At 64.8% G+C, this 56,291-nt stretch carries 51 protein-coding genes, 3 tRNA genes and 1 pseudogene (2 of these 55 only partly in view); 26 read left to right on the top strand and 29 right to left on the bottom strand.

Annotated elements, in window-relative coordinates; genetic code table 11:
* Positions 1-215: the end of a saccharopine dehydrogenase NADP-binding domain-containing protein gene (locus I6F09_RS19785; protein WP_225125136.1), read on the top strand. It extends 964 nt beyond the left edge of the window; only the last 215 of its 1,179 coding nucleotides appear in the window; its start codon lies off the left edge, out of view; the stop codon is at positions 213-215.
* Positions 216-314: 99 nt separating this feature from the next.
* Here I6F09_RS19785 and I6F09_RS19780 read toward each other — a convergent pair whose 3' ends face one another.
* On the bottom strand, positions 315-1,511 hold the full coding sequence (locus I6F09_RS19780) for an FAD-dependent monooxygenase (RefSeq protein WP_225188840.1): 1,197 nt from the start codon (positions 1,509-1,511) through the stop codon (positions 315-317).
* A 147-nt stretch (positions 1,512-1,658) separates the two neighbouring features.
* Here I6F09_RS19780 and I6F09_RS19775 point away from each other — a divergent pair, with 147 nt between their 5' ends.
* A complete protein-coding gene (locus I6F09_RS19775; RefSeq protein ID WP_225188859.1) occupies positions 1,659-2,135 on the top strand; it encodes a MarR family transcriptional regulator in 477 nt (158 codons plus the stop codon).
* On the opposite strand, the gene I6F09_RS19770 is transcribed toward I6F09_RS19775, so the two are convergent.
* The 3 genes from I6F09_RS19770 to I6F09_RS19760 form a co-directional block, all read right to left on the bottom strand.
* Complete coding sequence (locus I6F09_RS19770; protein WP_225188839.1) at positions 2,104-3,360, bottom strand: O-antigen ligase family protein; 1,257 nt, start codon at positions 3,358-3,360, stop codon at positions 2,104-2,106. The two genes, I6F09_RS19775 and I6F09_RS19770, sit on opposite strands and share 32 nt — an antisense overlap.
* 161 nt (positions 3,361-3,521) lie before the next feature.
* Positions 3,522-5,072, bottom strand: coding sequence for an undecaprenyl-phosphate glucose phosphotransferase (locus tag I6F09_RS19765; RefSeq protein ID WP_225188838.1), 1,551 nt, complete (start codon positions 5,070-5,072; stop codon positions 3,522-3,524).
* A 118-nt stretch (positions 5,073-5,190) separates the two neighbouring features.
* Positions 5,191-6,324, bottom strand: coding sequence for a glycosyltransferase family 4 protein (locus tag I6F09_RS19760; protein WP_225188837.1), 1,134 nt, complete (start codon positions 6,322-6,324; stop codon positions 5,191-5,193).
* 200 nt (positions 6,325-6,524) lie between these two features.
* Here I6F09_RS19760 and I6F09_RS19755 point away from each other — a divergent pair, with 200 nt between their 5' ends.
* Positions 6,525-8,879, top strand: a complete 2,355-nt coding sequence (locus tag I6F09_RS19755; protein ID WP_225188836.1) for an exopolysaccharide transport family protein — start codon at positions 6,525-6,527, stop codon at positions 8,877-8,879.
* Positions 8,880-9,065: 186 nt separating this feature from the next.
* On the opposite strand, the gene I6F09_RS19750 is transcribed toward I6F09_RS19755, so the two are convergent.
* Positions 9,066-10,247, bottom strand: a complete 1,182-nt coding sequence (locus tag I6F09_RS19750; RefSeq protein WP_225125141.1) for a GNAT family N-acetyltransferase — start codon at positions 10,245-10,247, stop codon at positions 9,066-9,068.
* Between the two features lie 128 nt (positions 10,248-10,375).
* Between I6F09_RS19750 and I6F09_RS19745 the strand changes: the two genes are divergently transcribed.
* Positions 10,376-11,422, top strand: coding sequence for a polysaccharide deacetylase family protein (locus I6F09_RS19745; protein WP_225188835.1), 1,047 nt, complete (start codon positions 10,376-10,378; stop codon positions 11,420-11,422).
* Here the strand turns inward: I6F09_RS19745 and I6F09_RS19740 are convergent.
* The gene (locus tag I6F09_RS19740; protein WP_036010340.1) at positions 11,406-11,627 is read right to left on the bottom strand and encodes a DUF2842 domain-containing protein; all 222 of its coding nucleotides are present in this window, start codon (positions 11,625-11,627) and stop codon (positions 11,406-11,408) included. The two genes, I6F09_RS19745 and I6F09_RS19740, sit on opposite strands and share 17 nt — an antisense overlap.
* 110 nt (positions 11,628-11,737) lie before the next feature.
* On the opposite strand from I6F09_RS19740, the gene I6F09_RS19735 reads away from it, so the two are divergent.
* Positions 11,738-12,820, top strand: coding sequence for a COX15/CtaA family protein (locus I6F09_RS19735; protein WP_109143558.1), 1,083 nt, complete (start codon positions 11,738-11,740; stop codon positions 12,818-12,820).
* Positions 12,821-12,839: 19 nt separating this feature from the next.
* Here the strand turns inward: I6F09_RS19735 and I6F09_RS19730 are convergent, their stop codons facing one another.
* The 4 genes from I6F09_RS19730 to I6F09_RS19715 form a co-directional block, all read right to left on the bottom strand.
* Entirely contained in the window at positions 12,840-13,184 is a 345-nt protein-coding gene (locus I6F09_RS19730) for a hypothetical protein (protein WP_036025406.1), read from the bottom strand.
* 106 nt (positions 13,185-13,290) lie between these two features.
* The gene (locus tag I6F09_RS19725; protein WP_036010324.1) at positions 13,291-14,571 is read right to left on the bottom strand and encodes an O-acetylhomoserine aminocarboxypropyltransferase; all 1,281 of its coding nucleotides are present in this window, start codon (positions 14,569-14,571) and stop codon (positions 13,291-13,293) included.
* A gap of 150 nt (positions 14,572-14,721) precedes the next feature.
* A complete protein-coding gene (locus I6F09_RS19720) occupies positions 14,722-15,306 on the bottom strand; it encodes a CoA-binding protein (RefSeq protein WP_036010322.1) in 585 nt (194 codons plus the stop codon).
* Positions 15,307-15,332: 26 nt separating this feature from the next.
* Positions 15,333-16,157 (bottom strand): enoyl-CoA hydratase, encoded by an 825-nt coding sequence (locus I6F09_RS19715; protein WP_225188834.1) that lies wholly within the window; start codon positions 16,155-16,157, stop codon positions 15,333-15,335.
* A gap of 85 nt (positions 16,158-16,242) precedes the next feature.
* Here I6F09_RS19715 and I6F09_RS19710 point away from each other — a divergent pair, with 85 nt between their 5' ends.
* The 6 genes from I6F09_RS19710 to I6F09_RS19685 all read left to right on the top strand — a co-directional run bounded on the left by I6F09_RS19710 (position 16,243) and on the right by I6F09_RS19685 (position 19,921).
* Positions 16,243-16,671: a PaaI family thioesterase gene (locus I6F09_RS19710; RefSeq protein WP_024341189.1), complete on the top strand. Its 429-nt coding sequence runs from the start codon at positions 16,243-16,245 to the stop codon at positions 16,669-16,671.
* A 159-nt stretch (positions 16,672-16,830) separates the two neighbouring features.
* On the top strand, positions 16,831-17,295 hold the full coding sequence (gene rplM, locus I6F09_RS19705) for a 50S ribosomal protein L13 (protein WP_018642440.1): 465 nt from the start codon (positions 16,831-16,833) through the stop codon (positions 17,293-17,295).
* A gap of 1 nt (position 17,296) precedes the next feature.
* On the top strand, positions 17,297-17,776 hold the full coding sequence (gene rpsI, locus I6F09_RS19700; RefSeq protein WP_018642439.1) for a 30S ribosomal protein S9: 480 nt from the start codon (positions 17,297-17,299) through the stop codon (positions 17,774-17,776).
* Positions 17,777-18,005: 229 nt separating this feature from the next.
* A complete protein-coding gene (locus tag I6F09_RS19695; RefSeq protein WP_036025401.1) occupies positions 18,006-19,226 on the top strand; it encodes a GGDEF domain-containing protein in 1,221 nt (406 codons plus the stop codon).
* Positions 19,227-19,286: 60 nt separating this feature from the next.
* Positions 19,287-19,523: a hypothetical protein gene (locus I6F09_RS19690; protein ID WP_036010312.1), complete on the top strand. Its 237-nt coding sequence runs from the start codon at positions 19,287-19,289 to the stop codon at positions 19,521-19,523.
* A gap of 101 nt (positions 19,524-19,624) precedes the next feature.
* The gene (locus I6F09_RS19685; protein WP_025036647.1) at positions 19,625-19,921 is read left to right on the top strand and encodes an antibiotic biosynthesis monooxygenase family protein; all 297 of its coding nucleotides are present in this window, start codon (positions 19,625-19,627) and stop codon (positions 19,919-19,921) included.
* Positions 19,922-20,003: 82 nt separating this feature from the next.
* Here I6F09_RS19685 and I6F09_RS19680 read toward each other — a convergent pair whose 3' ends face one another.
* On the bottom strand, positions 20,004-21,155 hold the full coding sequence (locus I6F09_RS19680) for an AI-2E family transporter (protein ID WP_225188833.1): 1,152 nt from the start codon (positions 21,153-21,155) through the stop codon (positions 20,004-20,006).
* Between the two features lie 350 nt (positions 21,156-21,505).
* On the opposite strand from I6F09_RS19680, the gene I6F09_RS19675 reads away from it, so the two are divergent.
* From I6F09_RS19675 to I6F09_RS19665, 3 genes and pseudogenes are all read left to right on the top strand, one after another.
* Positions 21,506-22,210, top strand: coding sequence for a hypothetical protein (locus tag I6F09_RS19675; protein ID WP_225125148.1), 705 nt, complete (start codon positions 21,506-21,508; stop codon positions 22,208-22,210).
* Between the two features lie 90 nt (positions 22,211-22,300).
* Positions 22,301-23,074: a gamma-glutamyl-gamma-aminobutyrate hydrolase family protein gene (locus I6F09_RS19670; RefSeq protein WP_036025392.1), complete on the top strand. Its 774-nt coding sequence runs from the start codon at positions 22,301-22,303 to the stop codon at positions 23,072-23,074.
* A gap of 138 nt (positions 23,075-23,212) precedes the next feature.
* Positions 23,213-23,751, top strand: a pseudogene (locus tag I6F09_RS19665) (transposase).
* A 234-nt stretch (positions 23,752-23,985) separates the two neighbouring features.
* Here the strand turns inward: I6F09_RS19665 and I6F09_RS19660 are convergent.
* On the bottom strand, positions 23,986-24,216 hold the full coding sequence (locus I6F09_RS19660) for a hypothetical protein (protein WP_225133801.1): 231 nt from the start codon (positions 24,214-24,216) through the stop codon (positions 23,986-23,988).
* Positions 24,217-24,406: 190 nt separating this feature from the next.
* On the opposite strand from I6F09_RS19660, the gene I6F09_RS19655 reads away from it, so the two are divergent.
* Positions 24,407-25,789: a nodulation protein NfeD gene (locus I6F09_RS19655; protein ID WP_225188831.1), complete on the top strand. Its 1,383-nt coding sequence runs from the start codon at positions 24,407-24,409 to the stop codon at positions 25,787-25,789.
* Positions 25,786-26,547, top strand: a complete 762-nt coding sequence (locus I6F09_RS19650; RefSeq protein WP_036010294.1) for a slipin family protein — start codon at positions 25,786-25,788, stop codon at positions 26,545-26,547. Before I6F09_RS19655 ends, I6F09_RS19650 begins: the two co-directional genes overlap by 4 nt.
* Positions 26,548-26,703: 156 nt before the next feature.
* Here the strand turns inward: I6F09_RS19650 and glnA are convergent, their stop codons facing one another.
* Together glnA and I6F09_RS19640 are read right to left on the bottom strand one after the other, a co-directional pair.
* Positions 26,704-28,113 carry a type I glutamate--ammonia ligase gene (gene glnA / locus I6F09_RS19645; RefSeq protein WP_036010292.1) on the bottom strand — a complete coding sequence of 470 codons (1,410 nt, stop codon included), beginning with the start codon at positions 28,111-28,113 and terminating at the stop codon, positions 26,704-26,706.
* Positions 28,114-28,266: 153 nt separating this feature from the next.
* Positions 28,267-28,605 (bottom strand): P-II family nitrogen regulator, encoded by a 339-nt coding sequence (locus I6F09_RS19640; protein WP_007603495.1) that lies wholly within the window; start codon positions 28,603-28,605, stop codon positions 28,267-28,269.
* 381 nt (positions 28,606-28,986) lie between these two features.
* On the opposite strand from I6F09_RS19640, the gene I6F09_RS19635 reads away from it, so the two are divergent.
* Complete coding sequence (locus I6F09_RS19635; RefSeq protein ID WP_225188830.1) at positions 28,987-30,486, top strand: NAD(P)H-hydrate dehydratase; 1,500 nt, start codon at positions 28,987-28,989, stop codon at positions 30,484-30,486.
* 4 nt (positions 30,487-30,490) lie between these two features.
* Here the strand turns inward: I6F09_RS19635 and I6F09_RS19630 are convergent, their stop codons facing one another.
* The gene (locus tag I6F09_RS19630; RefSeq protein WP_225188829.1) at positions 30,491-31,792 is read right to left on the bottom strand and encodes a multicopper oxidase domain-containing protein; all 1,302 of its coding nucleotides are present in this window, start codon (positions 31,790-31,792) and stop codon (positions 30,491-30,493) included.
* Between the two features lie 154 nt (positions 31,793-31,946).
* Between I6F09_RS19630 and I6F09_RS19625 the strand changes: the two genes are divergently transcribed.
* From I6F09_RS19625 to I6F09_RS19615, 3 genes are all read left to right on the top strand, one after another.
* Positions 31,947-32,031 (top strand) — tRNA-Leu (locus I6F09_RS19625).
* A 175-nt stretch (positions 32,032-32,206) separates the two neighbouring features.
* The gene (gene tig / locus I6F09_RS19620; RefSeq protein ID WP_225188828.1) at positions 32,207-33,568 is read left to right on the top strand and encodes a trigger factor; all 1,362 of its coding nucleotides are present in this window, start codon (positions 32,207-32,209) and stop codon (positions 33,566-33,568) included.
* A 281-nt stretch (positions 33,569-33,849) separates the two neighbouring features.
* On the top strand, positions 33,850-34,485 hold the full coding sequence (locus I6F09_RS19615; protein WP_025036638.1) for an ATP-dependent Clp protease proteolytic subunit: 636 nt from the start codon (positions 33,850-33,852) through the stop codon (positions 34,483-34,485).
* A 62-nt stretch (positions 34,486-34,547) separates the two neighbouring features.
* Here I6F09_RS19615 and I6F09_RS19610 read toward each other — a convergent pair whose 3' ends face one another.
* Positions 34,548-34,754, bottom strand: coding sequence for a hypothetical protein (locus I6F09_RS19610; RefSeq protein ID WP_141697650.1), 207 nt, complete (start codon positions 34,752-34,754; stop codon positions 34,548-34,550).
* A gap of 182 nt (positions 34,755-34,936) precedes the next feature.
* Here I6F09_RS19610 and clpX point away from each other — a divergent pair, with 182 nt between their 5' ends.
* From clpX to I6F09_RS19595, 3 genes are all read left to right on the top strand, one after another.
* Positions 34,937-36,208, top strand: coding sequence for an ATP-dependent Clp protease ATP-binding subunit ClpX (gene clpX, locus I6F09_RS19605; protein WP_008547851.1), 1,272 nt, complete (start codon positions 34,937-34,939; stop codon positions 36,206-36,208).
* Positions 36,209-36,528: 320 nt separating this feature from the next.
* Positions 36,529-38,952, top strand: coding sequence for an endopeptidase La (gene lon / locus I6F09_RS19600; RefSeq protein WP_036010279.1), 2,424 nt, complete (start codon positions 36,529-36,531; stop codon positions 38,950-38,952).
* A 72-nt stretch (positions 38,953-39,024) separates the two neighbouring features.
* Entirely contained in the window at positions 39,025-39,429 is a 405-nt protein-coding gene (locus I6F09_RS19595; RefSeq protein ID WP_036025378.1) for a GFA family protein, read from the top strand.
* Between the two features lie 121 nt (positions 39,430-39,550).
* On the opposite strand, the gene I6F09_RS19590 is transcribed toward I6F09_RS19595, so the two are convergent.
* The 3 genes from I6F09_RS19590 to I6F09_RS19580 form a co-directional block, all read right to left on the bottom strand.
* Positions 39,551-39,627: transfer RNA gene (locus I6F09_RS19590), tRNA-Val, on the bottom strand.
* Between the two features lie 192 nt (positions 39,628-39,819).
* Complete coding sequence (locus I6F09_RS19585; RefSeq protein WP_225188827.1) at positions 39,820-40,182, bottom strand: hypothetical protein; 363 nt, start codon at positions 40,180-40,182, stop codon at positions 39,820-39,822.
* A 233-nt stretch (positions 40,183-40,415) separates the two neighbouring features.
* A complete protein-coding gene (locus I6F09_RS19580; protein WP_225188826.1) occupies positions 40,416-41,930 on the bottom strand; it encodes an autotransporter domain-containing protein in 1,515 nt (504 codons plus the stop codon).
* Between the two features lie 495 nt (positions 41,931-42,425).
* On the opposite strand from I6F09_RS19580, the gene I6F09_RS19575 reads away from it, so the two are divergent.
* The gene (locus I6F09_RS19575) at positions 42,426-43,286 is read left to right on the top strand and encodes a methyltransferase domain-containing protein (protein ID WP_225188825.1); all 861 of its coding nucleotides are present in this window, start codon (positions 42,426-42,428) and stop codon (positions 43,284-43,286) included.
* Between the two features lie 123 nt (positions 43,287-43,409).
* Here the strand turns inward: I6F09_RS19575 and I6F09_RS19570 are convergent, their stop codons facing one another.
* The 6 genes from I6F09_RS19570 to I6F09_RS19545 form a co-directional block, all read right to left on the bottom strand.
* Positions 43,410-44,384, bottom strand: coding sequence for a cation diffusion facilitator family transporter (locus I6F09_RS19570; protein ID WP_225188824.1), 975 nt, complete (start codon positions 44,382-44,384; stop codon positions 43,410-43,412).
* A gap of 2 nt (positions 44,385-44,386) precedes the next feature.
* Entirely contained in the window at positions 44,387-47,605 is a 3,219-nt protein-coding gene (locus I6F09_RS19565; RefSeq protein WP_225188823.1) for a CusA/CzcA family heavy metal efflux RND transporter, read from the bottom strand.
* A complete protein-coding gene (gene ihpB, locus I6F09_RS19560; protein WP_225188822.1) occupies positions 47,598-48,587 on the bottom strand; it encodes a divalent metal ion exporter adaptor subunit IhpB in 990 nt (329 codons plus the stop codon). Before ihpB ends, I6F09_RS19565 begins: the two co-directional genes overlap by 8 nt.
* A complete protein-coding gene (gene ihpA / locus I6F09_RS19555) occupies positions 48,584-49,858 on the bottom strand; it encodes a divalent metal ion exporter subunit IhpA (RefSeq protein ID WP_225188821.1) in 1,275 nt (424 codons plus the stop codon). The genes ihpB and ihpA overlap by 4 nt, the downstream gene beginning before the upstream one ends.
* A 56-nt stretch (positions 49,859-49,914) precedes the next feature.
* Entirely contained in the window at positions 49,915-50,277 is a 363-nt protein-coding gene (locus tag I6F09_RS19550) for a hypothetical protein (RefSeq protein ID WP_225188820.1), read from the bottom strand.
* Between the two features lie 120 nt (positions 50,278-50,397).
* The gene (locus tag I6F09_RS19545; protein ID WP_051057014.1) at positions 50,398-50,628 is read right to left on the bottom strand and encodes a hypothetical protein; all 231 of its coding nucleotides are present in this window, start codon (positions 50,626-50,628) and stop codon (positions 50,398-50,400) included.
* 359 nt (positions 50,629-50,987) lie between these two features.
* Between I6F09_RS19545 and I6F09_RS19540 the strand changes: the two genes are divergently transcribed.
* Positions 50,988-51,878 (top strand): hypothetical protein, encoded by an 891-nt coding sequence (locus I6F09_RS19540; RefSeq protein WP_225188819.1) that lies wholly within the window; start codon positions 50,988-50,990, stop codon positions 51,876-51,878.
* A 64-nt stretch (positions 51,879-51,942) separates the two neighbouring features.
* On the opposite strand, the gene pepT is transcribed toward I6F09_RS19540, so the two are convergent.
* Positions 51,943-53,193, bottom strand: coding sequence for a peptidase T (gene pepT, locus I6F09_RS19535; RefSeq protein WP_225188818.1), 1,251 nt, complete (start codon positions 53,191-53,193; stop codon positions 51,943-51,945).
* Between the two features lie 97 nt (positions 53,194-53,290).
* Positions 53,291-53,620, bottom strand: coding sequence for an HU family DNA-binding protein (locus tag I6F09_RS19530; protein WP_036010212.1), 330 nt, complete (start codon positions 53,618-53,620; stop codon positions 53,291-53,293).
* A 234-nt stretch (positions 53,621-53,854) separates the two neighbouring features.
* Here I6F09_RS19530 and I6F09_RS19525 point away from each other — a divergent pair.
* A tRNA-Asp gene (locus tag I6F09_RS19525) sits at positions 53,855-53,931 on the top strand.
* 98 nt (positions 53,932-54,029) lie between these two features.
* Here I6F09_RS19525 and I6F09_RS19520 read toward each other — a convergent pair.
* Both I6F09_RS19520 and I6F09_RS19515 read right to left on the bottom strand, forming a co-directional pair.
* Entirely contained in the window at positions 54,030-55,526 is a 1,497-nt protein-coding gene (locus I6F09_RS19520; RefSeq protein ID WP_225188817.1) for a caspase family protein, read from the bottom strand.
* 16 nt (positions 55,527-55,542) lie between these two features.
* On the bottom strand, positions 55,543-56,291 hold the final stretch of the coding sequence (locus I6F09_RS19515) for a caspase family protein (protein ID WP_225188816.1). It continues 1,342 nt past the right edge of the window; the window shows 749 of its 2,091 coding nt (coding positions 1,343-2,091); its start codon lies beyond the right edge, outside the window; its stop codon occupies positions 55,543-55,545.

Below are 56,291 nucleotides of genomic sequence, written 5' to 3'. Positions count from 1 at the left end.
CCCCCGACGGCCGCATGGTCCGCGCCGGCGTCACCGGCGACCGCGATCCCGGCTACGGCTCGACCTCGAAGATGATCTCCGAATGCGCCATCTGCCTGCTGCGCGATGCGAGCGACGTTCCCGCCGGCTTCTGGACGCCGGGCGCAGCGATGCAGCACAAGCTGATCAAGCGGCTGCAGGACAATGCCGGGCTGACGTTCAAAGTGGAGAGCTAGGTTGGCTCTCGTAGGGTGGGCAAAGGCGCAACGCCCCGTGCCCACCATCTCTCGGTGGTGGGCACGCTGCGCTTTGCCCACCCTACGGCACCGTCTCTGTCACGCCGCCCGCGCATCGTACGCGTACATGAAGTCCATGCCCTTGGCGCCCAGCGGCAGCAGCCATTTCAGCATCTGATTGCGCATCCAGGCGCCGGTGGCGCTGAACTCGCGCTTGTTGTTGCCGTTGCGGCGGGCGATCGCGACGATCTTCTCGGTGCGCGGGCGGCGCTCGGCCTCGAAGGCCTGGAAAGTGGCGCCGAGCTCCTGGCCCTCCTGCATCAGCCGAGCAAATCGCATCGCGTCCTCCAGCGCCAGCGAGGCGCCCTGGCCGGCGTGAGGGCTGGTCGCGTGCGCGGCATCGCCGATCAGAAGCGAACGCTTGCACGACCAGGTCGGCAGGGTCGCGACGTCGAGCGTGTCGGTGACCACGATGTTCTCGGCCGTTTCGATGATGGCGGGGATCGGATCATGCCAGCCGTGATGGAAGCTGTGCAGATGCTGCTTCACCGTCGCATGGTCGAGCGCGCGGAACGTCGCCGCGTCCATGCCGTGCGCCGGCTGCGTGCTCCACCACATCACGCCGTCTTTCGGATCGGAGCTGCAATAGCCGTAGCCGAAGAAGCCGCTCTGGCCGAAGGTCGTTTCGACGTGCTGGCCGCTGGATCTGCCGTCGAGCACGGCATGCGGCACGAAGCCGCCGAAGCCGATCAGGCCGGTGTCGAACGGCTGCGGGCCGTCAGGCACCACCTGGCGGCGCACGACCGAGTGCACGCCGTCGGTGCCGATCAGGAAGTCGCCTTCGGCGGTGGTGCCGTCGGCGAAGTAGGCGATAATCGGCTGGTCGCCGCGATCCTCGATCTTGATCAGGCGTTTCTCGAAATAGAGCGAGACAGAGGCGCACCAGGCCTTGTCGATCAGGATCTCGTTCAGCGTGGCGCGCGCGATGTTGACGGCCGGCTGGCCGAAGCGCCGCGCCAGGTCGCGGTTGATCGAGCCGAGCTTCTCGCCGCCCTGCGAATAGAAGTCGAAGGCTTCCGCGACCGAGCCGCGGTCGATCAGCTGCTTCGCCAGCCCGATCTCGTCCAGGACATGCATGCCGTTCGGTGCGATCTGCAGGCCGCCGCCGATCCCTTTCGAATAGGGCCAGGCCTCGTAGATCGCTGATTCGATGCCGGCGCGGCGCAGCAGGATCGCGGCGACGGGGCCGGCGATGCCGGCGCCGATGATCAGCGCCTTGCGGGGACGGTGGGCCATGGCTTGCTCCCGACGTTTCCGTGGTGCTAGGAGAAATTACGGTCACTAATTATCTTAGTGACTAAGATATATATTGCCTAAGAGATGAGGTGGGCCTTGTCAAGGACGAAGGCGCGCGCTGCGCTGCTGCAGGAACTCGAGGACGCCATGCGCAGGTCCTCCGCGCAGGGCGTGCTCTACGGACAGACCGTTGCCAACGTTGCCGGAATTGCCAATTCCGATCTCGAATGCATGGACATCCTGTATCTCGAAGGCCGCGTCACGGCAGGGCGGCTCGCCGAGGTCACCGGCCTGACCACCGGTGCCATCACCGGTGTTGTCGACCGGCTCGAAAAGGCGGGCCTGGTGCGGCGCGAAAGAGACGAGAAGGATCGTCGCAAGGTCTTCATCACGGTCGTGCCGGAGGCGATCGCCGGCCTCGGCCAGTATTACGTGCCGATGCAGCAGGCGATGGAGAACGTCTGCAACGGCTATTCCGACGAGGAATTGCGGCTGCTGCTTCGCTTCTCCAATGAAGCATATAGGGGCACGCTCGCTGCGACCGAGGCACTGAAAGGTCTGCTCGACACGCCGCCGGAAAAGCGGCCGGATCTCAAGCTGAAGAAGCGTCCTCGCCGGACCTGAGCTTGTAGGCTTGCGCGGCTGCGATCATCCCCCACACTGCGCCCAGCATCATCCAGAAGTGCCGCCAGTGATCGGTGTCGATCACGAAGCTTTCGCCGACGGTGCCGAGGAAGGCGGAAAAGACCGCGAGGTAGGCGCGCTGCCACGGCACACGGATCAAGACGTGGCGGAAACCCATGATGACGGTGGTGAACACCAGCGCGGGATAGCACACGCCGGAGAGCCAGCCGCCGGACATGAAGGCGTTGAGGTAGGAGTTGTGGGTGTCCTCGGGGAAGTAGCGGTTGAATTGCAGTGGACCGATGCCGAACGGCAGATCGAGCGCCATCTCCGCACCCAGGATGTGCCGGCCGAACCGGCCGAAGCGGCCTTCGTCATAGCTCTGGCCGAAGCTCGCGCGCTGCTTGAACATCTCCGCCGTGGAATCGAACGACAGCAGCACGGCGATCAGCGCGAGGCCGAGCACCGCGGCGACGATCGCCATGATGACGATGCGCGAGCGTTGCGCGTTGGTGCGGCTGGTCAGCACCATCAGCGCCAGCATGAAGGCGGAGGTCAGCACCAGGCCGCCCCAGGCCGCACGCGAGAAGGCGAGCAGGATCGCCAGCGACATGATGCCGAAGGCGATGACGTTGCGGAATGCCTTGGCCAATTTATCGGAGACCACGCTCTGAAGCGCGAACAGCGCCGGCAGGATCAGGTAGGCGCCGAGCACGTTCGGGTCCTTGAAGGTGCCGCGCGCGCGGCCGTAGAGCGTCAAGAGGTCGTTGCCGCCGGGAATCAGGTGGAAGTAGCCGGCGATCGCCAGCAGCGAGGCAATCATCGCGCCGACCACGAGGCCGCGTCGCAGCATGTCGAGCCGGGCCTCGGTGTCCTCGGAGATGACCATGGCGAAGAACACCACGGTCACCGCCATGTACCAGGAGGTCGCGATCCAGCTCACCACCTCCGTCCGCTCGTACAGCGGAATCGCGCTGATGGTGTAGCCGACATTGAGCAGGATCAGCATCAACAACAGCGGCATCAGCACGAGACGCAGGCGCAGGCCGGTGGCGAAAAAGGTGACGGTCGCGAGCAGCGTCGCGATCTCGTAAGGGCTCGGCTCGATGAAGACGATGGCGCCAGAGGCGCCGACCAGCCACACCAGCGCGCGCTGCAACGCCAGCACGCCGGGCGCGGCCGTTGCGGCTGCGTTCACTCCACCGGCTGTCGCCGCATACGCCATCACACGCTCATACGCTTACGCAACTCATGCGCCACAACACAGCCGTCATCGCCCGGCTTGACCGGGCGATCCAGTACTCCGCTGCGCCTATCGTGGAAACCACTGGCGCTACGGAGTACTGGATGCCCCGCCTACGCGGGGCATGACAGAGAAAACTCAACTCAATACGCGTTCTCGTTCTTGGTCAGCAGCGAGACCGGCGTCTTCAGGAGAATGACGAGCTCGAACAGCACCGACCAGTTCTCGATGTAATAGAGGTCGAACTCGACGCGCTTCTGGATCTTCTCTTCGTTGTCGATCTCGCCGCGCCAGCCGTTGATCTGGGCCCAACCGGTGATGCCCGGCTTGACGCGGTGGCGGGCGAAATAGCCGTCCACGGCTTCGTCGAACAGCCGGCTCTGCAGCTTGCCCTGCACCGCATGCGGGCGCGGGCCGACCAGCGACAGATTGCCTGAAAACACCACGTTGAAGAGCTGCGGCAGCTCGTCCAGGCTGGTCTTGCGGATGAAGCGGCCGACGCGGGTGACGCGCGGATCGTTCTTGGTCACCACCTTCGAGGCGGTCGGGTCGGCCTGATGGTGGTACATCGAGCGGAACTTGTAGACGTCGATGCGCTCGTTGTTGAAGCCGAACCGCTTCTGTCGGAACAGCACCGGGCCGGGGCTGTCGAGCTTCACGGCGAGCGCAACCAACGCCATCACCGGCAGGGCTGCGAGCAGCGCAAGGCTGCCGACAATACGGTCGAACAGCCATTTCATCACCAGGTCCCAATCGGTGATCGGCGCCTCGAACACGTCGAGCGTCGGCACCTCGCCGAGATAGGAATAGGAGCGGGGCCGGAAGCGCAGCTTGTTGGTGTGCGCGGAGAGGCGGATATCGACCGGCAGCACCCAGAGCTTCTTCAGCATCTCCAGGATGCGGGTCTCCGCCGAGATCGGCAGCGCGAACAGCACGAGGTCGACGCGGGTGCGGCGGGCGAACTCGACGATGTCGTCGACCTTGCCGAGCTTGCGCGCGCCGGCGCAGGTGTCGAGCGCGCGGCTGTCGTTGCGGTCGTCGAACACGCCGAGCACGTGGATGTCGGAATCCTCCTGCGCCTTCAGCGCCTCGACCAGCTGCTCGCCGTTGCTGTCGGAGCCGACGATGATGGTGCGGCGGTCGAGCCGGCCCTGGCGCGCCCAGGCGCGGACCAGCGCGCGCAGCACCAGGCGCTCGGCAACCAACGCGGCGAGTCCGAGGAAGTAGAAGGCGGCGAGCCACAGCCGCGAGATTTCGCTGCCGAACTTGGCGAAGAAGGAGATGCCGATGAAGAGCAGGAAGACGAACGACCAGGACGAGATCATCCGCGTCATCTGCCGGAGCTGACCACGGAACAGCTGCACCTGGTAGATGTCGGCAGCCTGGAAGCAGACCACGGCGGCGATGGCGACGGCGATGACCTCGGCTGGATAGATCCAGCTGAACGCCCCCGCGAGCGGCATGACGTAGCCGAGATAGATTGCGATGCCGACGAGGCTCAGCAGCGCGAAATCGGCAAGGCGCACGAAGCCGGCGATCACGATCGGCGAATAGGCGCGGGCGACCTTCTGGTTGACGACGTCGAGCGCGGCAGGCGAGAGCCGGCGACGGCGCTCCACGAAGGGCTGGTCAGCAGGCTTTGCCGCAGCGCTGGCCGCGGCATCGAGCATCGAGCGTGCGTTGAGCGGTTCCACGGGCGTTCACGTCCATTCCAGAACCCGCGGCACGGCATTGCGCGCCCGGGCAAGCATACCCTGGCGCTTCGATTATCGAACAAATCGGAAGATTCTCTAAAGCTGGACTTAAGGATGGTTAATGATTGGCAAATGCGTCGCGATAGCCGGCGAGCACGCCCTCGACCATCGCGGCTTGCGAGAAGTGCGCCGAGATGCGCTCGCGCAAGGAAAGTGCGCGTTGCGCGGTGGTTTGCGGATCGTCCAGCGCTGCGGCGATCGCCTCCGCCATGGCCTCGGGATCGCTCGGGCCGAACAGTGCGGGGCTGTCGACGCCCAGGATCTCGGGAATGCCGCCGATCTTGGATGCGATCATCGGAATGCCCGCGGCCCCGGCCTCGATCACGACATAAGGCATGGAATCGCCGCGCGAGGGGACGACGAGCAGCCGCCCCTTGGAGAAGCCGTAGCGCGCCTTGACGTGACCGATGAAGCGGATGGCGTTCGCGAGGCCAAGCCGCTCGACCTGCGCCTTCAGCGCGGCCGTCTCCTCGCCGTCGCCGCCGAGCGTGAGCGTGACCTTCTTGCCGCCCTCGTGCAGGCGCGCCACGGCGTCGACCAGCAGGTCGGCGCCCTTGATGTGCCTGAACTCGCCGACGTAGCAGAGGTCGGTCGCATCCTCGGCGGTTATGACCGGCTCGAATTCCTCCGGCGTCACGCCGTTGAAGACGCAATGCACCACGCCCTTGGGCATGCCGACGATGCGCTGATAGGTGTCGCGGGCAAAGGCGCTCTCGAACAGGAACAGGTCCGTGGAGTCCATCAGCGCGCGTTCGAGCCGCGCGTAGAACTCGCCCTTGAAGGTGTTGAGCGGATAATGCAGCGAGCCGCCATGCGGGGTGTAGATCCGGATCGTGTCGTCCGAGCGCCGCCGCATGCGGATGAAGGCACCGGCCTTGGCGCCGTGGCCGTGCAGCACGTCTGGCTTGAGCGTGGCGATGAGCCGCCGCATGCGGAGCCATACCAGGACGTCATCGGGCGACGGCTCGCGGCGGATCGCCATGCGGTGGACGCCGAGCTTCAGGCGCGGCGCAAGCTCGGTCAGCGCCTTGTCGGCGCGCTCGCCGCCGGTGAGGCTGTCGGCGAGGATGCCGACATGATGGCCGCGGTCGACCTGGCCGTTGGCGACGTCGAGGATGTGGCGGAAGATGCCGCCGACCGGAGCGCGCACGGCGTGAAGGATGCGAAGCGGCCGGTCGGGAGAGGGGGGCATGATCAAAACCAGCTCGACGGCGACTTGCCGAACAATTCTCGTGAAAAATCGAGATGGATTAAGGGGCCTCGTGGTTAACAAACGGTGACGGGTCGACGTGCACAAGGCGCTGGTCGTCACGATTAACCCAGCGGCAACCTTAATGGAGTGTAATCGCCCCGGTTGAGGTAGAGTCGCAGCATTGCCTGCGGGAGTGTTCGATGCGTTTAGCGTTCTGGCGTGCCGGCAAGGACAAGGCTGTGATCGCGCGGGCCGTCGCGAAGTCCAAAGGCGAAGCTGCGCCCAAGAGCGAAGCGAAGGCTGAAAAGCGCGAAACGAAGGCCGAAAAGCGCGAAGCGGAAGCCGAAAAGATCGAAGCCAAGGTTGAGGCCAAGATCGAAGCGAAGCCCGCGCCTGTCATCGCCAAGCCTGGGCAGGTCGAATCCGGCGACATCGACCTGCACGCGCTCGGTGCGGCCCTGGCGCGCAAGCGCGGCTGGGTCATCGTGCCGACGGTGCTGGCGCTCGTTGCCTCGCTCGCCATCGTCAATCTCGTCACGCCGCGCTACAAATCTGAAACCCGGATTCTGATCGACGGCCGCGAGAACGTGTTCCTGCGTCCGAACAGCGACCGCACCGAGGAGCGGCAGGCGCTCGATGCCGAGGCCGTCACCAGCCAGGTGCAACTGGTGCTGTCGCGCGATCTGGCGCGCGAGATCATCAAGAAGAACAAGCTCGCCGAGCGCCCCGAATTCGACCCGGTGCTGCAGGGCATCTCGCCGCTGAAGTCGCTTGCCGCGCTCGTCGGTATCGTCCGCGATCCGTTCGCGATGACGCCGGAAGAGCGCGTGCTCGATTCCTATTACGAGCGACTTTCGGCCTACGCCGTCGACAAGTCGCGCGTGATCGTGGTCGAATTCCAGTCCGCCGATCCCGAGCTCGCCGCGCGCGTCGCCAACTCGATCGCCGACGGCTATCTCGTGCTGCAGCAGGCCGCGCGCCAGGAGCAGGCCAAGAACGCCAGTCAATGGCTGGCCGGCGAGATCGAGAGTTTGCGCAAGAAGGTCTCGGACGCCGAGGCGCGGGTCGAGGACTTCCGTTCCAAGTCCAGCCTGTTCGTCGGAACCAACAACACCACGCTGTCGAACCAGCAGATGGGCGAGGTCAATACCCAGCTCAACAATGCGCGCTCGATGAAGGCGGATGCGGAATCCAAGGCACGGCTGATCAAGGAGATGCTCCAGAGCGGCAAGCCGATCGAGGCGTCGGAGGTCGTGAACTCCGAATTGATGCGCCGGCTGTCGGAGCAGAGGGTGACGCTGCGGGCGCAGCTCGCCGAGCAATCGTCGACGCTGCTCGGCAATCATCCCCGCATCAAGGAGCTGAAGGCGCAGCTCGGCGACCTCGACAATCAGATTCGAGACGAAGCCGCCAAGATATCGCGCTCGCTCGAGAACGACGCCCGGATCGCCAGCGGTCGGGTCGATGGCCTCACCGTGAGCCTCGAGCAGCTCAAGAAGCAGGCGGCCTCCACCAACGGCCAGGACGTCCAGCTCCGTGCGCTGGAGCGCGAGGCCAAGGCGCAGCGCGATCTGCTCGAGACCTATCTCGCCAAGTACCGCGAGGCCAACACCCGCGAGACCATCGACACGGCGCCGACCGACGGCCGCATCATCTCGCGCGCCATTGTCTCGAACACGCCGGCCTATCCGAAGAAGCTGCCGATCGTGCTGATCGCAACGATCGCAACGCTGCTGCTCTCGTCCGGCGTCGTCGTCACCGGCGAGTTGCTGCGCCAGACCGCGCCGGGCGCGGCAATGGGCTCCGCGCAGACGCCGGTGCGCCAGGAGCCGCTGGTCGTTCAGCGGGCCATCGAGCCCGTGGTCGAAAGGGGCGGCGAACCAATGTTGGATCCGGTCTTGGCGGAGCCCGCGCCGCTGCAGCCGGAGATGGCGGCCGATTTGGATACGAGTGAATTCGCCGAGATCGAGCGTCTGGCCGACGATCTGCGTGCCGCAGGCACTGCGGCCAAGAAGGTCACGGTGCTCGGCACGGCGCCGGGCGACGCCATCACGCTGTCGACGCTGACGCTGGCGCGGAACCTGGCGCGCGATGCACGCGTCGTCGTGGTCGATCTCGCCGCCTCCTCGCCGACCATTGCCGCAGTCTCCGCCGATGCGCAGGCTCCCGGCCTTGCCGAGCTGATGCAGGGCGAGGCCTCGTTCGCGCAAGTCATCACCCGGGACAAGCTGTCGCGGCTGCATCTGGTGATGGCCGGCCGTCCCGGCTTCGACCGCAGCCTGCTGCAGTCGCCGCGCGTCGCACTCGCGATCGACGCGCTGCTGCGAGCTTACGATCACGTGCTGATCGACGCCGGCAGCGCCTCAGACCTGCCGGCCGACCTGTTGACGGCCCATGCCCGCGCCGTCGTGGTGCCCGATGCGTCGATGGCGGCGGATGCGCGCGCGCAGATGTGCGAGCAGCTTAGAGCCGTCGGCTTCAGCGCGGTGGCGATGCTGAGCAAGCCGGTGCAGCCGTCCGATGCCGCCGAGACGCCGCGCGTGGTGGCGGCGTAGGCTTTCTTACCCTCTCCCCTTGTGGGAGAGGGTGGCTCGCCGCGTTAGCGGCGAGACGGGTGAGGGGTATCTCTCCGCGAGTTCACCTTTCCATTCGAGCTCGCGGAGGCATACCCCTCATCCGGCGCTTCGCGCCACCTTCTCCCACAAGGGGAGAAGGGAAGACAGCCGTGCAAGTGGAAAGAGCTACCCGAACGCCTGCCGTAGCCGGCGGGCCATGTCGAACAGCATCTGGTTCTGCTTCACCAGCCGCTTGCCGTGGCTGAGCGAGGACATCGCCATGGCCGCGAGCTTGCCGCGCGAGGTCAGGGGGACGAAGCTGTCGAAGATCGCCTCGTCGTCCTTGCAGAACATCCGCTTGTAATCGTCCGAGCCGATGCCGAGGTCGAGCGAGCGGTAGCCGCGTTCGCCGTAGCGGTCGATGATGTAGCGCATCAGGATCAGGCCGGGGCTGTAGCGGGCGTGCTCGGACATCGTGTAGGTGTTGAACATCATCGAGAAGCGCTCGCCGTCGGCGACGCCGGCGAAGATCGCGATCACCTCCTCGTCGCATTCCAGCGCATGGATGTCGATGACATGACCTTCGCCGCGCGGCGCGAGGCAGGCGCTGCGGACGAACTGCTCGACGCCGGGTTCGGCGAAGACGTTCGGCAGCTTCTGCTCCGCCATCCGCGCCGGCTTGACACGGAAGAACCAGTCGAGCAGGCGGATGATGTCTGCGTCCGACGTCGCCAGGTGATAGCGGTAGCCGGCGAGGGACTGAAGCTTCTTCTCCTTGCTCTTGAGGCGGCGGCGGAGGGAATTGCTGATCCGCGAGGCCGGCGGGCCGCCCGGCTCCATCACCAGTCGCGGGCAACCGTTGATCGGGCGCTGCCGCGGCAGGGCTGCAAACGGGTTTTGCTGGTCGTGCCAGCGCTCGGGCTGCTGTGTCAGTGCGAGCACGTCGGCGTGCTCGCCGAGCGGCGCAAGCAGTGCATCGAGATCGGCGCTGGCGGCCTCGGCTGCGAACTCGGCGTTCCACAGGCCCATGTTGAAGGTTGTGTGCTTGCCGCCCATGAACCCGGCGGTGCGCACGCCGTGGCCCTGCCGCAGCGAGAGCGGCAGCAGCAGGAGCGGGCGCCGATCGGCGTCGCGGGCGATCACAATGAACGGCCGGGCACCTTCACGGGCGCCGACCAGCCGCTGCCACGGATCGAGCAGGTCGAAGCGCTGGTAGGGCGTGAAGAGATGGCCGCTCGCCTCGAAGCCGCGCCAGACCGCCTCGGCCTCGGCGAGATCCGTGACGATCTCCACTCGCGCGATACGGCTCGCTCTCGACCGCGCTGGCGCTTCTGCCGTCCGGCTTTGCATCGCCGCAGCCATGGTCATTCGCGAAACCTGTCGAGAAATCGAAAATACGTATTTCGGCCCGTGGCCGACCTTTGCAAACAAAGGTCAACAAAGGGTAATGACTGGGGCGAGGGAACTGACCGCCGGCGCGCGCGAAGGGTGGGATTTTGGCTTCCGACGACAGATGGTTGGAACGGCTGCGCCTCGAGCTGGCCTGGTTCACCGGCCAGGCCATGCTGCGCAGTCGCGGTGCCGGCGCCATCCTGCGTTTCCGCTACGTGCGGCCTCGGCGGCGCGGATTTCAGCCGCTGCGCGAGCACGAGATTACGCCGCAATTCCTCGATCGCGCCATCCGCGCGCTGAAGCGGTGGAACTACGATTTTCTCGGCATGGACGAGGTCTGCCGGCGCGCGGTGATGCTGCCGGAGAAGCGTCGCTTCGTGGCGCTGACCTTCGATGGCGCCGGCAAGGATCTCATCACCTTCGCCTATCCGGTGCTGGCGCGTCACGCCGTGCCTTTTACGATCTATGTGCCGACCGCTTTTCCCGACGGCGTCGGCGAGGCCTGGTGGCTCGCCCTGGAGCAGGTGATCGCGCGCGAGAGCCGCATCGACCTGATGATGGGCAACAAGGAGCAGCGCTTCACGGTCGCCGACAAGGCCGGGAAGCAGGCGCTGTTCTCGCATCTGGAGAGCTGGCTGCGCTCGCTGCCGCCGGCGGATCTGTCGGCCGCGATCGCCGATCTCTGTACGCGCTACCGGATCGACCTCGCCGCGCTCTCGCGCGAGGCGTCGATGGATTGGGAGGACCTCGCCAGGCTCGCCGGCGATCCGCTCGTGACGATCGGCAGCGCAACGGTGAACTATCCGATGCTGGCCAACATGAAGGACGCGGCCGCACTGCGCGAGATGACGATGGGCAAGGCCGTGGCGGAATCGGCTTTCAACCGCGAGATCAGGCATTTCGCCTATCCGTTCGGCGACCGCGCTTCGTTCCGGCGCAGCCACGTCGTGATGGCGGAGCAGGCGGGCTTCGCCAGCGCGGCCTCGACGATCCCGGGCATCGTGGAGGCGGAGGGACGGACGAACTTGCGCGCGCTGCCGCGGATCTCCTGGGACGGGCGGGTGCGCTCGCTGCGGATGCTGCGCGTGCTGGTGTCGGGCGCCGCTTTTGCGCCGGTGCGGCCGACCGGGAGCGCTACGAGCCAGACCTGAGGCGATCGGGCCGCTGCATCCAGCTCACGATCGGCATCGCCGGCAGCACCCAGCCCATGCCGACCACGACGTAGTAGATCGCCTGCCGCCAGCCGGATTCGGCGATCCACGGCATCTGCGCCGCCGCCATGCCGAGCAGGGCCCAAACGGTGGCCAGCACCAGGAGCAGGATGGCGCCGAGGAACTTGCGGGTGCGGATCGTCATGGCGGGAACTTTAAGGCTTTCGCGTTACTTGCGCTGCGGGAGCGGGGGACTATAAGGGGCACTCAACCTGGTTCAAGTCTCTTCGCCACAGGCTTGGTTTTGTCCTTGAAATGACGACGAATTCCGCCCCATCCGAGCCGCATCGCGCCGTGCGCTGGTGGCTGATCTGTGTGGCCGCGCTGATCGCACTGATGGTGCTGGTTGGCGGTGCGACACGACTGACGGAATCGGGCCTATCGATCGTCGAATGGAAGCCGGTCACGGGCAGTGTTCCGCCGCTGTCGGAAGCGGCATGGGCCGAGGCGTTCGAGGCCTACAAGAAGATCCCGCAATATCGCGAGCTGAATTCAGGCATGAGCCTGTCCGAGTTCAAGACGATCTTCTGGTGGGAGTGGAGCCACCGGCTGCTCGGCCGCTTCATCGGCGTCGCCTATCTGCTGCCGTTCCTGTTCTTCCTCTGGCGCGGCGGACTGTCGGGTGAGCTGAAGCGCAGGCTGTGGCTGCTGTTTGCGCTCGGCGGCCTCCAGGGGGCGGTCGGCTGGTGGATGGTGGCCTCGGGCCTGACGGAACGCACCGAGGTGTCGCAATATCGGCTGGCGACGCATCTTTCGCTCGCGCTCCTGATTTTCGCCGGGATCGTCTGGACGGTGCGGCGGCTCGAGCAGCGGCCGCAGATCGCGGCGCCGGCTCGGCTGCGGTTCACGAGCGCGGTGCTGCTCGCGGTGACCTTCGTGCAGATCTATTTCGGTGCGCTGGTCGCGGGCTTGCGTGCCGGGCGGGCCTACAACACCTGGCCTGAGATCGATGGGGCGCTCATCCCCTCGGCGGAACGGCTGTGGTTCGAGACGCCGTGGTGGCGCAACATGTTCGACAATGTGCTGACGGTGCAGTTCGAGCACCGCATGACCGCCTACGTGTTGATCGTGCTGGCGCTGCTGCATGCGATCGACGCGGTGCGCTCGCGTGCAGGTGCGGCCGCGAGCGGCGCGTTGTGGCTGTTCGCGGCGGTGAGCGTGCAGGCGGTGCTCGGCATCCTCACGCTGCTCAACCAGGTGCCGATCGATCTCGCGCTGACCCACCAGGCGGTTGCGATCGTGGTGTTGACGCTGGCAGTGATGCAGGTGGAGCGGCTGGCGTCACGGCAGTCTGTGCAGGCGCAGCCGCGCGCGGTCCCCGTGGGTCAGCCCGGCTGATCACCATCAGCCCGGCTGATCAGCAATAGCCGTAGACGCCGCACGCATAGGGCAGGCGCCAGAAATAATCGACCTGTTTCCCGCCGTAATAGGCGCCCTGATAATCGTAGCTCCAGGGGCGGCCGTAATAGCCAGGCAAGGTGTGGGAGCCCGGCAGCAGCGGCGTGCCCGGCAGGTTGCGGATGTAGCTGCCGATGCCGTAGGCCGGCGAGATCAGCGCATCCGGATCGGTCTCGACATAGACCTGAGGTGGGTCCTGCGGCGGCCCGGCCGCGCGCCGCTTCGGCGTCGCCGGCAGATCGGCGGCAATGGCCGCCGAGGCCGTCAGCATCACAGCCAGAGCGGGCACCATCCAGCGCAGCATCGTCGGCTCCGAATCAAAGGGGCGATCCAAGCACGATGTATGAGGCAGATATGGTTAATGAGGGTTAACCGACGGCGGCCAAAACGGCCGCCGTCGTTCCCAGGCGCTACGTCCCCAGCGCCTGTTCCAGATCCGCGATCAGGTCTTCCTTGTCCTCGATACCGACCGAGATCCGGACCACGTCCGGGCCGGCGCCGGACTTGATCTTGGCGGCGTCGTCGAGCTGGCTGTGCGTGGTCGAGGCCGGATGGATCACCAGCGAGCGGGTGTCGCCGACATTGGCGAGGTGCGAGAACAACTGCAGCTTCGACACCAGGCTGACGCCGGCGTCATAGCCGCCCTTCAGGCTGAAGGTGAACACCGCGCCGGCGCCCTTTGGTGCGTATTTGCGCGCGAGCTGATTGTACTTGTCGCTCGGCAGCCCGGCATAGCTCACCGAGGCCACCGCCGGATGTCCCGCGAGGTATTCGGCAACGGCTTTGGCATTGTCGCAGTGCTTCTGCATGCGCAGCGGCAGAGTCTCGATGCCGGTCAGGATCATGAAGGCGTTGAAGGGCGACAACGCCGGTCCGAGGTCGCGCAGGCCCAGCACGCGGCAGGCGATCGCGAAGGCGAAATTGCCGAAGGTCTCCTGCAGCCGGATGCCGTGATATTCCGGGCGCGGCTCCGAGAGCATGGGGTACTTGCCGCCCGTGGACCAGTCGAAGGTGCCGGCATCGACGATGATGCCGCCGAGCGAGTTGCCGTGGCCGCCCAGGAATTTCGTCAGCGAGTGCACGACGATGTCAGCGCCATGATCGATCGGACGGATCAGATAGGGCGAAGCCAGCGTGTTGTCGACGATCAGCGGCACGCCCGCCTTGCGTGCCACGGTCGAGATCGCCTCGATGTCGGTGATGCTGCCGGCGGGGTTGGCGATGGACTCGATGAAGATCGCTTTCGTGCGCGGCGTCACCGCACGCTCGAAGCTCGCGATATCGTCGGGATCGGCCCACACCACGTTCCAGCCAAAGCTCTTGAAGGCGTGCGTGAACTGGTTGATCGAGCCGCCATAGAGCTTTCGCGCGGCGATGAATTCGTCGCCGGGCTGAAGCAGCTGCTGCAGCACCACGACCTGCGCGGCATGGCCGGAAGCGACCGCGAGCGCGGCCGTGCCGCCTTCGAGTGCGGCGACGCGCTCTTCCAGCACCGCATTGGTGGGATTGCCGATGCGGGTATAGATGTTGCCGAACGCCTGCAGGCCGAACAGCGAGGCGGCGTGATCGGCATCGTTGAAGACGAAAGAGGTCGTTTGATAAATCGGAGTCGCGCGCGCGCCGGTGGTGGGGTCGGGCTGTGCACCGGCATGCACGGCGAGCGTTGAAAATCCCGGAAGGCGATCGCTCATTTGGGCGTCCTGTTCTTGTGGCCTGAAATTCGCGCGGCATGCTGATCGGCGCCGTGCCCGCCGTCAAGGCGCGGCGTCACATCGGAATCATTTTGGGAACGATCGTGCTGCGCATTGTCGCGTTTGCGAAACGAAGCCTTCGCAATCGCGTCAGCTTTGCTCGCTCTTGTTCTTCGCAGCGCGATCCGATGCGGCGGTGTCGCCACCGCCGACACTCATCCGATTGAGGGACAGCCTCATGCCCTGCGTCGGCGCCGGCGCGCGCTTGGAGCTGAGCGTGCGCGAATTCACGCCCATCCAGGAGATTTCTGACGACAGGCGGCCATATTCGATCTTGGGGCAGCGGTTCATGACCACCTTGATCCCGACTGATTCCGCTTTCGCGGCTGCCGCATCGTCGCGCGCGCCGAGCTGCATCCAGATCACCTTCGGCAGCGGGTCGAGCGTGAGCGCCTCCTCGACGACGGGCATGATGTGGCTGGAGTTGCGGAAGATGTCGACCATGTCGACGGGGCGGCCGATATCCGACAGTGATGCGACGAACGGCTTTCCGAGCAGCTCCTTGCCGACATGGCCGGGATTGACCGGGATCATGTCGTAGCCGCGCTGCATCAGGTATTTGAACGCGAAATAGCTCGGCCGCACATTGACCGGTGATGCCCCGACCATCGCGATCGATTTCACGCTGTTGAGGATGCCGCGGATGTAATTGTCGGGATAGGCGTCGTGGTTCATCACTTATCTTTTCTTGTTGGCGGGGGTCATTCATCCCGCCATGTCGGCGTGCGCTTCTCGATGAAGGCGCCGATGCCTTCCTCGGCGTCGCGCGCCATCATGTTCTCGGTCATCACCTCTGCGGCATAGCGATAGGCGTCTGCAAGGCTCATCTCGGCCTGGCGGTAGAAGGCCTCCTTGCCGAGCTTGATCGTGTAGGCGGATTTCAACGCGACCTGTTGCGCGAGCTCGATCGCGGCGCCGAGTTCGGTGCCGGCGGGAACGACACGGTTAACGAGCCCGATCTCGCGGGCGCGGTCGGCCGTGACAGGCTCGCCCGTCAGCAGCATCTCCATGGCCTGCTTGCGCGGGACGTTGCGCGACAGCGCCACCATCGGGGTCGAGCAGAACAGGCCGATATCGACGCCGGGTGTAGCGAACTTCGCCTCGTGCGATGCGATCGCAAGATCGCAGCTGGCGACGAGCTGGCAGCCGGCAGCGGTCGCGATGCCCTGGACGGCCGCGACCACGGGCTTCGGCAGATGCACGACCGCCTGCATCATCGCGCTGCAGGCCGTCATGATCTGCGCAAAATAAGCCCGACCCCGATCCGGATCGGTGCGGCGCGCGGTCAGTTCCTTTATGTCGTGGCCGGCGGAAAAAGCGGGGCCGTTGGCCGCGATGACGGCCGCGCGGATGTGCTTGTCTTCCGCGATTGCGTTGAGGCTCGCATGCAGCTGTCCGATCATCGCCTCGGAAAGGCTGTTGCGCGCGGCTGGTCGGTTCAGCGTGAGCACGGCGACGCTGCCGACGATCTCGCGCAGCAGGATCGGCGGTTGCGGGGAGGGGGCGCGGGCGGCCTGAACGGACATTGACGCGACTTCCGCTAGATGATTGCAATTGGATGACACCGATAACTTAATGTAACAGGGCAGGCGAAGCGAGGGTGGGGACGGCATGGCGTTAGCGAAAATGAGCGTGGCGGAGCTCGAGCGGTTCCTCCGTGACGAGTTTCCCCAGGCCTTCAGCGGTGACGACATCACGATCGAGAGCGCGGACGGCCAGACCAGCCTCTTGCGCCAGCGCTACAGCGAACGGATGTTGCGGCCCGGCGGAACCGTGTCCGGGCCGACGCTGATGGCGCTCGCGGATTTCGCGATGTACGTGGTGCTGCTGTCCGCGATCGGGCCGATCGGGCTCGCCGTCACCACCAATCTCAACATCAACTTCCTGCGCAAGGGCCAGCCCGGGCAGGACGTGCTGGCCGAGGCCCGGCTGCTCAAGCTCGGCAAGCGCCTTGCGGTCGGGGAGGTGAACCTCTTGTCCGGGACCTCACCCGATCCGATCGCCCATGTCACCTCGACCTATTCCATTCCAAACGTTTGAGCTTTTTTACAGGTAATATCGCACCATATTTTTAAGTTATTGAGTTTGCTTAGTTATTTTCGGCTCTGGGGCATTGACCGTTGCGCCGCTCTTCTCTAGAACCGCGCGCAGTCTGGTGCGGTGTTCGCGCCGATATCTCCCGTCCACGGAAACTCCGACATGAAAACCTTTTCGGCAAAGCCGGCTGAGGTGACGAAGAAGTGGGTGCTGATCGACGCCAAGGGTCTGGTCGTCGGCCGCCTCGCCACCATCGTCGCCATGCGCCTGCGCGGCAAGCACCTCCCGACCTACACCCCGCACGTCGATTGCGGCGACAACGTCATCATCATCAACGCGCAGCATGCGGTCCTCACCGGTCGCAAGCGCGAGCAGAAGACCTACTACAAGCACACCGGCTATGTCGGCCACGTCAAGGAGCGCACCGCGCGCCAGATCCTCGAAGGCCGTCATCCCGAGCGCGTGCTCGAGAAGGCCGTCGAGCGCATGATCCCGCGTGGTCCGCTCGGCCGCGTGCAGATGGGCAACCTCCGTGTCTACGGCGGCGCCGATCATCCGCACGAGGCGCAGCAGCCCGAGAAGATCGATATCGCCAAGTTGAACCGCAAGAACACGAGGGCCGCATAACATGGCCGAATCCATTCAGTCGCTCGACCAGCTCTCGCAGCTCAAGACGGCGGCCGCGCCCGAGGCGCCCAAGCACGAGAAGAAGGTCGACAAGTTCAACCGCGCTTACGCCACCGGCAAGCGCAAGGACGCGGTCGCCCGCGTCTGGATCAAACCGGGCGCCGGCAAGGTCACCGTCAACTCGCGCGAGGTCGAGGTCTATTTCGCCCGTCCCGTGCTGCGCATGATGATCGAGCAGCCGTTCTCCGTGGCCCAGCGTTCGGGCCAGTACGACGTGATCTGCACCGTCGCCGGCGGCGGCCTGTCCGGCCAGGCCGGCGCGGTCCGTCACGGCATCTCCAAGGCGCTCACCTATTTCGAGCCTGAGCTGCGCTCCGTGCTCAAGAAGGGCGGCTTCCTCACCCGCGACTCGCGCGTGGTCGAGCGCAAGAAGTACGGCAAGGCCAAGGCCCGCCGGTCCTTCCAGTTCTCGAAGCGTTAATCGCTTTTATCGCATTCGCCGCGAAAGCGGCTTCAATGAGATGCAAAAGGGCGCTGATTTCAGCGCCCTTTTTGTTGTTCGTTTGTATGCAAATTGATGGCGTGTTTCCCGAAAACTTAGGGACCGGCGAAAACCTGAATGGAACCCGCGAGACCTAGCGTCGCCTTCGGAAGGGCGCGCAAATCGGCTGGGCCGATCGCGTAACTGCTATGTTCTAGAGGGGGCCGACATGATGTCGCTCGATAGCATCACGCTCTATTTGGTCGCCACCATGGTCGCCGCACTGCTCGGCGCCATGATGGTATTTTTCGGCAAGCAGGAGAACAGCCCGGCGCTGAAATGGTGGGGCACCGCCTATCTGCTCGGCGCCGCCTCCGTCGCACTATGGACCGCGGCGGGCGACAGGCTGGGGCCGCACATTTACCTTGCATTGAACGCGGTCGGTTTCGTCGCCTGCGGCATGGTCTGGAACGCGGCGCGCGTCTTCCACGGCCGCAACCCGAACTGGCCGGGGCTCGTGCTCGGCGCGCTCGCCTGGGTCGCTGCTGCGACGCTGCTCGATCCCACGGCATCGATGCTGCGCATGCTCGTCGGTGCCGGCATCGTCTCGGTGTACGCGGCCCTGACGGCGAGCGAGCTCTGGACCGAACGGCGCAAGAGCGTGCAACGGCGCTGGCCCGCCTTCGTGATGCCGGTGATGCACGGCTGCGTGTTGATGCTGCCGATCCTGATCGGCAGCTTCCTGCGCCCGCATGATGCCGGCTTCTCCTCGAGCATCTGGGTCACCGTGTTCGCGGTCGAGCTCATACTCTATGCCGTCGGTACCGTGTTCGTGATCTTCATGCTGGTGTCGGAACGCACCGTCACCGCGCACCGGACGGCGGCATCGACCGATCCCTTGACCGGCATGCTCAACCGGCGCGGCTTCTCGGAGGCTTGTGCGCGCGTGATCGAGCGCGAGGCCAAGGCCGGGCGGCCGGTGACCGTGATGATCTTCGACATCGACCATTTCAAATCGATCAACGACCGCTTCGGCCATCCCGCCGGCGACGAGATGCTGAAGCTGTTCTCCACCGTCGTGGTCAGCAATTTGCGCATCTCCGACCTGTCGGGCCGCATCGGCGGCGAGGAGTTCGCCGCGCTATTGCCATGCTCACTGGAGGAGGGCGTGCTGGTCGCCGAGCGCGTGCGCGAGGCGTTCGAGACCTCCGGCGTCGTGGTCGACGAAGGTCCGGTCGATACCACCGTCAGCATCGGCGTTGCCGGAGGTCCGGCCGGCACCGAGCTGGAGGTGCTGCTGGCCTCGGCGGACACCGCGCTCTACCAGGCCAAGCGCGGCGGCCGCAACCGCGTCGAGGCGGCCGAGGAGCTGCCGCTGTCGCTGGAGAACTGGCGCCGCCAGAGCGCGGCGCGGACCGGCGCATCGCAGGCGCGTCCGGTCACCGCGTGAGCATGCAGGGCGGGCTTGCGGTAAATCTCTGTTTACCATTCGATCCCTACCATCGTGGTCATGGAATCGATCCGTCGACGGAATCCGCAAGCCGCCCTGATGTCGCTCGAAGCCGAAGCTGCCTCGGCCCGCGGCGGTTTCGCCTGTCTGTTCTCCACTGCGGACGAATACGAGAGCGCGCTGATCACCGAGCGTCGTGCGCAAGGCCGCTACACGCAGCAACGCAGCTACTGGCCGTTCGTGTTGTTCGCGGGTTGTGCGCTGATCGTCGCGGGCACGGTCCTGCTGTTCGCCTGACAGGCCTGCATTTCCAGACCGGGCAGGGCGCCGCTTCAGCGCCTTTTTCTTTGTCGCCATCTGCGGTAGACACGGCCATCAACAAAAAGGGTGGAAAGCCGATGATCACCGAGATCGCGCAAATTGACGTCAAGCCGGGCAGCGAGAAGGATTTTGAGGCCGCCGTTGCCAAGGCCAAGGCCGCTTTCGGCCGCTCCAAGGGCTTTCACGGCTTCGAGCTGCACAAGTCGATCGAGAAGCCGCAGCGTTACCGGCTGATGGTGAAATGGGCGACGCTGGAGAACCACACTGTGGACTTCCGCGGCTCGGAGAATTTCACGGAATGGCGCGGCCTGGTCGGCCAGTATTTTGCCGCGCCTCCCGAGGTCGAGCACACCGAGACCGTGCTGACGACCTGAGGCTTTATCTCGGGAGCATCATCTTATCGGAAAACCGCTCCACACTTTCCGCTAACGCGGTCCTCCAGGTCCGGATCATGCTCTAGGCCGCCTCCGCGAGAGGCGACGCCTCGTAGGTCTTGACATGGTCGATCATGACCTTGGCGATCGCGACCAGCGGGAGCGCCAGCGCCAGGCCCCAGATGCCGAACACGACGCCCAGCAGGATCTGGAACGCGAACAGCGTGGCCGGCGGGATGTCGAGTGCCTGGCGCTGCAGGATCGGCGTCAGCACGTAGCTTTCCATGGCGTGCACGCCCATGAACAGCAGAAATGCCGACAAAGCGGGAATCCAGCCGGAGGCGAGGCTCGCCAACACCACGATGACGCCGGCGATGATGGCTCCCACCGTGGGGATGAAGGCGAGCAGGCCCGCCTGGATTCCTAGGATGAACGCGCCGGGGATGCCGATGACGGCAAGTCCGATCCAGGTTACGACACCGACCGCGATCATGACGATGATCTGGGCGATCAGCCAGCGCTCGAGCGTTTCAGCAATACGGTCGATGACGATGGCGAAACGGGTACGGTGCCGCGCCGGTGCCAGGAACAGCAGGCCGTCATGATAGACGCTGGGCTGGGCGGCGAAGGCCAGGCCCAGGAACAGCACGATGAAGATGTTGCCGACGCCGTGAATGGTGCCGAGCAGCAGCTTGAGGGTCTGGCTCACGATCGCCCCGCCGCTGGAGGCGAGCGTGCCGGCACTGGGCAGCGGAGCGCGCGAAGGCGTTGCCGGCGCGGGCGTTGCCTCCGAGGAGGTGTTGGCGGCGGGGTCCGAGGCAGCGTTGCCGGGGTCGAAGAAGCTGGTGTCGATGCCGTGGCTCTCGAGCAGGGACCTGACATTGGTGATCTGCGACTTGATGGTCTTGCTCAGCAGCGAGGCCTGTTCGGCAATGGTGGCGCCGCCGAGATAGGCGACGCCCGCGAGCAGCAAAGCGAGCGCAACGCAGACGATTGCAAGCCGGATCGTGTGAGGCAGCTGGACCCGGCGGCCGAGCGCATTGACCAGAGCGTTGAGACCGAGGCCGAGCAGCATGCCGGTGAAGATCAGCAGCAGGGTGGCGGCAAAATACCAGGTGAAGGCGAGCAGCGCGGTGAACAGAACGACGCCGATGCCTCCGGCCGCGATCGCCCAGGCCTGATCCCGCGCGAGGTCGGCACGGGAGCGAGATCGTTCATCTGCGGGAAAGGTCACATCGTATCCTGTCTTTGGTGGCTGCAATGGGGGCACTCTTTCGACAATCACGCTTCCGATCAAGAGCAGGGCTATCGCAGATCACTTTTGGCGGAGGCCTGCGCGCACGCCTCGTCCTTCGAGACGGCGCTTACGCGCCTCCTCAGGATGAGGCTAATCTGGATCAGTGCCTGTTGAAACTGTAGCCACGCACTCCGCCCTCATCCTGAGGAGCCCGCCTAAAGCGGGCGTCTCGAAGGATGACTGCAGGGAAAAGCCCCGATAGCCCCGCGATCAAGAGCGGCAACGCGCCGGTTTGACGCTGCCGCGCGAACGGTGCAGAGCGGTGGCGAAAAGGAAGTGAGGAGCGCTTGGGCGTTATCAGCAAGTGGGCCGGTCTGCTCGGGCTGTTGGCTTTGCTCGTCGGCGGCGACCAGATCCGGATCAACCGGCCGGACCACAAATACCGCCTAACGGTCGAGGTGACGACGCCCGCCGGGATCAAGACCGGGTCGGCCATTCTCGCTGTCGTGCCCGATCGCAACTATAACCGCAGCGGCCGCACCACGACGCGCGGGGAGGCCGTGTTCGTCGATCTCGGCCAAGGCAAGAACATCGTGGTCTTGCTGGCGCACCAGCAGGGCGCCAAGCTCGACCTCGACGACATCAACTATGTGGCGCTCCGCGCCTATGGCGCCGCGCGCGGCAACCGGGTGTCGTTCAAGGACATGAGCCGGCAGTCCGGCGTTGTCCCGGTGCAAGGGGAGCTCACCCCCGTGCTCGTGAGCTTTGGCGATCTCGGGGATCCCAACACCGCGCGCCTTGTCGCCAGCGACAAGGCAGAGGCAATCCTGGGCGAGGGCTATGCGATCCGCGGCTTCTCCGCCGAGGTGGTGCCCAACGGGTTCTGGCCGATCGACTTCGGAGGCGTGCTCGGGGAGCCCGTGACGCGCGGAATCGAGGCCAAGCTTCCCTGGCTGACCGCGCCGGGCGAGACAGCGGCAATTGCGCTGAGGGCCGCGGGTCTGCCCGTGGAGGGCGGGTTGGACGCCCGGGAGGCATTTGCGCGAAAATAGCATTGCCGTCCCGCGATCCCCTCTGTTGAATTTGTTCCATCGGAGGGGCATCTTTGGGGAATCTTCTTATCGGGAGGCGCGGAACGACAGATGAGAAAGCCGGTCGTCGGCGTGATCGGGAATTCCTATCGCGTCGAGAATCGATTTCAGGTCCAGATGGTTGGCGAGCGAAACCTGCGCGCCGTGGCCGAAGTCTCCGGCGGCTTGCCGTTGATGTTCGCTGGAGCCCCCGACATCACGGATATCCCGGCGCTGCTCGATACCGTTGACGGCATCATCTTGACCGGGGCCCGGGCCAACGTTCACCCAACCCGCTTCAACGTCGATCCCTGCGAGAAGCACGAACCCTACGACATCCACCGCGACGAAGTTGCGCTGGCCCTGTCGGTCGCCTGCGTCGCCCGCGGCATTCCGCTGTTCGGCATTTGCCGCGGCCTGCAGGAGATGAACGTCGCCTTCGGCGGCTCGCTGCATCCCGAGATCCGCGAGATCCCCGGCCGCATGAACCACCGCATGCCCCGGCTCGAGAACGGCGAGATCCATCCCGATCCGACGGTGGTGTTCGCCGACCGCCACGACGTCGAGCTGACGCCCGGCGGCGCCTTCGCCACGATTCTCGGCTGCGAGAAGATCCGGGTCAATTCGCTGCACGGACAGGGCATTCTCGATCCCGGCAAGCGCGTGCTGATCGAAGGCATCGCCGAGGACGGCACCATCGAGGCGATCCGCATCGCGGAAGCCCCGAGCTTTGCCCTCGGCGTGCAATGGCACGCGGAGTACGACCCGCAGCACAATCCGATCAACCGCAAGCTGTTCGAGGCCTTTGGCGAGGCGCTGGTGACAAGGCAGAAGGCGGAGGCGTAGCCGCGGTCGTGTCCCGGACCAGCTGCAACGCGGAGCGTTGCGGCGCAGAGCCGGGAATCCAGCTTCTGCCACGTTGCGCACTCGGGTTGGCCTGAGTAGGGCGGATTAGCCGAAGGCGTAATCCGCCATCTTTAGTTCATGGGGCAGCTGCAATGCCGCCGTGCATTTGTTCCAGGTGGCTGCTGGTTCTTCACGGTCAATCTTCATGATCGTAGGCAGCGGCTGCTCGTCGAGCACATCGCAGCGCTGCGCGCGGCCGTTGCAGCGACCCGTCGGGACTATTCGTTCACTATCGATGCGTTTGTCGTGCTTCCGGACCACCTTCATGCGGTCTGGACGCTTCGCCGCGGCGATGCCGACTTTTCGATGCGGTGGAGATTGATCAAAATGCGCTTCGCGAAGTCCCTGCCGAAGACAGAGCCTTTAACCGCTGTACAGATCGCAAGACGGGAGCGTGGCGTATGGCAGAACCGGTTCTGGGAGCACCTCATCCGCGACGAAACCGACTATGCACGCCATATCGAGTATTGCTACATCAACCCAGTCAAGCACGGATATGTGACCCGCGTGTTGGATTGGCCGCATTCGTCATTTTACCGAGATGTCGAGGCCGGACTGTTTCCGGCGGATTGGCAGGAGATAGCAACGCGGATGGTAACTTTGGCGAACGTGCGTGAGCGTCGCACGCAGTAGGCGGATTACGCCTTCGGCTAATCCGCCCTACGAGGACTGTTTATCCAAGGTGCATCCCGAATTTCCGACGGAGTAAACCAATCAGTAGGAATTGCTCCGTCCTGGTTTTTGCGGCTCTGATTTGTTCTTCGAGAACGAATTGGAGTCAGATGCAGAACGAAAGCTGATGGCCGCTCCGTGGCGCAGGATTTCTCTACCGTGTTAAATCGTAGATGCGCTCAGGCTGTGCCCAGCGAGAGCGCCGCGACCGGACTGCGTCCATCGGTCATGCCACCGGCACCAGCCTCACACCGCCCGCTCCATCCGTCGCGCACGATAGGATTGCGTGACATCAGTGTCAGCTTGCGGAAGCTGCTCTCATCCTCATAGCCGGCAGCGCGCGCGATCGTCTTGATCGGCTGCGTCGTCGATTCCAGCGGGGTGCGCGCGTGCTCGACACGGCTGCGCATGATGAAGGATTGCGGCGGCTCGTGCGTGAGTCCTGGAATTTTCGGTTCAACGTACGCTCGCCGAGGCCGAGCGCGTCGGCGATCCTGCATGGGCATTCCCATTGCGTTGCACAATCGCAATGTTGATCTCCACGCGCAGCATTGAGGTTCATGAGAACAATACCATATGCTCTGCAAGGGAGCCCGTGCCGTGCAGACCATGAAGGCGGCCCTCGTTGCGGCGATCACCGTCGTGGCTTTGAGCTGCTGCCTCCTTCCCAGCTCAGCGGAGGAGAGCAAGCGCGTAGCCCTTGTTGTTTCGATCGACGGGGCGATTGGCCCGGCGTCAGCCAGCTACGTGCGGGAGGCTTTGGCCATGGCGAGCGAGCGGCGCGCCGAGGTCGTGCTTCTGAGGATGAACACGCCCGGCGGGCTCAATTCCAGCATGCGCGAGATCATCGCTGATGTGCTCGCCTCGCCCGTCCCTGTCATTGGCTACGTCGCTCCCTCCGGGGCCCACGCGGCGAGTGCGGGGACCTATATCCTTTACGCGACCCACATCGCGGCGATGGCACCAGGTACCAACATCGGTGCGGCGACGCCGGTCCAGATTGGCGGGCCGCTGCCGGGCCTGCCGAGCGGCACACCCGACAAGGATGGCAAAGACAAGAAGGATGAGCCGAAGGACGCGATTACGGCGAAGGCCACGAACGATGCCGTCGCCTTCATCCGAAGCCTCGCCGAGCTGCGCAACCGCAATGCGGAGTGGGCGGAGAGGGCGGTCCGCGAGGCCGCAACACTCTCCGCCAACGGCGCGCTGGAGGCACATGCCATCGATCTCGTCGCGCGCGATCAGGCTGAATTGCTGCGGCAGGTTGATGGCCGTGTGGTGGAGCTCGCAGGCGGCAAGACGCAACGCCTCGCAACAAAGGATGCTGTCGTCGAAGCCATCGAGCCCGGACAGATATCCCGGTTCCTGGCGGTCATCACCAACCCGAACGTGGCGTTCATTCTCCTGATGGTCGGCATCTACGGCCTGATCTTCGAGTTCATGTCTCCCGGAGCCGTCGCCCCCGGAGTTATCGGCGCGATCTGCCTGCTGATCGGCCTCTACGCGCTCAATTTGCTGCCGATCAACTATGCCGGCCTCGCCCTGATGCTGGTGGGACTCGTGCTTCTCACCGTCGAAGCCTTCAACCCGACCGTGGTGGTCGGCTTCGGCGGGATCATCGCTTTCGTGCTGGGAGCAATGATGCTCTTCAGGAGCGAGGCGCCTGGATACCAACTGTCGTGGTGGGTGATCGGCACCACTGCGGTCGTGTTCAGCGGCTTTGCTCTGATCGTGCTTGGCTCACTTCGGCGCGCCCGCAAAGCTCCTGCGCTGGTCGGCGCACAGGCCATGCGCGGCTTACCCGCCGAGGTTCTCGACTGGAACGGGAACGAAGGTCATGTCTTCGCCCATGGTGAGCGTTGGCAGGCGCGCGGCGCCGAAACCTTCAAGCCCGGAGAGACGGTGGAGGTCGCCAATGTCGTCGACCTGACGCTGCTGATACGCCGCACACCCGCCCGGACAGGCGAGGGAGGTACATCATGACGCTGGAATATCTGACGTATGCGGCGCTTGCGCTGCTTGTCATCGTGTTTCTATCCCAGGCCATTCGAATCCTGCGCGAATACGAGCGCGGCGTCGTCTTCACGCTCGGCCGCTTTACCGGTGTGAAGGGCCCGGGCCTGATACTCCTCATCCCGATCGTGCAGCAACTCGTCAAGGTCGATCTGCGGGTGATGGTGCAGGTGGTGCCGCCGCAGGACGTGATTTCGCGGGACAACGTCTCCGTCAAGGTCAACGCCGTCCTGTACTTCCGCATCGTCGACCCCGAGCGCGCCATCATCAAGGTCGGCGACTACATGGCGGCGACCAGCCAGCTCGCCCAGACCACGTTGCGTTCGGTGCTCGGCAAGCATGAGCTCGACGAGATGCTTGCCGAGCGCGACAGGTTGAACGCCGATATCCAGGAGATTCTCGACAAGCAGACTGACGTCTGGGGCATCAAGGTCACCGGCATAGAGATCAAGGACGTCGATATCAACGAAACCATGGTTCGCGCGATTGCCAAACAGGCTGAGGCGGAGCGCTTGCGGCGAGCCAAGGTAATCAATGCGATGGGCGAGCAGCAGGCCGCCGAAAAGCTCGTCGAAGCCGGCCGGATCCTGGCGCAGGAGCCTCAGGCAATGCAGCTACGTTACTTCGCAGCTCTGCACGACATCGCCGGTGAACGCTCGTCGACCGTGGTGTTTCCGCTCCCCACCGGCCTGCTCGACCATTTGATGCCGCGACCTGACAACCCCTAACAGAAAGCGGCGAGGTGCTGATCGCGAGCGGGCGCCACGGCTCCGGCCGAGCTGCAGCGGGCGTTCACGGCGACGTGGTAGCGGTCGAGACCCCTCAAACGAAAAGGCGCCTCCTTCCGGAAGCGCCTTTTGCTTGTCGCGGATAGTTCGGACCGCTTAGCCCGAATAGTACATGTCGAACTCAACCGGGTGCGGGGTCATCTCGAAGCGCTCAACCTCGGTCATCTTCAGCTCGATATAGGCGTCGATGAAGTCGTCGTCGAACACGCCGCCGGCCTTGAGGAAGGCGCGGTCCTTGTCGAGGTTTTCGAGCGCCTCGCGAAGCGAGCCGCACACGGTCGGGATCTGCTTCAGCTCTTCCTTCGGCAGATCGTAGAGGTCCTTGTCCATGGCCGGACCCGGATCCATCTTGTTCTTGATGCCGTCGAGGCCGGCCATCAGCATCGCGGCGAAACCGAGATAGGGATTGGCGAGCGGATCGGGGAAGCGCACCTCGACGCGCTTGGCCTTCGGCGAAGCGGTGTAGGGGATGCGGCACGACGCCGAGCGGTTGCGCGCGGAATAGGCGAGCAGCACGGGGGCTTCATAGCCCGGGACCAGACGCTTGTAGGAGTTGGTCGACGGGTTGGTGAAGGCGTTGATCGCCTTGGCGTGCTTGATGATGCCGCCGATATAGTGGAGGCAGGTCTCCGACAGGTCGGCGTACTTGTTGCCGGCGAACACCGGCTTGCCGTCCTTCCAGATCGACTGGTGCACGTGCATGCCCGAGCCGTTGTCGCCGTAGACCGGCTTCGGCATGAAGGTGGCGGTCTTGCCGTAGATGTGCGCGACCTGGTGGATGCAGTATTTGTAGATCTGGATGTGGTCGGCCATCAGCGTCAGCGTGTCGAACTTCATGCCGAGCTCGTGCTGGGCGGAAGCGACCTCGTGGTGATGCTTCTCGACCTTGACGCCCATCTTGGCCATGGCGCCCAGCATCTCCGAGCGCATGTCCTGCACCGAGTCCTGCGGCGGCACCGGGAAATAGCCGCCCTTGGTGCGGACGCGGTGGCCGAGATTGCCGCCTTCATATTCGGTGTCGGAGTTGGTCGGCAGCTCCGAGGAGTCGAGGCGGAAACCGGTGTTGTAGGGGGTGGAGGAGAAGCGCACGTCGTCGAACACGAAGAACTCGGCTTCGGGGCCGACGAACACGGCGTCGCCCACGCCCATCGACTTCACCATCGCCTCGGCCTTCTTGGCGATGCCGCGGGGGTCGCGGTTGTAGGGCTCGCCGGTGGTCGGCTCGAGCACGTCGCAGGTGATGACCATGGTGGTCTCGGCGAAGAACGGGTCGATCGTCGCGGTCACCGGATCGGGCATCAGGCACATGTCGGACTCGTTGATCGCCTTCCAGCCGGCAATCGAGGAGCCGTCGAACATCGTCCCTTCGGCGAAGATGTCTTCATCGATCATGCTGACGTCGAACGTGACGTGCTGCCACTTGCCGCGCGGATCGGTGAAGCGCAGGTCGACGTACTTCACGTCGTTGTCCTTGATCGATTTCAGGACGTCTTTGGCGGTCTTCATGCATACCCCTTATGGCTCTGCGGGTCGGTTTTCAGGTGAGCAAGATTGTTCTCGCTTTTGGCGAGTTCGCGCGCGACCGCACAAACGAAATCAGGCCGCCGAAGCAGCCTTATTTCTTGTCAGAGTGTCGCAAAATGCGGGATAGCACCCGGTTCAGATAGCGTCCAGCCCGGATTCGCCGGTTCGGATGCGGATCGCCTCTTCGATGTTGGAGACGAAAATCTTGCCGTCGCCGATGCGGCCGGTCTGCGCGGCGCGGCGGATCGCGTCGATGGCGCGCTCGACCAGATCGTCGCCGATCACGATCTCGATTTTGACCTTCGGCAGGAAGTCGACGATGTATTCTGCGCCGCGGTAAAGTTCGGCGTGACCCTTCTGCCGGCCAAAGCCCTTGGCCTCGGTGACGGTGATGCCCTGCAGACCGACTTCTTGAAGCGCTTCCTTCACCTCGTCGAGCTTGAATGGCTTGATGATGGCTTCGATTTTCTTCACTGCGCGACTCCCGGCCTTTCGATCCAATAGCAACGTCTTCGTCAGGACGCGCATTTCTCAACGCACGATCTTGTCTTCTCTGTGCCGGGATCCCTGACCCGTCCGGCAACAACGGCCGGCCACGCCCTTCAAGATGTCAGTGAGCACGACGAACCGAAGCGGCTTCCTCGAAAGCAGGGTCTATGCCAAGTTGCAAATGCCCTGATTATCGGAGCGTTATCAGCCTTTTAACGAGCATCTCTGAGTGATGGTGCCGACCTGCACAAAATACCGAAGACCGCAAAATAGGCAAACGGTTCAATATATGTGCATTTCGACGTTCCCACCGCCGGATCGGCGCAAAAGATGCCTGTTCAAGAGGCGTTTGTACTAGGAAGTGGCATGGAAGTTCTGACCAACGCCGAAATGCAGCGAGCCGACCAGCTTGCCATCGCGGCCGGCACGCCCGGTTTCAAGCTGATGCTCAGCGCCGGCCAGGCGGTCGCCGAGGCCGCCCATGCGCTGGTGGAGGAGGGGCCGATCCTGATCGTCGCCGGCCCCGGCAACAATGGCGGGGACGGTTTCGTGGCCGCGGCCGAGCTCGCCGCGCAGGGGCGCGAGGTTTCGGTGATCCTGATGTGCGAGCGGGACCAGCTCCAGGGCGATGCCGCCTCGGCCGCGCGCGGCTGGAAGCACCCGGTGCTGCCGTTCAACCCGCAGGCGATCGGCAGGCCTGCGCTGATCATCGATGCGCTGTTCGGCGCCGGCCTCAGCCGCACCGTGGATGGCGAAGCGCGCGCCATGATCGAGGCGATCAACGCCAACGGTGCCGCGGTGCTGGCGGTCGACCTGCCGAGCGGCATCAACGGCACCAGCGCGGCCGTGATGGGCGTGGCGGTGAACGCCACCGAGACCGTCACCTTCTTCCGCAAGAAGCCGGCGCATCTGCTGTTGCCCGGGCGCATGCATTGCGGCCGTGTGCGCGCTGCCGACATCGGCATCGATGCGCAGGTGCTGGAGGAGATCGCGCCGCAGACCTTCGAGAACGATCCGGATCTCTGGGGCGCGGCGTTTCCGGTGCCGCGCATCGATGGCCACAAATATGCGCGCGGTCACGTGCTCGCGGTCTCGGGCGACGCAGCCGCGACCGGCGCGGCACGGCTCGCCGCGCGCGGCGCGCTGCGCGCCGGCGCGGGCCTCGTGACGCTGGCGAGCCCGCGCGATGCGCTCGCGATCAATGCTGCCGCGCTCACCGCGGTGATGGTGCGCCCCGTCGATACCGCGGTCGAGTTCGGCGAGCTGCTCGGCGACAAACGCTACAACACCTGCATCATCGGCCCCGGTGCGGGCATCGGTGAGCGCACCTGCGATCTCGTCCACACCGCGCTTACCGCGCAGCGGCATCTGGTGCTCGATGCGGATGCGCTGACCAGCTTTGCCGCAACCCCCGAGCGCCTGTTCGAATCGATCAAGTCCTCGCAGGACAATGCGGTGGTGCTGACCCCGCACGAAGGCGAGTTTCCGCGCCTGTTCTCCGACCTCAGCAACAAGCATCCCGGCCGCTCCAAGCTCGAGCGCGTCCGCGCCGCCGCCGAGCGCTGCGGCGCCGTCGTGCTGCTGAAGGGCCCGGACACCACAATCGCCGCCCCCGACGGCCGCGCCACCATCGCCGCCAATGCGCCGCCCTGGCTCGCCACGGCCGGCGCCGGCGACGTGCTGTCCGGGATCATCGCCGGGCTCCTGGCGCAAGGCGTGCCGGCGTTCGAGGCCGCCAGCATCGGCGTCTGGATGCATGGCGAGGCGGGAAGCGAAGCTGGGCCGGGCCTGATCGCGGAGGATCTGACCGAGACGCTGCCGGCCGTGCACCGGCGGATCTATGACGCGCTGGGCATCGAATACTGAACGTTCACTCCACCCCGTACCAGCGCACCAGCCGCGGCGCGGCCCAGTCGGTCACGACGGATTCGATCAGCCAGCGTCCGGGCGAGGTCGCGGCGAACGCGATGCGCTGGGTCTGGCCAGGCTCGATCGCGAGCGTGTCGAGCCAATAGGGCTTCCAGCCGTCGTCGAGCTTGTCGAGCAGCCGGAAATGGTGGCCGTGCAGGTGAAACACGGTGGTGACCGGGGCGGGGTTCTGCAGCGCCAGCACCACGGTGCGGCCGGTCTTGGCGCGGAAGGCAGGGGCGGAGGCGGTGGAGAAGGTCGCGGGCCGTGCCCAGCCGGCATCGGCCGTACCGAGCGCGACATCGAACCGCAGGGCGCCTCTCAGCTCGAGCTTCTCGGGCAGATCATTCGGCGGGAGCGGTTGGGGCGGCGGCAGCGGAGCGCGCTCCAGCTTCCCGGAGACAGTCAGGTGTCCGACCTGGCGCACCGCCTTGCCGTCATGCAGCATAAACGGGGCCGAACTGGCCGCATCCACGAAGGCGTCGGCCCGCGCACCCGGGGCCAGCACCAACGCGCCGTTGCGCGCGGGGAACGGCTCGGCCGGCTGGCCGTCGAGGGCCATCACGCGGACTTCGTGGTTTTCCAATTTGATTGCGAGAACAGAGCGTTGCGAGCCGTTGATGAAGCGTAGCCGCAGCCGCTCGCCCGCCGAAGCTGAGAGTTCGAATGAAGTCTTGCCGTTGATTGTGTAAAGCGGCGTCGTGTCCTTCGGGTCCTGGCCCGGCGGGACCGCGGTGCCATCCGGCCGCAGGCGCCATTCCTGGATCAGCAGGAGCTCATCACGATCGACGGCGACCGGGCCGGTTTCGGCCACGATGATCGGAAGCGCGCGTGCGGGCTGCTGCAGGCGGTGCTCGAAGAGGCGGAAGTCGGCCAGCAGGGTGCCTGCATTAGGCACTGAAATAATTGTTGTTTCTGTCGCATCCGGCGCTGCCGGGGCGCGGCCGCGGAGCGGGTCGGCGGCCATCGGCGCGTGGAGGCTGTACCAGACTGGCGCAATCGGCACAGGGAGGTTGTTGCTGAAGACCACCTGGCAGCGGTCGAAACGCTTGAGACGCACGTCTCTGAGGTGGCTTACGGCGGCCAGCTCCCAGATTGGTGTAGCCGGCTGACCCGGTCTCAAAGCCAGCGTTGCCGGTCTCGCCTGCAGCGCGAGCTGGGCCGTGACGGATGGGCCTGCACCGCCCACGATCAGCCCGGCTGCCGAGGCCCCTAAGCCGGCCAAAACCTCGCGCCGATGGGGAGCATGGATCCGCGTTGTCATGGCACGATCCGGACCACGCCGTGCTGGATAAGTCCAGCCGCAGTGCCTACTTGAAGCTTGCCTCCATCAGGCCATTTTTTTGCTGCGAACAGTCAGGCACATGCTATAAGCCCGGCCGCCCGCGGCATCGCGGCCGGTCTTGATGCGAATTCACGCGGGCGTGGCGGAACTGGTAGACGCGCTGGATTTAGGTTCCAGTGACGAAAGTTGTGGGGGTTCGAGTCCCTCCGCCCGCACCAAGCGCTTATCGCGTTTGCACGGATTACGAGGCCTGCTTCCGCGCGGATGATCGTCCGTCAGGAAGCAGGTCCGATGAACCACCGGTGTGGAGGCGTTTGCCTCGCGCCGGATCGATTAATGACAGCGTCCCGACGCGCGACGTGCCGGGGCCGAACGAAAAGAAGATTGGACGCCATGCAGGTCACAGAAACCCTCTCGGAAGGTTTGAAGCACGAGTTCAAGATCAGCGTTCCCGCGTCTGATCTCGACGCCAAGGCCGGCGCCAAGCTCGTCGACCTCAAGGACAAGGTCCGTATCAACGGCTTCCGTCCGGGCAAGGTGCCGGTCTCGCATCTGAAGAAGGTCTATGGTCGCTCGGTGATGGCCGAGACCATCGACCAGACCATCCGCGACACCAACACGCAGCTGTTCTCCGAGCGCGGCTTTCGCCTTGCGACCGAGCCGAAAATCACCATGCCTAGCGAGCAGGCCGAGGTCGAGGAACTGCTGAGCGGCAAGACGGATTTGACCTACACGGTCGCCATCGAAGTAGTGCCGGCGATCGCGCTCGCCGACTTCAAGAGCTTCCAGGTCGAGAAGCCAGTTGCTGATGTCACCGACGCCGATGTCGACGAGGCGATCAAGCGCATTGCCGATTCCAACCGCACCTATGCCGCCAAGGGCGAGGGCACCAAGGCTGAGTCGGGCGACCGCGTTACCATCAACTTCACGGGCCGCATCAACGGCGAAATCTTCGAAGGCGGCACCGGCGAGGGCATCCAGGTCCTGATCGGCTCCAACACCTTCATTCCGGGCTTCGAGGAGCAGCTCATCGGCATCGGCGCGGGTGAGACGCGCACGCTGAAGGTGTCCTTTCCGAAGAACTACATGAACGACAAGCTCGCCGGGCAGCCGGCCGAGTTCGAGACCACCGCGACCCTGATCGAGGCGCCGCAGGACCTTGCGATCGACGACGAGTTCGCCAAGTCGCTCGGCCTGGAATCGCTGGACAAGCTCAAAGAGGCCGCGCGCGAGCGCCTCGTTGCCGAGTTCGCCACCGCCACGCGCCAGCGCGTCAAGCGCGCGCTGCTCGACCGCCTCGACGAGGCGCATCGCTTCGAGGCGCCGCCCTCGCTGGTGGACGAGGAGTTCAATCTGATGTGGAACTCGGTCAAGGCCGAGATGGACTCCGCCGGCAAGACCTTTGCCGACGAGGACACCACCGAGGACAAGGCGAAGGAGGAGTACCGCAAGATCGCCGATCGCCGCGTGCGGCTCGGCCTCGTGCTCTCCGAGATCGGCGAGAAGAACAAGATCACGGTGACCGACGACGAGGTCGGCCGCGCCGTGATCGAGCGCGCGCGCTCGATGCCCGGCCGCGAAAAGGAGGTCTGGGACTTCTACCGCAACAACGCCCAGGCGTTGGCCCAGCTTCGTGCACCGATCTACGAGGACAAGGTGGTCGACTTCATCCTCGAGCTCGCCAACGTGACCGAGAAGAAGGTTTCGCGCGAGGACCTCTACAAGGACGACGAAGCGGAAAAGACCGCGGCCTGAAGGGTTTGAGATAGTCCGCTATTAAGGATGATGAGCGAAGAGGCCCAGCTAGCCAGGTGGCCGGCTGGGCCTCTTTGTGCGAATCAGCTTCAACTGCCCCACGGATTAAGCCTTAATGCGCTGCGCACTTGTCAGAAGCGAAATGGGCTATATCTGTCGCTACGACTTTCTGCTTCTTACCCAAGTTCCTGCATCACAGGACGTCCATTCGCCTTCCGGCAAATCCAGCCAAGCTGGCAAGCCAGCCCGGCGATGTCCGTCTCCGAAACCCTAGGTGACTCATGCGCGATCCGGTTGAAACCTACATGAACCTCGTGCCCATGGTGGTCGAGCAGACCAACCGTGGCGAGCGCGCCTACGACATTTTCTCGCGCCTTTTGAAGGAGCGCATCATCTTCGTGACCGGCCCGGTCGAGGACGGCATGTCGACGCTGATCGTCGCGCAGCTCCTGTTCCTCGAGGCGGAAAATCCGAAGAAGGAAATCTCGATGTACATCAACTCGCCGGGCGGCGTGGTGACGTCGGGCCTTGCGATCTACGACACCATGCAGTTCATCCGCCCGCCGGTCTCGACCCTGTGCACCGGTCAGGCGGCTTCGATGGGCTCGCTGCTGCTTTGCGCCGGCGAGAAGGACATGCGCTTCTCGCTGCCGAACGCGCGCATCATGGTGCACCAGCCCTCCGGCGGCTTCCAGGGCCAGGCAACCGACATCATGCTGCACGCCCAGGAGATCCTGAACCTGAAGAAGCGGCTCAACGAGATCTACGTCAAGCACACCGGCCAGACCTACAAGTCGATCGAGGATGCGCTGGAACGCGATAAGTTCCTCACTGCGAACGACGCCAAGGAGTTCGGCTTGGTCGACAAGGTGATCGATAAGCGCGCCGAGGAGCCGGCGCCGGCGAAGGCCCCGTAGCACTACTGAGGCGTCACGACGAGCCCTCGGTTTGCCGTGGACCCGTCAGGGCGGCGTTCACGTTAGGTGCGCGTGCGCACGGCGCAAAACGCGGTTTTGCGCCCTGCGACAAGCAGAAAGTTCCGCTTTCGTGCTTGTTTTTCGTGGCAATCCAGCAACGCCGGGGTGTTTTCCATCACTTCGCCCGTGCCAAGACCGGAAATCACGGTATTGTCACGGGTAGCCGGCGACCCCCGATTAGCGAATTCTTGATAGTCGGGTGACAGCATGGTTGGCTACGATTGATCGGCTATGATCGCGGGAGAATCGAACCACCGTGATTCGCACGGAATGTAGTAAAGCGTAGGGTCTTTTTTGGTACGGAATTTGCTCTACTTAAGCTTCATGCCGACCATCGTGTCGGAATGGAGCGATCGAGCGGAACGGGATCGAACCGCGGACGGAGACATGAATGAGTAAGGTCGGCACGAGCGACTCCAAGAACACGCTATATTGCTCGTTCTGCGGCAAGAGCCAGCACGAAGTCCGCAAACTGATCGCGGGTCCCACGGTCTTCATCTGCGACGAGTGCGTCGAGCTCTGCATGGACATCATCCGCGAGGAGAACAAATCCTCGCTGGTCAAGTCGCGCGACGGTATTCCGACGCCGAAGGAAATCTGCAAGGTGCTGGACGACTACGTCATCGGCCAGAGCCATGCGAAGAAGGTCCTGTCGGTCGCGGTGCACAACCACTACAAGCGCCTCAACCATCAGACCAAGCACAACGACGTCGAGCTCGCGAAGTCGAACATCCTGCTGATCGGTCCGACCGGCTCGGGCAAGACGCTGCTCGCGCAGACGCTCGCCCGCATCCTGGACGTGCCGTTCACGATGGCCGATGCGACGACGCTGACCGAAGCCGGCTATGTCGGCGAGGACGTCGAGAACATCATCCTGAAGCTGCTCCAGGCCGCCGACTACAACGTCGAGCGCGCCCAGCGCGGCATCGTCTACATCGACGAAATCGACAAGATCAGCCGCAAGTCCGACAACCCCTCGATCACGCGCGACGTGTCGGGTGAGGGCGTGCAGCAGGCGCTGCTCAAGATCATGGAAGGCACGGTGGCTTCGGTCCCGCCGCAGGGCGGCCGCAAGCATCCGCAGCAGGAGTTCCTGCAGGTGGATACCACCAACATCCTGTTCATCTGCGGCGGCGCCTTTGCCGGCCTCGAGAAGATCATCTCGGCGCGCGGTCGGTCGACCTCGATCGGCTTCGGCGCCCAAGTGCTCGCGCCGGAGGATCGCCGGACCGGCGAGATCTTCCGTCACGTCGAGCCTGAGGACCTCCTGAAGTACGGCCTCATCCCCGAGTTCGTCGGCCGTCTGCCCGTCGTGGCGACGCTTGAGGATCTCGACGAGACCTCGCTGAAGAAGATCCTGACGGAGCCGAAGAACGCGCTGGTGAAACAGTACCAGCGGCTGTTCGAAATGGAGAACATCGAGCTGACTTTCGCCGACGAGGCGCTTGGCGCGGTTGCCCGCAAGGCGATCGAGCGCAAGACCGGCGCGCGAGGCCTGCGTTCGATCCTCGAGGCGATCCTGCTCGAGACCATGTTCGACCTGCCGGGCCTGGAAGGTGTGGAAGAAGTCGTGATTTCCCGCGAAGTCGTGGAAGGCACGGCGCGTCCGCTGTACATCTATGCCGATCGGTCCGATCGTGCCGTCGAGAACGCCAGCGCCTGATCTGACGGCGCTGGAAAGCTCCAATCGTCTCCTCGAGTTGGCTGCGGAGCCGTGGTTCCGCAGCCGGTGTTGCGTCGCTTGCCGCGTTGCGTAAGCGCCTGATGGCGCGCGTTTTTCAATGACTTGACACCCCCCGGGTCGATAGCCACCTAATGTCGGCGGCGAGCGAAAATTCTCTTCAAGATTCGCCTCAGTTCCGTTCCGGCGAGCCGGTCCAACTTGTAGAGGACCGACCGGTTCTGCGGATCACCTCGGCACCTTGTGGCGGTTGCGCATGATCGCGGGCTGCGTGCAAGGGGGCAAAGCAAAAGGAAAAGGCCATGACCAATCCAAAACCCCGGCCAACAATCGTTCATGGCGAAGCACACGCCTATCCCGTGCTGCCGCTGCGCGACATCGTCGTCTTCCCGCACATGATCGTTCCGCTCTTCGTCGGTCGCGAGAAGTCGATCCGCGCACTCGAAGAGGTGATGAAGAACGACGCGCTGATCATGCTCGCGACGCAGAAGAACGCGTCCGACGATGATCCGGCGCCCGATGCGATTTACGAGACCGGCACGCTTGCCAGCGTGCTGCAGCTCCTGAAGCTTCCCGACGGCACCGTGAAGGTGCTGGTCGAAGGGCTCGAGCGTGCGCGCGTGGCGAAGTACACCGACCGCGCCGACTATTATGAGGCGACCGCCGTCGCGCTTGCCGACACCGATGCGAAATCGGTCGAGGCGGAAGCGCTGGCGCGCTCGGTCGTGTCCGACTTCGAGAGCTATGTGAAGCTCAACAAGAAGATCTCCGCCGAGGTCGTCGGCGTCGTGCAGGCAATCACCGATTTCGCCAAGCTCGCCGACACCGTTGCCTCGCATCTCGCGGTCAAGATCGCCGATCGCCAGGGCATCCTGGAGACGCTGTCGGTCACCACGCGCCTGGAGAAGGTGCTGGGTCTGATGGAGAGCGAGATCTCGGTGCTGCAGGTCGAGAAGCGCATCCGTTCGCGCGTCAAGCGCCAGATGGAGAAGACCCAGCGCGAGTATTATCTCAACGAGCAGATGAAGGCGATCCAGAAGGAACTCGGCGACGACGACGGTCGCGACGAGCTCGCCGATCTCGAAGAGAAGATCTCGAAGACCAAGCTCTCCAAGGAAGCGCGCGAGAAGGCGCAGCATGAATTGAAGAAGCTGCGCCAGATGTCGCCGATGTCCGCGGAAGCGACCGTCGTGCGCAACTATCTGGATTGGCTGCTGTCGATCCCGTGGAACAAGAAGTCCAAGGTGAAGAAGGACCTGGAGCAGGCGCAAGCCATCCTGGACTCCGATCACTATGGGCTGGAGAAGGTCAAGGAGCGTATCGTCGAGTACCTCGCGGTGCAGTCGCGCGCCAACAAGCTGACGGGGCCGATCCTGTGCCTGGTCGGGCCTCCCGGCGTCGGCAAGACCTCGCTCGGCAAGTCGATCGCGAAGGCGACGGGGCGCGAGTTCGTGCGCGTCTCGCTCGGCGGCGTGCGCGACGAGGCCGAGATCCGCGGTCACCGCCGCACCTATATCGGCTCGATGCCCGGCAAGATCATCCAGTCGATGCGCAAGGCGAAGTCGTCCAATCCGCTGTTCCTCTTGGACGAGATCGACAAGATGGGCGCCGATTTCCGCGGCGATCCGTCCTCGGCGCTGCTCGAGGTTCTCGACCCCGAGCAGAACGGGACCTTCAACGACCACTATCTCGAGGTCGACTACGATCTGTCCAACGTGATGTTCATCACCACCGCGAATACGCTCAATATTCCGGGGCCCCTGATGGACCGCATGGAGATCATCCGGATCGCGGGCTACACCGAGAACGAGAAGGTCGAGATCTCGCGCAAGCACCTGATCCCGAACGCGGTGTCCAAGCACGGCCTGGACTCCAAGGAGTTCTCGATCGACGACGAGGCGCTGCTGCTTCTGATCCGCCGCTACACCCGCGAAGCGGGCGTGCGTAACCTGGAGCGTGAGCTCTCTACACTGGCCCGCAAGGCGGTGAAGGAGCTGATGATCTCCAAGAAGAAGTCGGTCAAGGTCACCGAGAAGACTCTGGAAGAGTTGCTCGGCGTGCCGAAGTACCGCTTCGGCGAGATCGAGAGCGAGCCGCAGGTCGGTATCGTCACCGGCCTTGCCTGGACCGATGTCGGCGGCGAGCTGCTGACGATCGAAGGCGTCATGATGCCCGGCAAGGGCAAGATGACGGTCACGGGCAATCTGCGCGACGTCATGAAGGAGTCGATCTCCGCGGCGGCGTCCTACGTCCGCTCGCGCGCGATCAACTACGGCGTCGAGCCGCCGCTGTTCGACAAGCGCGACATCCACGTGCACGTGCCGGAAGGGGCGACGCCGAAGGATGGCCCGTCCGCAGGTGTTGCGATGGCCACCGCGATCATCTCGGTCATGACCGGCATCCCGGTCCGCCATGATGTCGCGATGACCGGCGAGATCACGCTGCGCGGCCGCGTGCTGCCGATCGGCGGCCTCAAGGAGAAGCTGCTGGCTGCGGCCCGCGGCGGCATCAAGACGGTGCTGATCCCCGAGGACAACGCCAAGGATCTCACGGAGATTTCCGATGCGATCAAGGGCGGCATGGAGATCATCCCGGTCTCGCGCCTCGATGACGTCGTCGCCAAGGCGCTGGTGAAGAAGCCTACGCCGATCGTCTGGGAAGAGGACACCAAGGTGACGGTGAAGCCGGACGGCGATGAAGCCGCCGGCGGCCTGACCGCTCACTGAGATCGCAGCTCGAAAATGATGATAAAACGGCGCCTTCGGGCGCCGTTTTTGTTTGGGGAAGGGGAGGAGGCAATGCACGTCGATGGGCAATGCCATTGCGGGAAGGTCGCGTTCGAGGCCGAGGTCGATCCGGAGGCAGTCTCGGTCTGTCACTGCACCGATTGCCAGACGCTGACCGGCTCGCCGTTCCGCGTGACGGCCATCTGCACCAAGGCCGATGTCCGCCTGACCCGTGGCTCGCCCAAGATCTACGGCAAGCGCGGCGACAACGGCCGGATGCGCTTTCAGCATTTCTGTGCCGATTGCGGTTCCCCGCTGTTCACCAGCGGCGAGGGCGACCAGGCCGACGATTGGGGCATCCGTTGGGGCTCGATCCGCCAGCGGGATGCGCTGCGGCCGGTGAGGCAGATCTGGTGCCAATCGGCAGCGGTGTGGATCGATGCCGTGCCGCTGCTGCCGGGGCGGCCGCAGGATTGAAGTTGGCTGGCCGAGCCCGCCTTCGCCCGTTGGGCTTCGGCGCGGCAGCCTTCGATCGCTTCGCGCTTATGACCTTGCTGTGCTGGCCTGCCGAGCCGTAGCTCGCGATGCGAGCGAAGGCTGGTGGGCGGTCACGGATTCGAACCGCGGACCCTCTCGGTGTAAACGAGATGCTCTAACCAGCTGAGCTAACCGCCCAATGGCGCCTCTTTAGCGCCCCGGCGGGGGCCGAAGCAAGGGCCGAGCGCGCCCGCCCGGCTGCAATTGCCGGCCCGGTGAGAGCTTTCATGTCGGACACGGCCAGCCCTGCAGCAGGTCCGCTGCAGGGCAGTCTTTCTCGCAGCGCGATCTCGACGTAAGGCCGAGGAGCCAGCGATCATGCTGCGGGTGTCAGGCTGTCTTGGTGAACATGGTCAGGACACCGTCGACGATGTTGATCGCGACGACTTGTGCCGAGCTCAAGCCCTTGGCCTTGAGCACGGAGGCGGCCTGCGGTGTGGCGTCGATGGACTGCCGAAGCGACTGGATGTCCGTCTCGCTCGTATGCGCCACGAGTTCATCGACCTTCGCGCGCACGGCCGGCTGCAGTTCCTTGACGTCCACAACCTGTATGCTCCGGATCACAGTGCTGGATTGCGTGGACGATTGCTCGGTGTCGGATTGCGACGATGCGCCCTGTGCCTGCACCAGGGCAGGTGTTCCCAGCGAGAGAACTGCAACGATGACGGATGCCGTGAAGCTGCGCATGGTCATGCCTTTTCCAGTTTGAGGAAGCGCGAACCTAGCGCGGAAATCTGGTTGGCATCTGATTCCGATGTGGCCGTTCGGTGAAACAATGCGGCCGCAATGCGCGCGGATGAGACGCTTGCGTCGGGTCCGGAGCCCAAAGCGCAACTCTGTTCCAGACTTTCGTATGACCGAATGCAGAAAGCAAAAGCCCCGGACGAACCGGAGCTTTGCCTTAGCGACGACCAGCAGTGGGGTGATCAGTACTTCGCCACGACGGGGCCTCCGCCCCAGTTGAAGCGATAGACCAGCTGGCTGCGAACGGCGTGAACCCATTTCTCGGAATCGATCGACGCTCCAACGGACAGACCCGTTGCCGTGTCGCGGACGGCGTTCGTTGCGGTGTCGAATTCAGAGAACCGATATTCGGTCTTCCAGAACAAGCCCGGCACGATCTTCAGCGCGTGTTCTTCGCCGGCGCCGATGAACCAGCCCCTGTAGGTACGCTTGTCCATGAACACGCCGCTTGGTCTTCCGAACGGCGCAGCGTTGAGGGTGAAATCGGTACGGTCAAAGCTGGCTTCGGTATAGCCGACTGAGAAATAGGTCAGGAGGCTCGGGGTCGCCAGCCAGCCGAGCCGGCCGCCGCCCGCCCAGGCCGAGCTCATCTTCTCTTCACCCACGATCCCGAAGCGAGGCGGGCTGAGCTGGCCCTTGAGGCTGCCGATATCGTAGTCGCCGAATGCGCCGACGACGAAGGCCGCGCCCGCTGCCGCAAACTGGTAGTCGCAGCCGCCCTGCACAGTCCCGAAGAAGCCGCGGCCTCCGGTCGTTGCTGTATCGCTGAAGCGGGTTCTGGTGGGGCCATCGATGTAGGTCGTGTTGTCCTGATTCCAGAGCCCATAGCCTCCGCCGCCGCCGACGTGGCAGCCGGTCCAATTCGTGAGCGGCGTGGGGGCCGGAGGCGCCTTCAGATAGGCAGGGGACGTCACATCGGCGGCGGGGCCGCTCGAATTGAAGCGGTAGACCAACTCGCTGCGGACAGTGTGGACGTACTTCTTCGAATCCTCGGAAAAGCCGATCGGCAATCCGCTCGCCGTATCCCGGATCGGATTTGTGCCGACATTGAAGTCGGAGAAGCGGTATTCCGTTTTCCAGAAGAGACCCGGCAGGAAGCCCAACGCATATTCGGCGCCGGAGCCGATGAACCAGCCATCGTAGGTTCGCTTGTCCTGATAGAGGCCGGCCGCAACTCCGAAGGGCGGAAAGTTCAGATTGAAGTTCGTGCGGTCGAAAGTCGCTTCGGTGTAACCCGCCGAGACATAGGTCAGCAGGCTAGGCGTCGCCAGCCAGCCGAGCCGGCCGCCGACCGCCCAGGCCGAGCTCATTTTCTCGTCGCCAACCATCGAGAAGCCGGAGGGAGTGAGCCGCCCGGTTAGACTGGCGAAATCATAATCACCGAAGGCGCCGATCACGAAGCGCTCGCTGGCCGCCGCAAACTGATAGTCGCATCCCGCCTGTACCGTCCCGAAGTACCCGCGGCCACCGGTGGTGATCGTATCGGCATTCTGAAAGCGGGGCGGACCGTCGACAAAAGTCGAATTTTCCTGATTCCACATGCCGTAGCCGCCGCCGCCCGCGACATAGCAGCCGGTCCAGTTGACGAAAGCTGCGGCGACAGCCGGTGGCTTGGCGTATTTGCGCGGAAGGTCGGCTGCCAATGATGATCCGGAAAACGTCACCAATGCCACGAGGGCGGGCGCAACCTGCTTCATTCCAAACATTCCCATTCCACCAGACCGCGGCCAAGCGACCCCTCGCCAAGCCACAATCGACTCCTCGGACAAACATACGAAGTTTGATTCAGAATGCTGTTGCAGGAAGGCTACAATCGCGGAAAGTGTGCGGCTCGCCTGTGCATATCCAGCCGCGAGCCGGGCTTTTCGCGACACAGCGTTTCTGGTGTCGGTCTCGTGGGAGCAGAGGGTGCGAGCCTTAGCCCTTCGAAGGGACCGGATGGCGTCCAGAAGAACCTCTTTGCTAGCAGAGGGTTCTGACGGTTCGACGCGTGCAGTCCAGTGCTGCGGACATCAACAGTTTTCCGAAAGTCAGTCTCTGATCGGACGCGGCCCGGACGGGCCGGTACGCGCCGACGCGGCAATCCGTCGCGCGACCTCCAAGGCGCTCTCACACGTGCCTGACGTTAGGGCGCCCGCTTTTCGACCGAACAGGCTTCTATGATAGAGCAAGAATAGATGATGGAGCCTTGAATGGAACGACCCGCCGGGCACGCAGAGAACGCCGACCAGATCGCCTATTGGAACGGGCCGAGCGGGCAGCGCTGGGCCGATCGCCACGCGGCGCAGGAGAAGCTGCTCGGCCCTATTGCCGACGTGTTGATCGACCGCGCCACGCCGAAGCCCGGCGAGCGCGTTCTGGATGTCGGCTGCGGCTCCGGCGCGACGACGTTTGCCTTCGCAAAGGCGGTGGCGCCCGATGGCTTCGCGCTCGGCCTCGACGTCTCCGAGCCGATGCTGGCGCAGGCGCGGGCGCTCGCGCCGAAGGGCCTGCCGCTCGACTTCGTGCTGGCGGATGCGACCGTTTATCCGTTCGAGCCGGCGAGCTTCGATCTGCTCGCTTCACGCTTCGGCGTGATGTTCTTTGCCGATCCGATCGCGTCCTTCACCAATCTGCATCGCGCGCTGAAGCCGGCCGGCCGGCTCGCCTTCGCCTGCTGGCGCGAGCCGAAAGAAAATCCATGGGCGATGGCGCCGCTGATGGCGGTCTACAAGCACGTGCCGAAGATGCCGCCGGTTGGGCCGGAGGAGCCGGGCCCGTTCGCCTTTGCCTCGGAAGAGCGCGTCATGCGCATCCTGAAAGGCGCAGGATTCGCGGACGTCGCGATGGAGCCGCACAATCTGGCGATGGACATTGCTATCGGCGGCGGGCTCGAGGCCGCCGTCGACGGCTCTCTCCAGATCGGTCCCGCCAGCCGCGCACTCCAGGGCCATCCGCCCGAGACTTATGAAGCTGCCAAGGCTTCGATCCGCGAGGCGCTCGCGCCGTTCCTGAAGGAGCAGAGCGTGGCGCTCCAGGGCGCGATCTGGATCGTGACGGCGAAGGCGGGGTAGGGCGCAGCGCTCTCCACCGTCGTTGCGAGCGAAGCGAAGCAATCCAGAATCCCTCCGCGGAGACAATCTAGATTGCTTCGTCGCAACGGCTCCTCGCAATGACGATGCGGAGGCAGAGTCGCCTCACACCACATCATCCGGCGCGAGCGCGCAGCCGTTGTCGGGATGCGTCTCGACCTGGAGCGTGGTGTGGCCGATGCGGAAGGATGTCTTGAGGAGCTCCGTCGTCTGCATCAGGAATGCGTCGTCGCTGCCTGCGGGCATAACGAGGTGGCAGGTCAGCGCCGTCTCGGTGGTCGAGATTGGCCAGACGTGGAGATCGTGAATCGCCGAGACGCCCGGTCGCGCCAGCAGGAACGCCCTGATTGCGGCGAGGTCGGTACCCTTGGGCGCGGCCGCCATCGACATGTCGATGGAGCCGCGCAAGAGGCTGGTCGTGCTCCAGAGGATGGTGGCGCAGATGATGAGGCTGGTGATGGGATCGAGCCAGAGCCAGCCGGTCCAGATGATCAGCGCGGCCGAGACCACGACGCCGAGCGAGACCGCGGCGTCGGCGGCCATGTGCAGATACGCGCCTTCGATGTTGATGTCGTCCTTGCGTCCGCCAGCGAACAGCAGGGCGGTGAAACCGTTGATGAGGATGCCGATGCCGGCGACCACCATCACGGTGACGCCTGCGACCGGCTCCGGCTCGCGCAGGCGCAGGATCGCCTCCCAGCCGATCGCGCCGGTCGCGACCAGCAGGAACACCGCATTGGCCAGCGCCGCCAGGATGGTGGAGGCGCGAAAGCCGTAGGTGAAGCGGCCTTTGGGCGCGCGGCGGGCTGCGATCGAGGCGCCCCAGGCGACGACGAGGCCGAGCACGTCCGACAAATTATGGCCGGCATCGGCGAGCAGGGCGGTGGAGTTGCCGATATAGCCGTAAACCGCCTCGGCCACGACGAGCGCGATGTTGAGCGTAATGCCGAGCGCGAACGCCTTGCCGAAACTGGCGGGCGCGTGGACATGGCCGTGACCATGCCCGTGATCGTGGCCATGCGCATGCGAGTGGTCCGCATGATCATGGTGGTGATGACCGTGGTGGTCGTGGCTGCCCAATTCTAGCGCTCCCGGGACGCCGCCAAATCAGGGGCCATTGTAGGCGTTTCGTTTGCCACGTCACGGCGGAACAGCACGTAGAGCGCCGGCAGCACCAGCAGCGTCAGCACGGTCGAGGAGATGATGCCGCCGATCACCACGGTTGCGAGCGGCCGCTGCACCTCGGCGCCGGCCCCGGTTGCGAGCGCCATCGGCACGAAGCCGAGCGAGGCGACGAGCGCGGTCATCAGCACCGGGCGCAGCCGCGTCAGCGCGCCTTCGCGTACGGCCTCCACGACCGAGCGTCCTTCGCTGCGCAGCCGCTCGATGAAGGCGATGATGACGAGGCCGTTGAGCACGGCGACACCGGAGAGGGCGATGAAGCCGACGCCGGCGCTGATGGATAGCGGGATGTCGCGCAGCAGCAGCGCGGCGACGCCGCCGGTCAGCGCAAGCGGCACGCCGGAGAACACCAGCGCCGCATCCGCCGCCGATCCCATGCCCATGAACAGCAGCAGGAACACCAGCAGCAGCGCCACCGGCACCACGATCGTCAGACGCTTGGTGGCCGAGACCAGCTGCTCGAACTGGCCACCCCAGCCGATCCAGTAACCCGGCGGCAGCTTGACCTTCTCGGCCACCGCACTCTCGGCCTCCGCGACGAAGGAACCGAGGTCGCGCGCACGGACATTGGCGGTGACGACGATGCGCCGCTTGCCGTTTTCGCGGCTGATCTGGTTCGGCCCCGGCGTCGCGTCGACGGTGGCAACCGACGACAGCGGCACATAGCGCATCTGGGCGAGGGGAGAGCTGGCCAGCGCCGTTCGAACGGCGCTGCCGGTTGCTGCGTCCTCGGCGGGCGGCAGCGGGATCGGGATCGCCCTAATAGCCTCGAGATTGCCGCGCAGGTGCTCCGGCAGGCGCACGACGATCTCGAAGCGGCGATCGCCTTCGAACAGCTTGCCGGCCGACTTGCCGCCGACCGCGATCTCGACGATGCCCTGCACCTCGGCAACGCTGAGGCCGTAGCGGGCGAGCGCCTGGCGGTCGAGACGGACGGTGAGGATCGGCAGGCCGGCGACCTGCTCGATCTTGACGTCGCTGGCGCCGCGAATGCCGCGGATCGCGGCTTCCACCTGTCTTGCGGCGCCGTGCAGGATGTCGAGATCGTCGCCGAAGATCTTGACGCCGACATCGGTGCGGACGCCCGAGATTAGCTCGTTGACCCGGAACTGGATCGGCTGGGAGATCTCGTAGGCGCTGCCGGGAATGTCGTCTGCAGCATGCTCGATGGCCTCGACCACCTCCGATTTCGACTTGCCCGGGTCGGGCCATTCGGCACGCGGCTTCAGCATGACGTAGCCATCGGTCTGCGCCGGCGACATCGGATCGGTGGCGATCTCGGCGGTGCCGATGCGGGTGAAGAACTCCTTCACCTCCGGAACCTGCATGATGCGCTTTTCCAGCGCCTTCTGCAGGTCGAGCGACTGGGTGAGGCTGGTGCCGGGAATCCGGATCGAGGCCAGCGCGACGTCGCCTTCGTCGAGACTCGGAATGAACTCGCCGCCCATCCGCGCGGCGGCGACTCCGCTCGCGGTCACGATGAGCACGGCCATGAGGGCGACGGCGAGCCGGTTGTCGATGGCAAAGCGGAGCAGGGGGAGGTAGGCACGCTTCGCCATCCGCATGAACAGGTTTTCTTGTTCGGACACCTTGCCGGTGACAAAGATGGCGACGGCCGCCGGCACGAAGGTGATGGAGAACAGCACGGCCGCGCCCAGGGCCATCAGCACCGTCAACGCCATCGGCGTGAACATCTTGCCCTCGACGCCCGTCAGCGTCAGCACGGGCAGATAGACCACGGCGATGATCAGCGTTCCGAACAGGCTCGGCTTGATCACCTCGCTCGACCCGCGCAGGATCGCGCGCAGCCGTTCGGTGGTCGTCAGCAGGCCGCCCTTGTCGCGCTGGGCCGCCGCCAGCATGCGCAGGCAATTCTCGACGATGATGACGGCACCGTCGACGATGATTCCGAAGTCGATCGCGCCAAGGCTCATCAGGTTCGCGCTGACCTTGGTCTCGACCATGCCGGTGATCGTCATCGCCATCGACAGCGGAATGACACAGGCCGTGACCAGTGCGGCGCGGATGTTGCCGAGGATCAGGAACAGCACGGCCACCACCAGCGCCGCGCCTTCCAGCAGGTTGTTCTTGACCGTGCGGATGGTGGCTTCGACGAGGTCAGTGCGGTCGTAGACGGTCCGCGTCACGACGCCCTCGGGCAGCGATTTGGCGATCTCCTCGAGACGGGCTGCGACGCGGCGGGCCACGGTCCGGCTGTTCTCGCCGATCAGCAGCATGGCGGTGCCGAGCACGGTCTCCTCGCCGTTCCAGGTCGCAGCGCCCGTGCGCAAATCGCGCCCCTCGGTGACAGCAGCGACGTCCCTGATCCTGACGGGATTGCCGCCGCGCGAGCCGATGACGATGTCCTGGATTTCGCTGACAGTGCCGACCTGGCCCGGCGAGCGAACCAAATATTGCTCGCCGTTGCGCTCGATATAGCCGGCCCCGACATTGGCGTTGTTGGCGGCGAGCGCGGTCATCACGTCGCGAAAGCCGAGCCGGTAGGCCATCAGCTTGCCGGGATCCGGCAACACGTGGAATTGCCGCTCGAAGCCGCCGATGGTGTTGACCTCGATCACACCAGGTACGTTGCGAAGCTGCGGCCGGATGATCCAGTCTTGCACGGTGCGCAAATCGGTCAGCGAATAGTCGCGGTCGCCCTGCGTCTTTGCGCCCGGCTTGGCCTCGACGGTGTACATGAAGATCTCGCCGAGGCCGGTCGAAATTGGACCCATCGCGACCTCGACTCCCGTCGGCAGCTGATCTTTCACCTGCTGAATGCGTTCGCCGACGAGCTGCCGGGCGAAATAGATGTCGGTGCCGTCCTTGAAGACGATTGTCACCTGGCTGAGGCCGTAGCGCGACAGCGAGCGGGTGTAGTCGAGCTTGGGCAGGCCGCCCATCGCGGTCTCGACCGGAAAGGTGATGCGTTGCTCGGTCTCGAGCGGCGAATAGCCGGGGGCGCGGGTGTTGATCTGGACCTGGACGTTGGTGATATCAGGCACCGCGTCGATCGGCAGGCGCTGGAAATTCCAGGCGCCGAAGGCGACCGCGCCGAGCGCGAGCAGGAGGACCAGCCAGCGCTGGGCAAGCGAGACGGCGATGAGGCGCTCAATCATGCTCGGCCTCGCCCTTGCCCATCTCCGCCTTCACAACGAAGCTGTTCTCGGCGACGTAATGCTCGCCGGCCGCAAGGCCGGCCTTGATCTCGACATGGCGCGAATCGGAATCGCCTGTTTCGACGGGCCGCGCCTCGATCTTGTCGCCGTCCTCGCGCACGAACACGATGGTCTTGTTCTCCAGCGTCTGGATCGCGCTGCGCCGCACGGCAACCGCGACATTGCGCGCCGCGAGGATCAGCCGCGCGGTGACGAACAGGCCGGGCCGCAGCCGCCCGTCCGGATTTGGCAGCACCACGCGCGCCAGCGCGGTCTGGGTCTCGCTGCTGCCGATCGGCGCCATGTAGGAGATCGTGCCCTTGATCTCGCCACGGCCGTCGTCGGGATCGATCAGCACCTCGTCGTTGAGGCGGACGCGGCGGAGATCCTGCCGGTAGATCGAGAGGTCGACCCAGATGGTAGAGAGGTCGGCGACGACGAAGGCCGGCTTCTGCTCTGAGGCGTATTCGCCGAGCGAGATCTGCCGCTCGATGATGGTGCCGGCAATCGGCGCCTTCAGCTCGTAGACGGTGAGGCTCTGGTTGCTTTCGATCGCGGCGAGCAGGTCGTCCTTGGCGACCTTGTCGCCGATCCGCTTCAGGATGGATTTGGCGAGGCCCGGAAAGCGCGGCGTCACCTGCACCACGGCTTCCTGGTTGGCGCGCAGGATGCCGTTGAAGGCGAGCGTGTCGGTCAGTGTGGCGCTGGCGGCTTCCGCCAGCGTGACGCCCGCGGCCGCCAGCTTGACGTCGGAGATGCGGATGCGGTCGGCGCCGTGCTCGTCCTGCTCGACCCGATCGTTCGGCTTCTTGTGTTCGGAATGGTCGCTGCCGTGCTCGGCATGCTCGGTGTGCGCGACTTTACCCGGCATGAGCAGGGAATAGCCGTAAGCGCCGAGCGCAGCGGCAATGACGGCCACGAGAATGGTGGAGGAGATTTTCATCGTGCGCTCTCCCGCGCCAGCGTGAAGGGATTGCCGACGAGACCTTCGATGGTCGCGACGCCGGCGTGGAAATTCTGCAGCGCCTCCTGCTCGCGCAGCCGCGCCTGGGTGACGCTGGCCTGCGCGTCCAGCACCTCGAGCAGGGTGAAGCGGCCCTGGCCATAGCCTTGCGAAATCGCCTCGGACGCTTCGACGGCCTTGGGAATTGCGGTCTCGCGCAGCACCGCGAGCTCGCGCAGCGAGCCTTGCAGCGAGTCATAGGCGCGGCCGGCGATCACGATCAGCGCGTTGCGGTTGGCCTCGCGCTCGGCTTTGGTCTTGGCAAGGCTTTCCTGGGCCGAGAGGATGTTGCCCTGGTTCTGGTCGAACACGGGGATCGGCACGGAGACGGTCAGCCGCGCCGCATCGTCGCCGGTTTCGTTGAAGTGGCGCCAGCCAGCCGCGATCCGCACGTCCGGATAGGGCCTGAGCCGCGCCAGCAGCAGCTCGGCATTGCGCTGGGCATAGACTGCGGTCCAGCGCACCAGCTGCGGATTGGCGTCGATGGCGGCGACCACGGACTGGAACGTCGGCGGCTTGCCCATGGTATCGAGCCGGCCGGAGACCTCGCCGAATTTGGCGGCGGGATCGCCCATCAGTACCGCAAGCTCGCGCCGGGCGCTTGCCAGCGTCGCCTTGAAGCGCTCGCGGTCCGCCTTCACCAGGGCGGAGGCGACCTCAGCGCGGCCGGTCTCGGCCGGCGACGAGGCACCGGCTTCGACGCGGCGGCGCAAAAGCGGTGTCAGCTGGTCGATCGCGGCGATCTGCTCGTCGAGGATATGGATGCGCCGCTGCGCGCCGAGCACGCTGAGAAAGGCGATCGCCGTCTCCGACAGCACTTCCAGCCTGATCGCCTTGCGCTGGATCGCCGCGACCTCGACGCCGGCTGCGCCCGCGGCAATCCGTGCCTCCCGCTTGCCGAACAGCTCGAAGGCCTGGCTGATCTGGAGCGTGGTCTCGGCCGAGCGCGTCCCGCGATATCTGCCGGAGCCGAATGAATCGTCCTGTTCGTAGGACAGTTCCGGATTGAGCAGGGCGCCCGCCTGGATGCTCTGGCCCGTGGCGATGCCGATGTCGCGCTCGGCTGCCGTCAGGCGCGGGCTCGCGGCCAGCGCGCGCGACAGCGCGCTCCGCATCGTCAAAGTCTGGGCGTGAGCCGGTGCAAGCGCCGATGCTGCAATCAGACACGCTGCCGCGCACGCCAGGCGCGCGGCCATTCCCCTGCAAAACATGAAACCGACCCGTGAAGGATGAACCTAATGGGCGCGGGGGCGCCCGACCAATCCGTTCAGGCAATGGGTCTGGGAGGGGGCGAGTCGGTATCGGGCACGATTCCGGCGAGGCGGGGGGCCTGTTGCGGGCTCGGGGCCGACACGAGCGCGATCGCCGCGGTCGACGGCGCCGGCTGTGCCACCGTCAGCGAGAAGCAGCCGTGGCAATGATGTCCGCCGATGGCCTTGTGATCGCCGTGGCCGGTGGCGCCATCGAGCACCGCGGCGATCTCCGAACCGCCGCGGGGCGTGATGACGTCGATGTCGTGCGCGCCGTGCAGCGCGCCCGCGATCAGATAGACCACCGCGATCAGCACGGACAGCAGCCCGCGCCAGGGGCGCGAGCGGCAGGATCCTGAGGGCTGACGGTTTGCGAGCACGAGTTCACTCTGGTTGCGGTCTGTGCCCGGCCTAGCATGGGTGCGGGAACAGTGTCGACCCGCAACATTGTTACGTCCCTGGAACAATTGCCGCAGCAGTGCATGCGCTGCCAGCGCCTCTCACTGGCGGATAATGACGCGCCGATGCGGCGCCATGGTTTCGAACGCGGGGGCCGGAGCGTCGCTGCCATTGTCACCTTCCATGGTGATGACCGCCCGACAGCTCGCTTCCATAGCCCGTTCCAGCCATTTGATCGCTTCGTCGATCCATTGGTCGTGGTGCTCGGGATCGGCGAGGGCCTTCTCCCGGAATGCATTCGCCTGATGCAGGCACGCCGTTCTGCGGTCCACGCGCCTCTCCTGATCCGGAGGTTCCGCCCCGATCGCATCATTGATGATCCCGGATCCGGCGTCGTTAACATACGACAGGAGGAAACCTGCCGGCCGCAACGCGGAAAGGCCCCAGCCGGACGAGCCGGCTGAGGCCTCATGTGCTCACAATCTCTATCCCTAGGACTTGGACAGACAACCCGCATCCTCCAAGTTCGTTCCATACGATCTGTCCAATTTGGAACGTTCCTCATACCTCGCGATTAGCGAGAGAAGAAACTGAGGAGGACGGACAATGGACGGACTGATTTATCTGATCGGCTTGATCGTCGTCATCATGGCGATCCTGTCGTTCTTCGGCCTGCGCTGAGAGCGCCGCGATGACGGTCGAAACTCTGATGCGGGAAGAGGTCATGGAAGGCGGCCTGGCCGTTGAGGCGCCTCGAACCATCCAGTGGAGCTCGGTGTTTGCCGGCGCTCTTGCTGCGAGTGCAATGTCGTTCATCCTGATCGGTTTTGGTGTCGCGGTCGGCCTCGGTGTCAGTTCGGCCTCGCCGAGCTGGCGCGATGCGTCGGCGGCGCTGGCGCTACTCTCCGGGCTCTATCTGATTATCCAGGCGATCGTCAGTTTTGGATTTGGCGGTTACGTCGCCGGCCGGACCACCCGGTCCGAGCCCGCGCTCGCGACGATCGAGGATGACGGCGAGCGGCGGGACGGACTCCATGGCCTGAGTGCCTGGGCGCTGGCGGTCCTGGCCGGCGCGGCTTTGCTGGCGCTTCTCGGCGCCGCCGCGATCGACCGTTCGCCGATGCGCAGTTCGGCGAGCAATACCTCGGCGGCCGAGCCCTTGTTGAGCTATGAGCTCGACAAGCTGTTCCGCGCGCCGCGCCGCGCTCCGAACACCGACCTAAGGGAAGCGCGCGCCGAAGCCGGACGTATCCTGATGACGTCGTCCAGCCACAGCGGCGTCGCCGCCGATGACCGGACGTACCTCGTGCAGCAGGTCGCCGCGGTCACGGGACTGGCGGCCCCCGACGCCGAAAAGCGCGTTGACACCCTGATCACAGACGCGAAGACGGCGATCAACCGCGCGCGGCGCAACTCGATCATCGTGGCGTTCTCGGTCGCAGCCGCGACCCTGATCGGCGCCGCAGTGGCCTGGGCCGCGGCGGTTGCCGGCGGACGCCATCGCGATGGAGAGCCGTTGCCGAACTGGATGGCGAGCGCCAACCGCTTCCACCGCAACCCGCGCGCAATGCCGGTGCCGTAGGCCCCTCAACCAAATGGAAATGGCCGGGCGCAAGCCCGGCCCTATTCGACGTCTTCAGGAAGCGTTAGGCCTTCTCTTCCCAGATCATCGCCAGATGCACGATGGTCTGCACCGCCTTCTCCATGTCCTGCCGGCTGACCCATTCGAGCCGCGAATGGAACGCGTGCTCGCCGGCAAAGATGTTGGGGCAGGGCAGGCCCATGAAGGACAGGCGCGAGCCGTCGGTGCCGCCGCGGATCGCGGTGCGCATCGGGCGCAGGCCGGCGCGGCGGATCGCCTCGATGGCGTATTCGAGCACGTGCGGGTGACGATCGATCACCTGCTTCATGTTGCGGTACTGCTCCTTGACCTCGAACGTGTAGGTCGAGCGCGGGTAGTCCTTCATCACGTCCTTGACGATGCCCTCGAGCAGCGCCTCCTTCTCCTTCAGCCCTTCCTCGGTGAAGTCGCGGACGATGAAGGAGAGCGTCGCCTGTTCGAGCGCGCCGTCGATGCCGATCGGATGCAGAAAACCCTGCTTGCCCGAGGTGGTCTCGGGCGAGCAGCCCTCCTTCGGCAGACGCTCGACGATGGCCGCGGCGATCTTGATGGCGTGCTCCATTTTGCCCTTGGCGTAGCCGGGATGGGCGCTGACGCCGTTGATGGTGATGGTGGCGCCGTCGGCCGAGAAGGTCTCGTCCTCGACGCAGCCGGCGCTCTCGCCGTCCATGGTGTAGCCGAAATCGGCGCCCAGCTTGTTCAGGTCGACATTGTCGACGCCGCGGCCGATTTCCTCGTCCGGCGTGAACAGGATCTTGATGGTGCCGTGCTTCACGTCGGGATTGTTGATGAAGAAATGCGCGGCATCCATGATCTCGGCGACGCCGGCCTTGTTGTCGGCACCCAATAGCGTGGTGCCATCGGTGGTGATGATGTCGTTGCCGATCTGGTTCTTCAGCGAAGGGTGCTCATTGAAGCGGATCACCTGGCTGGTGTCGCCGGGCAGGACGATGTCGCCGCCGCGATAGTTCTTCACGATTTGCGGCTTGACGTCCTTGCCGGTGACGTCGGGCGAGGTGTCCATGTGCGAGCAGAAGCAGATCACCGGCACCTTCTTGTCGGTGTTGGCCGGGATCGTTCCGTAGACGTAGCCGTAATCGTCGAGATGCGCGTCCACAACGCCCATGGCCTTCAGCTCGGCAGCGAGCACGCGGCCGAGATCCTTCTGCTTCTCGGTCGACGGCGAGCTGGGGGATGCCGGATCGGACTGGGTGTCGATGGTGACGTAGCGCAGGAAGCGCTCGGTCACGGTATGCGAAAAGGAGAGGGAGGACATTCTGGTCAAACCGCCGGGTGTTCTTGAAGCTGGCGGTATATCAGAAAAGCGGGCCGTGATGCGGCCGCAACGGGCTCGGGGGCGGGCTTTAGCGGCCTCAGATCGCTTCCTTCAGTTCCTTCACCGGGCGGAACGCGACCTTCCTGGTGGCCTTGATGTGGATCGCTTCGCCGGTGGAAGGATTACGGCCGGTGCGGGCGGCGCGCTTGCGGACCTGGAGGATGCCGAGGCCGACGATGCGGACCCGGTCGCCCTTCTTGAGGTGCTTGGTGATCAGATCGACCATGTCGGTCAGCACGGCCTCGGCATGCTTTTTGGAGACATCCTGGCGCTCGGCAATGTCGGCGGCGAGGTGCTTGAGCGTGATCGTGGCGGGCGCGGCTGCCTTCTTCGCAGAATCCTTCTTAGCCGGATCCTTCTTAGCCATGTCTGGCCTCCTCGATCTTGCAGGTCGTCCAGAAGGGAGATGGCCCCTGACCCGCAAGTTCCCGGAGGCGTAGACGATTCGGGACCGGACTGACTACGCCGCCGGCGTTACCGAGGGCCGCGTTCGTGTGTGCCAGCAGGGGAATCGGCTGGTTTGAGCTGTGGATGCAACATCCTTGACTTCACCAGATCGGGCCTTTAAGTCCCCCCTCGTTCCGCAGACATTGCGTGTCACGCGGGAGTAGCTCAGTTGGTTAGAGCGCCGGCCTGTCACGCCGGAGGTCGCGGGTTCGAGCCCCGTCTCTCGCGCCATTTTTGGCAAATAGATCAAATAGTTGCTGTCTTTGCAGCCAAAAGCGCCGCTTGGACTGCTGTTTCATCCCGATCGCTTACTCCCCGCCAGAATTCGTCTATTTCGGCTTGGACTCCTCGATATGCGCGAGGATGCGCCGTGCGTCGGTGCTGCCGGCCTGCGCTGCCTTGGCCAGGAGCCGCCTGGCCGCGGCAAGGTCCCGTCGGCCGCCGATTCCGTTGGCGTTGCACCGGGCGAGATTGACCAGAGCTTCGAGTCCGCCCATCGCGGCGCCCCTCTGGTACAGCGCCCGAGCCAACTTCAGGTCTCGCCTGGCTCCCAGTCCCTTCTCGGCAAGCTCCCCCATCCTGTTGATGGCCGTCGCATCGCCGAGTTCGGCGGCCCGCTGGTACAACGCATAGGCCTTTGCGGGATCGCTGGCCGCGCCGATTCCACGCTCCTGCTGTAGGCCGAGGCTGACGAGTGCTGGCGCAATCTTCTTCTCGGCGGCCATCTCATAGTAGAAGCGCGAGCGGGCGGGATCTTTCTCGACGCCGTTGCCGTTCTCATACATCAATCCGAGCTCGTAGAGCGCGCGTGCGTTGCCGAGCTCGGATGCCGCCTTGTAGCTCGCCACCGCTCCTCCGTAATCGCGCATGGCGAACAATAAACGCCCGAGCTGGTAGTGCAGGCGGTCCACCCCTGGAGACTGCTTGACCGCCTCCGCGCACGCCGCAACCGCGCCCGCCGCCTTTGTATCGTCGCGCGTCTCGCCTTGGTCGGCGCGTCCCCTCAAATCCGCGAGCCCGGCAACGGCGTTGTCGCAGTGCTGCATGACGGCGGTATCGTCCTGGACGACTTGCTTGACGGGATGGAGATAGATCTTGTCCTTGGAAAGCTGACCATACATGTAGGGCGTCTGCTTCCGGTGCGTTGCCTGCCGAACCTCGTCGCGAACGTTGCGAAACACAAAGTTGATCTCGAGGTCGGCCTGCCGGAGGTATTTCAGCAGCGCCGCAGCGAAAGGGCTGTTGCGGCCTTCGCCTTCTTCCGCGGTCCGCCCCGGCTCCGCTGGAAAGAACACGAGCGTGTTGCGGATCGGTGTGCTTCCGGCTGAGGTCAGGGAAGAGCTGCTGCTGCGGCCATTCGGTATCGCAGGGAACGGGTTCTCCCGCATGGCATCCAGGATCACCAGACCCAGCCTGCGAGCCCGCCCTGCGGCAGCGGTCACCGCAGCCAGGGGAACGGTCTCTGCGTTGGCCGACTCAGGTGTCGCAAGATGCGCATCCACGGGGATCAGGTAACTGCCGACACCGGCAGCTGCACTGTATCCGGCAAAATAGAAGACCGCGATGTCCGCAGCGGCGGACTTCTCGGTGAAGGCGACGAGCCTCGCGCGCAGATCGTCGAGGGTCGTGTTCTTGCGCAGATCGACGTCGAAGCCGAGGCCGGCGAGACCCGCGGCAATGTCCTCGGCATCATTGACGGGAGAGCCGAGCGGCGGCGCGTTCGCGTAGCTCGCGTTTCCAATGACCAAGGCGACACGGCGGTTGGAAGCTTCTGCTTCGGCGTCGAAGAGAAGCCCGATGGCAATGAACAGTGCCAGCCAGCGCAAGTTGGAGTCGCGTCCCTTAGTCGATGCCCGAACGGAGCTGCCGCCTCATCCAGTCGCGGTCGGTGAGAAAATCGAGGCCGAGCAGACCATAGTCGACGCGCAGAAACCCGTCCACTCCAGACGACACCGCCGCGGGAGTCTGCCGCGCGACCTCCTGCGCCATCACGCCGACATAGAACCTCGCATCGCCCTTGTATCGATAGCGATAGAGGCGGAGGCCAGTATCGGTCCAGCCGAGTGCCGTAATGTCCTCCTTGAGGCGGATGTCCGATGGAATGGTGACGCGGCTCGCGGCATTCGAAGCGGCAGTCGAGGCCGCTCTGCTGGCCGCGCTTGATGCAGCGCTCGAGGCTGATCGGCTGGCAGCGTTCGACGCTGCGGCTGATGCCGCCTGCGATGCCGCCCGGCTTGCTGCGCTCGACGCGGCATTGCTGACCGCAGTCGAAACGGCATTGCTGACCACGTTGCCGACGACGTTGCTGACGACGCCGCTGACCACATTGCCGACATTCTGGTTCACGCGTGCAACCACTCGCCGATATTCGCGATTGCGAACCTTTTCCTCTTCCGAGCGGGTGTAGGCGGAAACCAGCAGCCCGCGCCTGCGCGCCTCGGTCACCGCGTTGATCATGCATCCCTTGGGGTTGCCCTTGGTCCGGCAAAGCTGGAATTGAAGCTGGACGTAGTCGGGGTATTTTTTGATCGATCTGGCGCACGCCCCGGAATCGCCGTCGAAGCAGGCGTTCACGTCGCTATCGTGCGCTG

It is taken from the genome of Bradyrhizobium sp. IC3195 (genome assembly GCF_020193585.1).
Classification (GTDB): Bacteria; Pseudomonadota; Alphaproteobacteria; order Rhizobiales; family Xanthobacteraceae; genus Bradyrhizobium; species Bradyrhizobium yuanmingense.
The sequence above is the reverse complement of the archived record's forward strand: the minus strand, read 5'-3'. Positions and strand labels throughout refer to the sequence as shown.

Coding starts and splice junctions, on each gene's coding strand:
- I6F09_RS19780 (WP_225188840.1), bottom strand. CDS start 1,511: ATGGCCCACCGTCCCCGCAAGGCGCTGATCATCGGCGCCGGCATCGCC.
- I6F09_RS19775 (WP_225188859.1), top strand. CDS start 1,659: ATGCGCAGGTCCTCCGCGCAGGGCGTGCTCTACGGACAGACCGTTGCC.
- I6F09_RS19770 (WP_225188839.1), bottom strand. CDS start 3,360: ATGGCGTATGCGGCGACAGCCGGTGGAGTGAACGCAGCCGCAACGGCC.
- I6F09_RS19760 (WP_225188837.1), bottom strand. CDS start 6,324: ATGCCCCCCTCTCCCGACCGGCCGCTTCGCATCCTTCACGCCGTGCGC.
- I6F09_RS19755 (WP_225188836.1), top strand. CDS start 6,525: ATGCGTTTAGCGTTCTGGCGTGCCGGCAAGGACAAGGCTGTGATCGCG.
- I6F09_RS19750 (WP_225125141.1), bottom strand. CDS start 10,247: ATGACCATGGCTGCGGCGATGCAAAGCCGGACGGCAGAAGCGCCAGCG.
- I6F09_RS19740 (WP_036010340.1), bottom strand. CDS start 11,627: ATGACGATCCGCACCCGCAAGTTCCTCGGCGCCATCCTGCTCCTGGTG.
- I6F09_RS19735 (WP_109143558.1), top strand. CDS start 11,738: ATGACGACGAATTCCGCCCCATCCGAGCCGCATCGCGCCGTGCGCTGG.
- I6F09_RS19730 (WP_036025406.1), bottom strand. CDS start 13,184: ATGCTGCGCTGGATGGTGCCCGCTCTGGCTGTGATGCTGACGGCCTCG.
- I6F09_RS19725 (WP_036010324.1), bottom strand. CDS start 14,571: ATGAGCGATCGCCTTCCGGGATTTTCAACGCTCGCCGTGCATGCCGGT.
- I6F09_RS19720 (WP_036010322.1), bottom strand. CDS start 15,306: ATGAACCACGACGCCTATCCCGACAATTACATCCGCGGCATCCTCAAC.
- I6F09_RS19715 (WP_225188834.1), bottom strand. CDS start 16,157: ATGTCCGTTCAGGCCGCCCGCGCCCCCTCCCCGCAACCGCCGATCCTG.
- I6F09_RS19710 (WP_024341189.1), top strand. CDS start 16,243: ATGGCGTTAGCGAAAATGAGCGTGGCGGAGCTCGAGCGGTTCCTCCGT.
- rplM (WP_018642440.1), top strand. CDS start 16,831: ATGAAAACCTTTTCGGCAAAGCCGGCTGAGGTGACGAAGAAGTGGGTG.
- rpsI (WP_018642439.1), top strand. CDS start 17,297: ATGGCCGAATCCATTCAGTCGCTCGACCAGCTCTCGCAGCTCAAGACG.
- I6F09_RS19695 (WP_036025401.1), top strand. CDS start 18,006: ATGATGTCGCTCGATAGCATCACGCTCTATTTGGTCGCCACCATGGTC.
- I6F09_RS19690 (WP_036010312.1), top strand. CDS start 19,287: ATGGAATCGATCCGTCGACGGAATCCGCAAGCCGCCCTGATGTCGCTC.
- I6F09_RS19685 (WP_025036647.1), top strand. CDS start 19,625: ATGATCACCGAGATCGCGCAAATTGACGTCAAGCCGGGCAGCGAGAAG.
- I6F09_RS19670 (WP_036025392.1), top strand. CDS start 22,301: ATGAGAAAGCCGGTCGTCGGCGTGATCGGGAATTCCTATCGCGTCGAG.
- I6F09_RS19660 (WP_225133801.1), bottom strand. CDS start 24,216: ATGCGCAGCCGTGTCGAGCACGCGCGCACCCCGCTGGAATCGACGACG.
- I6F09_RS19650 (WP_036010294.1), top strand. CDS start 25,786: ATGACGCTGGAATATCTGACGTATGCGGCGCTTGCGCTGCTTGTCATC.
- glnA (WP_036010292.1), bottom strand. CDS start 28,113: ATGAAGACCGCCAAAGACGTCCTGAAATCGATCAAGGACAACGACGTG.
- I6F09_RS19635 (WP_225188830.1), top strand. CDS start 28,987: ATGGAAGTTCTGACCAACGCCGAAATGCAGCGAGCCGACCAGCTTGCC.
- I6F09_RS19630 (WP_225188829.1), bottom strand. CDS start 31,792: ATGACAACGCGGATCCATGCTCCCCATCGGCGCGAGGTTTTGGCCGGC.
- tig (WP_225188828.1), top strand. CDS start 32,207: ATGCAGGTCACAGAAACCCTCTCGGAAGGTTTGAAGCACGAGTTCAAG.
- I6F09_RS19615 (WP_025036638.1), top strand. CDS start 33,850: ATGCGCGATCCGGTTGAAACCTACATGAACCTCGTGCCCATGGTGGTC.
- I6F09_RS19610 (WP_141697650.1), bottom strand. CDS start 34,754: ATGCTGTCACCCGACTATCAAGAATTCGCTAATCGGGGGTCGCCGGCT.
- clpX (WP_008547851.1), top strand. CDS start 34,937: ATGAGTAAGGTCGGCACGAGCGACTCCAAGAACACGCTATATTGCTCG.
- lon (WP_036010279.1), top strand. CDS start 36,529: ATGACCAATCCAAAACCCCGGCCAACAATCGTTCATGGCGAAGCACAC.
- I6F09_RS19595 (WP_036025378.1), top strand. CDS start 39,025: ATGCACGTCGATGGGCAATGCCATTGCGGGAAGGTCGCGTTCGAGGCC.
- I6F09_RS19585 (WP_225188827.1), bottom strand. CDS start 40,182: ATGACCATGCGCAGCTTCACGGCATCCGTCATCGTTGCAGTTCTCTCG.
- I6F09_RS19580 (WP_225188826.1), bottom strand. CDS start 41,930: ATGAAGCAGGTTGCGCCCGCCCTCGTGGCATTGGTGACGTTTTCCGGA.
- I6F09_RS19575 (WP_225188825.1), top strand. CDS start 42,426: ATGGAACGACCCGCCGGGCACGCAGAGAACGCCGACCAGATCGCCTAT.
- I6F09_RS19565 (WP_225188823.1), bottom strand. CDS start 47,605: ATGATTGAGCGCCTCATCGCCGTCTCGCTTGCCCAGCGCTGGCTGGTC.
- ihpB (WP_225188822.1), bottom strand. CDS start 48,587: ATGAAAATCTCCTCCACCATTCTCGTGGCCGTCATTGCCGCTGCGCTC.
- ihpA (WP_225188821.1), bottom strand. CDS start 49,858: ATGTTTTGCAGGGGAATGGCCGCGCGCCTGGCGTGCGCGGCAGCGTGT.
- I6F09_RS19540 (WP_225188819.1), top strand. CDS start 50,988: ATGACGGTCGAAACTCTGATGCGGGAAGAGGTCATGGAAGGCGGCCTG.
- pepT (WP_225188818.1), bottom strand. CDS start 53,193: ATGTCCTCCCTCTCCTTTTCGCATACCGTGACCGAGCGCTTCCTGCGC.
- I6F09_RS19530 (WP_036010212.1), bottom strand. CDS start 53,620: ATGGCTAAGAAGGATCCGGCTAAGAAGGATTCTGCGAAGAAGGCAGCC.